A 57671-nucleotide genomic window follows, 5' to 3' on the forward strand; every position below is an offset into this window, starting at 1 on the left:
TAAAATAATTATTCCAAATATTAAATTATAACTTAAAATATATCCATTATTATTTTTTGGCCAATTACTTTCTAAAAAAATTATATCTTTTCTAGTCAACATATTTTTTTTTCTATTCTTTTTTATATAATTAGCTCCAGTACATTTAATTGATAATAAAGCTTCTTTTATATTAGGAAAAGTTAGCTGAATATATTTTTCATAAATTTTTAGTTTTCCCATTGAACATGAATTAATAATATCTTTTACAGATAAAAACTCATTTACATGATCAAAATTATCTAATAAACTCCATGTATTTTTTAATTCTAATAAAGAACCATTTCCTATTGTAGAAAATACAATTTTACCCCCTAATTTAGTTACTCTATATAATTCTAAAATAGCTTTATTAAAGTCACTACACCATTGTAAAGATAGATTACTCCAACAAATATGAAAAGTATTATTTAATAATGGTAAATATTCAATATCACCTTGAATATAATAATTTGCAGTTTTATTTTTTTTTGCTTGATTAAGCATAGATTTTGATAAATCTAAAGCAACAATAGTGTTACCAATATTTAATAATTTTAAAGAAAAAAAACCAGTACCACATCCTGCATCTAAAATAAATTTATTTTTAGGAATTTTAATTTTTGACATTAAAATTTTACCACTGATTTTTTGTAATATTGCATACTTTTCATATTTATTTGCCGCTTTATTAAAAGAACTTCCTATTTTTTTTTTATACATATCTATACTCAAACAATTTATCTAGAAGATAATCTAAATCTTTTCTTTTATGCATAGAATTTATAGTAATACGTAATCTAGATGTTCCAGGAGGTACTGTAGGTGGTCTAATAGCTTTTATCCATAACTTATTTGATTTCAAATAGTTTGATAAATGCAGTGTATTATGATTCTTTCCAATTATTATTGGTTGAATTGCCGAGTTAGATTTTAATAATTTAAATGATGAATTTTTTATACCTAATTTAAAATATTTTATGTTTTTATTTAATTTTTGTCTAAGATGATCTCCTTTTTTAATAAATTTCAAAGATTGAAGGATAGCATAAGCTTGTGCTGATGGCATTGCTGTGCTATAAATTATTTTTTTAGAAAATTGTAATAAAAATTCTCTAATATTTATACTAGATAATACAGCAGCTCCTCCTATTCCAAAAGCTTTACCAAAAGTTATAATTAAAATATCAGGTAATATATTTGCTTTATAACAACTACCTCTACCTTTATCTCCAATTATACCTATACCATGAGCATCATCCACTAATAATAAACTTCCAAGTTCTTTTGACAATTTATATATATCTGTTAATGGAGCAGAGTCACCATCCATGCTAAAAATTCCTTCTGTAACAATCAATGTTTTATTATATTTTTTATTATATATTTTTCTTAAATTATATAAATTATTATGAAGAAATCTATTAAATTTAGCCTTACTTTTGTATGCGGCTTCTATAATTGAAGCATGAGATAATTTATCCGCTAATATTTGATCATTTTTATTAAATAAAGTTGTAATTACAGATTGATTAGCAGAAAAACCAGACGAAAAAAGAACAGCAGATTCATAACCTAACCATTTAGATAATTCATTTTCTAAAAGTTTATGTGATCTACTATATCCTGTAATATGTGTAGAACTACATGAACTTAATCCATAATATTTTATTCCTTTTATAAATGAATTAATGATATTTTTATCATGACTTAATCCTAAGTAATCATTACTTGAAAAATTTAAATAACTTGTATTGTTTATATTAATAAATCTAGGATTGCTATTATCTATAGCAACTCTATTTTTTATTTTGTTATTTATATAAATATTTTTGATAGAAGATTTTATATATTTTTTTAAAATCATTACAATTCTGCATTATAATATTGTAGACTGAAATCATTTTTTTTGTTCATAATATTATTAATTTCTTTATTTAGATTAGAGTCTATTTTTTTTTCTGAAGTTAAACCTAACTTTTTAAATAAAACTAAATCAGTATTTTTATCAGGATTTGAAGCAGTTAAAAGTTTACAACCATAAAATAAAGAATTTGCTCCAGCCATAAAACACATAGCTTGAGTTTGTTCATTCATATTTTCGCGACCTGCAGATAAACGAATATATGAATTAGGCATCATAATTCTAGTTATTGCAATCATTCTAATAAAATCAAATGGGTCAACATCATCGTTATTCTCCATAGGTGTTCCCTTGATTTTTACCAACATATTAATAGGTATACTTTCTGGTGGTTTAGGTAATTTTGATAGTTCTAGTAATAATTTTGCTCTATCATTAATATTTTCACCTAAACCTATAATACCACCAGAGCAAATTTTTATTCCTGAATTTCTAATTATGTTTAAAGTATTTAGTCTATCTTCATATGTTCTTGTAGATATTATTTTAGAATAAAATTCAGGAGATGTATCTAAATTATGATTATAGAAATCTAAACCAGCATTAGCAAGTTTTTTAGCTTGTTTTACAGTTAAAGAACCTAAAGTCATACAAGTCTCCATACCCATTTTTTTTATTTCTTTTATGACTGATTCTAAATGAGGTATATCTCTATCATTAGGATTTTTCCATGCTGCACCCATACAAAATCTATCAGATCCAGAATCTTTAGCTTTTTTTGCTAATTTTAATATATCTTTTAAACCTAATAGTTTTTCTTTTTTAATATTAGTTTTATATCTAGAACTTTGAGGACAATATTTACAATCTTCAGGACAAGATCCTGTTTTAATAGATAACAAAGTACTAATTTGTAATTTATTAGGATTAAAATGTTTTCTATGCACATTCTGTGCTTCAAATATAATTTCTAAAAAAGGTTTTTCAAATAATTTTATAATCTTATTTATAGTCCATACATATTTCATATATTCTCCTTTTTTGTTTTTATTTAAAATAAAGTGTATAGTTATAAATTAAATCTTTTTGTTTATATTTACAATACTAGTTATGAATAATTATGATACTAATTTTGATTTAAAACACATTTGGCATCCGTATTCTTCTATGTGTAATCCTATTACCGCTTATCCGGTAATATCTGCTAAAAAGATATACTTAAAATTATCTAATGGAAAAAGAATTATTGACGGAATGTCTTCATGGTGGTCTGCTATACATGGATATAATAATCCTATATTAAATAGAGCTCTAAAAAAACAAATCAATAAAATGTCACATGTTATGTTTGGAGGGATAACACATCCTCCAGCTATAGCATTATGTAAAAACTTAATCTTATTAACCCCTAAAGAACTTGAATGTATATTTCTCGCTGATTCTGGTTCTGTAGCTATTGAAGTATCTATGAAAATGGCTTTTCAATACTGGCAATCATTAGGTTTTGTAAAAAAAGTTTTTCTTACAATTAAAAATGGATATCATGGAGATACTTTTGCCGCTATGTCGGTTTGTGATCCAAAAAAATCTATGCATAATATTTATAATAATTGGTTACCAAAACATTTATTTGCTAAATCTCCTAAGTCTAAATTTGGAAAAAAATGGCTATCTGAAGATATAAATTCATTTTATGCTTTGTTAAAAGAAAATCATAAAATAATAGCAGGAATTATATTAGAACCAATAGTACAAGGCGTAGGAGGTATGAACTTTTATCATCCTAATTATTTATATGAAGTTAGATTATTAGCTAATTCTTACAAAATACCGTTAATTATAGATGAAATTGCAACAGGTTTTGGAAGAACTGGAAAATTATTTGCATATGAATATGCAAATATTGTACCAGATATATTATGTTTAGGTAAATCTATAACTGGTGGTACAATGACACTTTCTGCTGTAATTTCTACAAGACATATAGCTGAAGTTATAAGTCAAGGAATTTGCAAATGTTTAATGCATGGACCAACTTTTATGGGAAATCCTTTAGCTTGCTCAGTTGCTAATGAAAATATTAAAATATTAAAAAAAAATCATTGGCAAAAACAAGTTAAAAATATTGAAAAACAATTAATTTATAGTTTATTACCATTAAACTCTCATGAAAAAGTATATGACGTAAGAGTTTTGGGTGCTATAGGTGTTGTTGAATGTAAATATATTATTAACATAAAAAAAATACAAAAATTTTTTGTTTCTCAGGGTGTATGGATAAGACCATTTAAAAATCTTATATATATTACTCCTCCTTATATAATAGATAAAAAGTCTTTAAAAAAACTTACTAATGCTATTATTTTATCTTTAAATTACAATGATTTTTTTTATATAAATTTATAAATATTTTAATTATTTTTATTTAAAAACTGAAATAGTTTAATTGTTATTTAATTTATATATCAATACCCAAATAGGTCTCTTACCAACTTTAAAGTCCATTAAAAACTTTAGATAACCATTATTAGCAATTTTATATATTGTTATTTTGTTAGAAATTTCTCCTGCAACAATTAAATATTTATCGTAGTAGTCTATATAAAATGATCTAGGTTGAATTTCTGTTCTATAATTTTTAATATTAAAAATTTCTCCATCTAAATTGACTTTAAATAAAGATATAATATTATGCATACGATCTGTTGTATATAAATATTTACCTGAAGTTGTTATATGTATATCTGCAGACCAAAAATTATTTTTTGAATTTATATAATTAATATTTATAGATTTTAAAAAATTTAATGTATTTAAATTTAAATCTATTTTCCAAACATCAATATTTCCTGTTAGTTCATTAATACTATACATAATATTTATGTTTGGATGAATAACAATATGACGAGGACCACTGTTTTTTGAAGTTTTTATAATAAAATGTTTTTTTAAAACAATTTTTTGATTATTAACAAATTTATACAAATTTATTGAATCATCTTTTAATGACGTTACACACAAAAAATTATTTTTACCAACTACTTTAGAAAAATGACAACCATTAATATTATTAATAATTTGTACATTATTTTTTGGAATACCTTTGTCATCCAGTGAAATTATTATTAAACAATTGCCATGATAAGAACTACAAAATAAATATTTATTATAAAAATCAGAAGAAATATGATTTATACTATTTGTAATATAAATTTTACTAATTTTTTTTAATGTACCATTACTGCCAATTTTAAAAAACAAAATATGAAAATTAGGTCTTATGCCTGCATATAAAATTTTATATTTTTTTATTACTTTTAGCGGTTGTATTTGACCATGAACTTCAATTGTTTGAATTAAATTTAATATTTTTTTATCATTAATTGATATCACTTGAATTTGTTTGCTATCTGAATTTGCAACATAAACAACTTGTTTCATATATCCTCATAGTATTTTTATATCAAATATTATTTTTTATTAAAAACATCAAAATTGTTTAAATAAAAATATATATTTTCATATATTTTAGCATGCTTAGCATTAGATATTTTATTATAATATGTTTAATGAAACTAATAAATTTTCAGTTAATCAAGAATTATTATAAATACATTATATAATTTTATATTTAATTTTTACATAGCAAAACAATTATTTTAAGTTAAATAACTATGATTTTAATCAAAAAAAGATCCAAGTACTATAAATAGTGTTTTATGAAACATAAAAATAATCACTTTTTTAATTAATAATAAAAATTAATATTAAAATAATTTTTTTATAATATAAAATTTATATAATGCAACTATGATTCAAAAATTTAGGCTGTAATTTTATAATATAATATAGATTAATTTAGATTATATAATAATTCTATATAAGTTAACAAAATTGTTAATAGATACCTCAGTAATATAATTTTTAATTTTAATATATAAAATAGTTCTAAAGTTAGACTTCTAAAAAGCAACATTAATTATTAAAAATAATTATTAAAATAAAATGTTAATAAACCAAAAACTATATCTTTAGTTAATAATACTATTAAAAAAAATTTTGTAGAAAAGAATAAATTATAAAATATTAATTTAATTAAATATATTAAAAATATAGAATAAATTTAATAAATTATAGATAAAAAATTCAAATAAAATATTTGTATCAGGTAAATAAAAAATTATGATTTTTTTCAGTTATATAAAATATAAAAGAAAATATTTATATTAATATAGATAAGATATATTTTAAAATTCTAGAAATATAATAGTGTTCAGTTCTGAATAGAATAATTTGCACATATTTATTGAAGTAAATAATATACATGAAAATTAATTTTTTTAAATTAGTTAATATTTATAGTTTATATTAGAAATAATAAATTTTTATAAAAATATTGATTATTATAGCAATTTTTTTAATTATTTCAAAACATTTTATAGTTTTAATATCTAAATTACTTATTTTATTTCATATTATTTATCTTTAGCAATTACTGAAAATAAAATATATATAGTAAGATTTAATAATAGTTTTGGTTTAAATCTATAGGTTAATTTTTTAAAAATATTAAATATTATTAATTGATTATTTATTTTTAATACTATTTTATATTTTTTAATAAAAATCAAAAAAATAAAATTTAGTAAACTAAAATACTTTTTAAGACTATTATAATTATTAAAATATTTAAAATATTTTATAAATATTGACTAAAAATATCTTAGATATTTTTTATTTGTATTAATTTATTTGATAATTATGGTCATAATCAATTATTATAATAATAAAAAAAATAATTCATAAATAAATTTTTTAAATTTATATTTATAACTAATAAAATAAACTTTATTTAAAATAAATAATATTAATATATAAATTTAAAACAATTCATTTTACATATAAATTACGGTAAACAATAAAATGACTATAAAAATAGCGATAAATGGATTTGGTAGAATTGGTAGAATAGTTTTTCGTTTAGCTCAAATGAGATCTAATATAAAAGTAGTAGCAATTAACGATTTAATAGATATTAAATATATGGCTTATATGTTAAAATATGATTCTACTCATGGACATTTTAAAAATAAAATAATTATTAAAAATAATAACATTATTATAGGTAATAATATTATTAGAATAACATCAGAAAAATGTCCATCTAAATTAAATTGGAAAGAATTAGATGTTGATGTAGTAATAGAATCAACAGGAATATTTTTAACAGATGAAATTAATCAAAAACATATTTCATCTGGTGCTAAAAAAGTAATTATTACTGGGCCATCAAAAGATTCAACTCCTATGTTTGTTAGTGGAGTTAATTTTCACAAATATTCTGGACAAAAAATTATATCTAATGCTTCATGTACAACAAATTGTCTAGCACCTTTAGCAAAAGTAATCAATAAACATTTTAATATTATAGAAGGTTTAATGACTACAGTACATGCAACAACTTCAACGCAAAAAACTGTTGACGGACAATCAAATAAAGATTGGAGAGGTGGAAGAGGCGCTTTACAAAATATTATACCTTCTAGCACAGGAGCTGCAATAGCTGTAGGTAAAGTTTTGCCAGAATTGTCAGGTAAATTAACTGGAATTGCTTTTAGAGTTCCAACTCCTAATGTTTCGGTAGTTGATTTAACTGTAAAATATAAAAAAAGTGCAAAATATGAAGATATTTGCACAGTAATTAAAGAATCCTCTGAAACATATATGCGTGGAATTTTAGGATATACTGAAGACCAAGTAGTATCTACTGATTTTAATGGCGAATATTTAACATCAATTTTTGATGCAACAGCAGGTTTGGGACTGAATAACAATTTTGCAAAATTAATATCTTGGTATGATAATGAAACAGGATATTCTAGTAAAGTGTTAGATTTAGCTGTTTTTATATGTTCCTAAAAGTTTAATTTTACATAAAATTATACTATATCTTGTTATATATTTAAAGATATAGTATATATTTTATGAATAATTTTTAAATTCTTTAAATTTTAATTTTATAAAAATATTTTACTATTATTTTTTACAGTAAAATTTTTTCAAAAAATTTAGAAAATTATAGTTTTTATCACAAAAAAATATGATTTGATTAAAATCATCAAAGATCAAATTCCTTTTTGATTTGTTGTGTCCAAAGTTTTATTCTTTTGTTAGTTAATTCTGGCTGTCTATCTTCATCAATGGCTAAACCAGCAAAATAATTTTTATTTATAGCTGCTTTAGAACTATGAAACTTATAACCTATAGTAGGCCAAAATCCAAATATATTTGCTTGTTTTTCCTTGAGAATTTTAAATACTATTCCAATTGCATCACAAAAGTATTCAGAATAATCTTCTTGATCACCACAACCAAATAATGCTATTTTTTTATTTTTAAAATCTATTTCTTTTATTATAGGTAAAAAATCATCCCAATCACATTGTATTTCTCCATAATACCAAGTTGGGATACCTAATATTAATTTATTAAATTTTTCTATTGTTTCTTTTTTTGTTCTAGCAATATCATGTACTTCAACAATATTATTACCTAAATATTCCCCGATAATTTTAGCTGCATTTTCTGTATTACCAGTATCACTTCCAAAAAATATTCCTATTTTTTTCATAATATATTTTTATAATTAGATTTTATTTTTATTTTAATAATAAATGTTTTACAAAGCAATATTTCATATTATTATATTATCAATATCATACAAATTAATTTTTAAATTTAGTTTATATTTCTATAAAAAACTTTTTAATATCTTAATAATTCTTCAAATAACATTTAAACTAATATATTTTAAATAAAACTAATCTTAAATTTTAATCTTATAAAAAATTTAACTTTCAATCAAACATTAAAATATAAAAAGTTAAATAAAAAAATTAATGGTTAATTACATATGACAATACATCTAATGTGGTTTAGAAATGATTTAAGATTAAATGATAATAAGGCATTATATGAAGCTTGTAGAAATCAAAATGCAATAATAAAAGCTATTTATATAGCTACACCTCAAAAATGGAAAAAAAAATTTTTATCTCCTAAAAAAGCATACTTTATTTATAGAAACCTGATAGAACTAAAAAAAGAACTAATTAAAAAAGGAATATTTTTATATTATTTATGTCTAGATAGTAATATTAAAATAAATTCTATTTTAGTAGATTTTTGTAAAAAAGAATCTATTACTCATCTATTTTATAATTATCAATATGAATATGATGAATTAAAACAAGATAATTCAATAAAGGAAACTTTAAATAATATTAACATACAAGTAACTGGGTTCCATGGATGCACAATATTAAATCCTGGTTGTATAAAAAATAAAAATAACAAAATGTATACAATATTTACTCATTTTAAAAATAAAGTTTTAAATATACTAAATACACAAAAATTAGTTTGTTTTCCTTCACCTGAACATAGAAAAAATAACATACAAGAAAATATATTTAATGATATTAAATACTTTAATTATGGTATAGAATATTTTGATGAAACAATATTCCCACCTGGTGAAAAAAAAGCTATAAAAATTTTAAAAAATTTTTCCAAAAAAAAAATTATTAATTATGGTATTTATAGAAATTTTCCATATATAAATCATACTAGCAAATTATCCGCTTATCTCTCATCGGGTATAATTTCCGTAAAACAGTGTTTATTTTACCTAAAAAAATATAATAAAAATATTTTTAGTAACAAAAATGTTTTATTATGGATAAATGAAATAATATGGCGTGAGTTCTTTAAACACCTATTAGTAGCCTTTCCTTATTTAAGTCAAAACAAAACATTAAATACATGGGAAAAAAAGATAAGTTGGAGTCATAATAGAAATTACTTAAATTTATGGAAAACAGGAAATACTGGATATCCAATAATAGATGCAGGAATGAGACAATTAAAAACATTAGGATGGATGCATAATAGAATTCGTATGATTTCAGCTAGTTTTTTAGTTAAAAACCTTTTTATTGACTGGAGAGAAGGTCAAAAACATTTTATGTTAAATTTAATTGATGGAGAATTTTCTTCTAATAATGGTAATTGGCAGTGGATTGCATCTGTAGGTACAGATAATGTACCCTATATTAGAACTTTTAATCCATTTATTCAAAGTAAAAAATTTGATTCAACAGGACAATTTATTAAAAAATATATTCCAGAACTAAAAAATATAAAAACAAAGTATTTGCATGATATTAATTTTTTGATTAAATCTAAAATACCAAATTATCCTAAACCAATTGTTGAATATAAAAAAACCATTAATAAAAATAAAGAAATATTAGCAAAAATAAAATATAAAACAAAAAATTATGAATAATAAAAAATTAGAAAAAATTATAAATAAAAAACTTAATTCATCTGACTTTAAAGATTTTACTCCAAATGGATTACAAATAGAAGGTGAATATTATATAAAAAAAATTGTTACAGGTGTAACAGCTTGCAAGGAACTAATTGACCAAGCAATAAATATTAAAGCTAATACAATTATAGTACATCACGGATATTTTTGGAATAATGAAAAACAAATTATTACTGGTATGAAAAGGTTAAGACTAAAAAGTATATTAAGTAATAATATAAATTTATATAGCTGGCATTTACCTTTAGATATGAATTTAAAACTAGGAAATAATATTAAAATAGCTGAACAATTAGGTATAAAATTTAAAAAATGTATAATGAATAAAATATTTATTGGTGAATTTGAAAAAAATATTACAGCACAAGAATTAAGAGAAAAAATTAAACAAATATATAATCGTAAACCTATTTATTGTGGTTACAAAAGACCTATGTCTAATATCAAAAATTTAGCTTGGTGCAGTGGAGCAGGACAAAAATACATTAATTTAGCTATAGAAATAGGGGCAGATGCATTTATTACAGGAGAAATTTCTGAACAAACTATGCATTATGCAAAAGAAAATAAAATTCATTTTTTTTCAGCAGGACATCATGCAACTGAAATAGAAGGTATTAAATCTTTAGGAAATTGGTTAGTAAAAAAATATAAATTAGATATAAAATTCATAAATATATATAATCCAGCATAAAAACTAGATAATTATTTTTAATAATATTAAAATTAAATAAAAGTTAATTCAAATAAATAAAAATTGTTTGTGTTTTTTTTGTATAAAATATAAAATAAATTTTAAATTAATTATAAATTAAATAAAAATATATTTACATTATGTAAACGATATTTAATAAAAATATTTATCCTTTCTACTATAATTTAATCAAAAATAAAATTTTAAAGATTAAATACTTAAATATTTTAATAAATTAAATAAATATTTCAAATCTTAAATATATAAATATCAAAAATAAAAATAATTTAATATTATTAACTTAATTTAAATTTATTTTGCCATATAAAACATGTTTATTATAAAATTTTTTAAAATTTAATAAAATTATGAAAAACAAAATAAAAGAAACAAATAGAACTTATGATTGGATTTACAATTTAAGTAATACACATTTTGAAAAATTATTTAATAGTTTCATTAATGATCCTAATTCAGTTGATATTAGTGTAAAAAATTTTTTTAAAAATAAAAAATTAAAATTTCAAACAATATTAAGCAATAAATTAAATAAAATAAAAAAAAATAATAAAAAAACAACAGAAATTCAATCAGTAAAGGCTACAAATAATTTGAATCAAGAAATATCTATTTTAAAATACTATTATCGCAAAAACGGACATAAATATGCTTCAATAAATCCTTTAAAGAATTATGAAAAAATATCATCTTCTAAAAATAACTTAAGAAATTTAAATATTTATGATGAAAATACAAAACAAAATTACTTTTCTAAAAAATTTTTTTCAGAAAAAGATTTAATTAAATTAAAAAAAATTATATTCAAATTAAAAAAAATCTATTGTGGAAATATAGGTTTTGAATATATGCATATTGATAAATCAGAGGAAAAAGAATGGATACAAAAAAAAATAGAATCAAAAAAAGGAGATTATTCTAAAAGTATAAATAGTAGAATTAAAATTCTAAAACATTTAGTAGAAGCAGAAACATTAGAAAAATATTTATCATCAAAGTTCCCTGGATCAAAAAGATTTTCATTGGAAGGAGCTGAATCACTAATTCCTTTATTAAAAGAAACTATAAATTGTTCTTTTAAAAAAAAAATTACTCATATTATATTAGGAATGGCTCACAGAGGTCGCTTAAATGTTCTTGTAAATATTTTAGGAAAAAATATTAATAATTTAATAAAACAATTTTCTAATAAATTTATATTTAAAAAGGGTAGCGGAGATGTTAAATATCACATGGGATATTCTTCCTATATAAAAAAAGAAAAAGAAATTATTAATATACTTCTTTCTTATAATCCTTCTCATTTAGAAATAGTTAATCCTGTAATTTCTGGTATAACTAGAGCATATATAGATTATAATTCAGAAAAAATCAAAAATAAAGCATTACCTATCTCTATTCATGGAGACGCATCTTTTGTTGGACAAGGAGTTATACAGGAAACTTTAAACATGTCACAAACTAGAGGTTATAAAATAGGAGGTACATTACATATTATAATTAATAACCAGATAGGATTTACTACTTCAAATTATAAAGATGCAAGATCTACAAAATATTGCACAGATATTGCTAAAATGATCAATTCTCCCATATTTCATGTTAATGCAGATGATCCTGAAGCTATAATTTTTGTAACAAAGTTAGCAATAGAATTTAGAGAGAAATTTAAAAAAGATATCTTTATAGACTTATTTTGTTATAGAAGACACGGACATAATGAAGCCGATGATCCTAGTGTAACCCAACCAATTATGTATAAGAAAATTAAAAAACATAAAACTGTTTGTAATATATTTTCAAATTTATTAAAAAAAATGAATAATATTACAGAAAAACAAATTACAGAAATTCAAAATAGATACAGAAAAAATCTTATTGATAATAATGTAATTAAAAATAAAATTGATAAATCAAATTTTACAAATAACAATTTTATGTATAAAAATTTGGATTTAGAAAAAGATATATATTCTAAAATTATAGACAAAAACTTCTTAAAAAAAATATTAAATAAAATAAGTAAAATACCTTGTGATTTTAAAATACATGATAGAGTTAATAAAATTTACAAAGATCGTTACTGTATGTCAACAGAAAAAAAATTACTAGATTGGGGAGCAGCAGAAAATTTAGCATATGCAATTTTAATTTATTTTGGTATTAAATGTAGATTATCTGGTCAAGATATTAAAAGAGGTACTTTTTTTCATAGACATTCTGTAATATATGATCAAAAAAATGGATTAAATTATATTCCTTTATATGAAATAGATAAAAATAAAAGAAATTTTTTTATATTTAATTCTGTTTTATCAGAAGAATCAGTTTTAGCCTTTGAATATGGTTATTCAACAATTAATATACAAGGATTAAATATATGGGAAGCTCAATTTGGTGATTTTGTAAATGGTGCTCAAGTAGTAATAGATCAATTTATTACTTCTGGAGAAGAAAAATGGGGAATCAAATCATCATTAATAATGCTTTTACCTCATGGATACGATGGACAAGGACCAGAACATTCTTCAGGAAGAATAGAAAGATTTTTGCAATTATGCTCAAATAATAATGTAAAAATATGTATTCCATCTTCTCCTTCTCAAATATATCATTTATTAATTAATCAAGTATTTTGTAAAATCAAAAAACCATTGATAATATTTTCTCCTAAATCATTATTAAGACATCAAAGCGCCAAATCAGATTTAAATGAATTAATACAAGAAAAATTTAAATTGATAATTGACGAAATAGATAACTTAGATTTTAAAAAAATTAAAAAAATAATATTTTGTTATGGTAAAGTTTACTATGATTTATTATATATGAGACGTACTTTTAAAAAAAATTATATATGCATTATCAGAATTGAGCAATTATATCCCTTTCCTAAAAAAGAAATAAAAAACATACTAAAAAAATATTCTTTAATTAAAAATTTTGTATGGTGCCAAGAAGAGCCTAAAAATCAAGGTGGTTGGTACTATATTTATAATAATTTTAAAAAATTATTATTTGATATTAATTTATTAAGTTATGAAGGTCGTCAATCTTCACCTTCAACAGCAGCAGGTCATGCATATATTCATAAAAAAGAACAAATTAGATTTTTAAAAGCAGCATTAGATATAAATTAATTTAAGGATTATATGACAAATAAAATAGATATTTTAGCACCAGAATTTCCGGAATCAATAACTGAAGCAACAGTAGCTAAATGGAATAAAAAGCAAGGAGATTTTGTAAACAGAGATGAAATAATTGTAAATATAGAAACAGACAAAGTAATTTTAGAAGTTCCTTCTCCTAGTTCAGGAATTTTATATGAAATTATTAAAAATAATCATAAAAAAATATCATCTAAAGAAATAATAGGAAAATTAAAGATTATAAAAGATCATTCAAATATAAATAATATTAATAAAAGTAAAAATCAAATTAAAAAAGAACTGATTGAAGATGCACCGCCATCATTAAGAAGAATATTGTATAATTACGAATTAAATAAAATAAATAAAATAAAAGAACAGAGTATCAATAAAAAAATAAAAAATAATATTGAAACTTATATAAATAGTTCAAATTCTAATGAAAAAGAAAATAAAACAAATTATGAATTTGGTAATGATTTAAATCGTAAAAAAAAACATGTACCAATGAGCGAATTTCGTAAATGTATATCAAAAAGACTAATTAAATCTAAAAATGAAATGGCAATGTTAACTACATTTAACGAATGCAATATGTCAAATATAATTAAAATACGTAAAAGATATGGAGATAAATTTAAAGAAAAATACGGTATACGTTTAGGTTTTATGTCTTTTTTTGTTAAATCAGTTATAGAAAGTTTAAAAAATTATCCTATGATTAATGCAGTTATAGAAAATAATGAAATTATATATTATGAATATTTTGATATAAATATTGCAGTTTCAACTTCTAGAGGCGTTATTACTCCAGTAATAAAAAATGCAGATATGCTTAGTATTCAAGAAATAGAAAAAAAAATTAAATATTTTGCTGAAAATGGAAATAATGGAAAAATTAGTACTAATGATTTAAGCGGTGGAAATTTTACAATAACAAATGGAGGTATATTCGGATCATTATTGTCAACTCCAATAATTAATATAAATCAAACAGCTATACTAGGAATGCATTCTATTATTAATAGACCTATAGTTATTGATGATGTAATTAAAATTGCACCTATGATGTATTTAGCTCTTTCATATGACCATAGATTAATTGATGGAAAAGAAGCTGTAGGTTTTTTATTAAAAATAAAAGAAAACATAGAAGATACAACAAGAATCATATTACAAATATAAAATATTAATAAAAATAATTTTTTATAATAAAGAGAAATTATAATGAAAAATATACAAATAGTTTTAATGAGACACGGTGAAAGTTTATGGAATAAAGAAAATAAATTTACTGGTTGGTGTGATATTGATCTTTCAAATAAAGGAATTGAAGAAGCAAAAGAAGCAGCAGAAAAATTAAAAAAATGTAATTTTTATTTTGATATTGCATATACTTCCTTACTAAAAAGAGCAATAAACACTCTATGGTACACATTAAGTACATTAGATCAATTATGGATTGAAGTAAAAAAAACATGGAGATTGAATGAAAGACATTATGGAAATTTACAAGGTCTTAATAAAACAAAAATTGCTATACAATATGGAGAAAAACAATTAAAATTATGGAGAAGAGGATTTAATGAAAAACCACCTAAAATAAATCAATATAATAAATTACTATTTAAAAATGATCTACGTTATAAAAATATAATTAACCTTCCTGATTCAGAAAGTTTATATATGACCTTATTGAGAGTAACTCAATATTGGAATAAGTATATTATTCCTCAATTAAAAAAAAGAAAAAAAATAATAATTGTAGCTCATGGAAATTCTTTAAGAGCATTAATAAAATATATAGAACAAATAGAAGATGATAAAATCATAAAATTAGATATTCCTACAGCATCTCCTTTAATATATGAGCTAAATGAAAAATTAAAACCAATAAATAAATATTATTTAAAGTAATATTTAAAAATATAAAAAAATTACTTTAACTAATCGAAATTATTTTTAATATTTTTATAACTAAACAATTGGATAATTAATGATTAATAAAATAGGAGTACTCACTAGCGGTGGTGATGCTCCAGGTATGAATGCAGCAATTCGCGGTGTAACACGTACAGCTTTAAGTGAAGGTTTAGAAGTTTTTGGTATTTATGATGGATATTTAGGTTTATATGAAAATAGAATGATAAATTTAGATAGATATAGTGTTTCTGATGTTATAAACAAAGGAGGTACTTTTTTAGGATCATCTAGATTTCCAGAATTTAAAAACAAAGAAACTAGACTAATTGCAAAGAAAAATTTAATTAATAGAGGAATAGATGTTTTAGTTGTTATTGGAGGAGATGGTTCTTTCATGGGAGCAAAAAAGTTGACAGATATGGGTTTTCCATGTATAGGACTTCCAGGAACAATTGATAATGACGTAGGAGGAACTGACTATACCATAGGATATTTTACAGCATTAGAAACTATTGTAGAAGCAATAGATAGACTACGTGATACTTCTTCATCTCATCAAAGAATATCTATAGTAGAAGTTATGGGGCGTAGTTGCGGAGATTTAACCTTAGCAGCATCTATTGCAGGAGGATGTGAATTTTTAGTATTACCAGAAATAAAGTATTCAAAAAAAGAATTATTATCAGAAATAAAAGCAGGAATAAGAAAAGGAAAAAAACATGCTATTGTAGTTATAACAGAATATATCTGTGATATTGAAAAACTAGCAAAATATATTCAACTAAAAACGAAGAGAGAAACAAGAGCTACAGTTTTAGGGCATATTCAAAGAGGAGGATCTCCTGTAGCATATGACAGAATACTTGCTTCAAGAATGGGTGAGTACTCTATAAAATTATTATTACAAGGATATAAAGGACGTTGTATAGGAATTAGAAACGAAAAACTTGTACACCATGATATATTAGATGCAATTAAAAATATGAAAAAATCATTTAAGTTAGAATGGTTAAAAACTGCAAAAAAATTATATTAAAAATTGAATTTATGAAGTAAAAATATTTACAAAATCATATTTATAAAAATAAAATTTATTAAAAATAATAAAATATAAAAATTAAATATGAATTAGTATTTAATTCATATTTTTCTAGGAAATTAATATGAATTGTTCGCATGCAAATTTTTCTTTAAAAAGGCAATGTATATCTGAATTTATAGGTACAGGATTGATAATTTTTTTTGGTTCAGGAGTGTTAGCTGCATCTAAATTAACAAATATAAACTTTGGGCAATTAGATATTAGTATAATATGGGGATTAGGTGTTTCTATAGGGATATATTCTAGTATGAAAATATCAGGAGCTCACTTAAATCCAGCTATTACAATTACTTTATATATATTTTCTAATTTTAACAAAAAAAAAGTTATCCCTTATATAATTTCACAAATGTTAGGTTCTTTTACTTCTACTTCATTAGTTTATTTTTTATACTATAATTTATTTAACAATTTTGAGAATTCTCATAAAATTGTAAGAGGAACTGTAGAAAGTTTATATTTGGCTGCTATATTTTCTACATATCCTAATGGGTACGTTAGTACTTTAAAATCTTTAATAGTTGAGATAGTTATTGCAGCTATTTTTATGTATGTAACAATGACGTTGAATGATTTCAATAAAACTAGTTATTCATCTTATTCATATTTATTAACACCTTTAATAATAGGATCATTAATCATAGTTATAGGTACTTCTATGGGTTCATTAACTTCATTTGCTTTAAATCCAGCTAGAGACTTAAGTCCTAAAATATTTATGTGGTTAGCTGGATGGGGAAGTATATCATTTACTGGAGGCAGAGATTTTCCTTACTTTTTTATTCCGTTATTTGGATCTTTATCAGGAACTATTATAGGAGCTTTTGGATACATAAGATTAACTAAATTAATCTAATTTAAAATTTTATAAATTATATTTTTATATTATTTAATAACTTCAAAAAAATATCAATATCTAGTGAAGATTTACCGACTAATAAACCATCAATATAAGAATTATTTATTAATCTAAATGAATTTTTTTCGTCTACAGAACCTCCATATAGAACTGAAAACAGTTTTTTATTAATAGAACTCACATCAAGTATATATTCCTTTATAAATTTGTGAGTTTCCTTTATTTGTTCAATATCAGCAGCTTTTCCACTACCTATAGCCCATATAGGTTCATATGCTATTATAGAATTTATAAATGATTTTTTACCTGAATTTAGTATTATAGAATCTATTTGTTTTTTACAAACTATTTTAGTTAAACCTAATAAATTTTCTTTTTTTGTTTCTCCTATGCATAAAATAGGGGTAAGTAAATTTTTTTTAACTATATCGAATTTTTTAGAAATATAATTACAATTTTCATTATGCAACATGCGTCTTTCAGAATGTCCTATTATAACATGTGAAATTCCTATGTCTTTTAACATAGATACAGATACTTCTCCTGTAAAAGATCCAGAAACATTTACATCAACATTTTGAGCAGCTATATTAATACAATTATTAAAATAATTTTTATTACATTTAGCAACTAATTGTATAGCCATATCTAAATAAACGTAAGGTAAAGCGATAATTATATTAGAAATTTCATTATTTTCACAAAATTTAATTAATTTATTTAAAAATCTAACAACTAACTTCTTATTTCCATTTAATTTCCAGTTAGCAATAATTACAGGTTTTTTCATATAATTTATACCTTTTAAAATTAATTTTTAATATTCCGTCTAAAAATAATAAGAAATTAGAACGGAATATATTGATTAAATAACATTTAAATATTTAGAATACATTTAATTTTTTTACTTAATCTAAAACGAGTAACGTATGTTTCAGATATTAATCTTTTATTAAGATTTGTAGGATCAATTAAAATACGAGGATATAAATATTTTAAATAAAAACTTCCAAATCCTCTAATCTGTATAGGTAATCCGGACTCTAATGTTATTACCATAATTTTAATAATTTTTTTTACTATTAAATTTATAAACTTTATTGATAAATTATTTTTTTTTTGAGCAATTTTTTGACATAATTCAGATGTAACCATAAATCCTCTATAGAAAATAATATTTTTTGATGAATTAATTACTTTTTTGCTGCTTTAAAAGCTTCAGCCATAATACTAGAAAAATTATTTTTTTCTTTTATCTTTTTTTGTTTTATGTGTACTTTTTTATTTTCTATTTCTTGATTATAATGTAATGAAATAATTATTAAACGATTTTTTCTATCTAATCCATTTAACTTAACATTTACATGACTATCTAATTTTAAATTATTTATATAATTTTCAGGACAAATACGAGATAATTCTGAAATTTTTAAATTACCATTAACTCCTAAAGATAAATTAACTGTTATATTTTTATCATCTATATTAATTATTTTACCAAAAACTAAAGTGCCTTTTTTATGATTGTTAATGTAATTATTTACAGGATCTTCTTCTAATTGTTTAATTCCTAAAGAGATTCGTTCTCGTTCAGAATCTACTTGTAACACGATAGCAGTAATTTCATCACCTTTTTTATATTCTTTAACTGCTTCTTCTCCTGGAATGTTCCAAGATATATCTGATAAATGAACTAATCCATCTATACCACCTTCTAATCCTAAAAATATACCAAAATCTGTAATAGATTTAATTCTTCCTTGAACTTTATTACCTTTTATATTCTTTTCTGCAAAACTTTTCCAAGGATTTTTTTTGCATTGCTTTAATCCTAAAGATATTCTTCTTCTTTCTTCATCTATATCTAAAACCATAACTTCTACTATATTATTTACACTAACTACTTTAGATGGATGAATATTTTTATTAGTCCAATCCATTTCAGAAACGTGAACTAAACCCTCAACACCTTCTTCTATCTCAACAAAACAACCATAATCTGTTAAATTTGTAACTCTTCCTGTAATTTTAGTATTTTCAGGATATCTTTTTGATATAGATATCCAAGGATCAGTACTTAATTGTTTTAAACCTAATGAAACTCTAGTTTTTTCTTTATCAAATTTTAAAACTTTAACAAATATCTCATCTCCTATATTTACTATTTCATTAGGATGTTTAACTCGTTTCCAAGCCATATCAGTTATATGTAATAAACCATCTACACCACCTAAATCAACAAAAGCTCCATAATCAGTAAGATTTTTTACAATTCCTTTAACTTTTATATCTTCTTTTAGATTTTCTAAAAGTAAATTTCTTTCAGCACTATTTTCAAATTCAATTACAGCTCTTCTAGAAACAACTACATTATTTCTTTTTTTGTCTAATTTAATTACTTTGAAATCAAGATGTTTACCTTCTAAATGTATAGTTTCTCTGATAGGTCTAATATCTACTAAAGAACCAGGTAAAAATGCTCTTATATCATTTAATTCTACAGTAAAACCGCCTTTAACTTTTCCATTTATAACTCCATTTACAGTAGTATTATTTGCATGAGCTTTTTCTAACATAATCCAGGATTCATAACGTTTTGCTTTTTCTCTAGATAAAACAGTCTCTCCAAAACCATCTTCTATTGCATCTAAAGCTACATCAATTTTATCGCCTAATTTAATTTCTAATTCACCATTAGAATTTTTAAACTGATCTATAGGAATAACAGACTCAGATTTTAAACCAGCATCAATTAAGATTGTATCTTTGTCTATTGAAATAATAGTACCTTTGATAATTGATCCTGGGCGTGTTTCAATTGTTTTAAGTGATTCTTCAAATAATTTTGAAAAAGATTCAGTCATATTAATAATCTTCAGATCTTAAAATTTAACTACCGTTATACTTCATGTTTAACGGGGTTATTAAAAATATTCATTAATATCCATATTATAGAAATTAATTATATAAAAATAAATTTTATTAAAATAAATTTTTAATCTTTTTTATAGAAAAGTTAACTACTTCTTTTAATGTCATTGATGTTACATCAATTAATATAGCATTTTTTGCAGGAATTACAGGAGAATAAATTCTATGTAAATCTCTGTAATCTCTTTTTTTTACTTCATTAATAACTGTTTTTAAATTAACATTAACTCCTTGTTCTTGCAACTGAATCATCCTATGTAATGATCGTTTTTTAATATCAGAATATAAAAAAAATTTTATATAAGCATCTGGAAACAAAATTGTACCCATATCTCTACCGTCAGCAACTAATCCTGGCTCTTTACGAAATGACTTTTGTATATCAAGTAAAGATTTTCTAACAAAATAAAATTGAGATAATTTAGAAGCTAAAATACTAATTTCTGGAAGCAATAATTTTTTATATATCTCAATTTCCTGAAAAATAACTTGAATGGATTTTTCATTGCAAGAAGATTTAATTTCAAAATCCATAAAATAAGAAAATATTTTTTTGTCAAAAATATTCTTATTAATATTTATATAAATATAAGCCAAAATCCTATAAAAAATACCAGAATATAAAACATTCCAGTTTAGTTTTTTAGAAATAATTTTACATAAAGAACTTTTTCCAGTACTACTCAAACCATCTATTGTAATAACAGGTACTATATTCATATTATTTTTGTGTTATATAGTAAAAAATAAAATTTTTTAATAAATTAATTTAATTAAAATTAAAAATGACTAATATTTAAATATTCTTTAAAATAATTTGGAAAAGTTTTAGAAGTACATTGTGGATTTAAAATAGTCACAGAAAGATCAGATAATGATAATAGAGAAAAAGACATAGCCATTCTATGATCATTATAAGTATCTATAATTGCGTATTTAATTTTTAAAGGAGGGGTTATAGATATATAGTCATACCCTTCTATTACTTTAGCTCCAACTTTACGTAACTCAATTACCATAGCTTTAATTCTGTCGGTTTCTTTAACTCTCCAATTATAAATATTTCTAATTGTTGTAGTACCATTAGCAAATAAAGCAACTATTGCAATAGTCATAGCTGCATCAGGAATATGATTTAAATCCATATCAATTGAATTTAAAACATTTCTTGTGCAAGAAATATAATTATTTCCTAAATGTATAATAGCTCCCATTTTTTTTAATACATGAATAAAATTAACATCTCCTTGTATACTATTTTTACCTACTCCTTTTACTTTTACAGTACCTCCTTTAATAGCTGCTGCAGCTAAAAAATAAGATGCAGAAGAGCTATCTCCTTCAACTATATATTTACCTAATGATTTATAAATTTGTTTAGATGGAATATAAAATTCTTTATAATTTTTATTGATAAATAATATTCCAAATTGTTTCATTAGATTTAACGTTATATCTATATAAGGTTTAGATACTAAATTATTTTTTAATTTAATTACAGTATCTATTTTACATAAAGGAGCAATCATTAATAAAGAACTTAAAAATTGACTTGAAATACTACCATCAATTGATATTTCACCTCCAATAAAACCTCCTTTAATACTTATAGGAGGATAAAACTTTTTTTTATTATATGTAATATTGGCTCCCCCTTCTTTTAAAGCACTAACCAAATGTCCTATTGGCCTTTCTTGCATTCTTGAATCTCCAGTAAGAATTAAATTACAATCCTTAATTAAACTCAATAATGCAGTTAGTGGTCTAATAGCAGTTCCTGCATTACCTAAATAAATTGATTTTATGTTATTAGATATATTTAATGGCAAACCGTAACCGTGCACAATACAAATAAGTTTTTTTTCATTATAAAAATATTTTATACCCAATATCTTTAAAGCATTTAACATGTATTTAGTATCATCACTATATAATAAATTATATATTTTTGTAATACCTTGAGCAATAGATGCCATAAGAAGAATACGATTAGAAATACTCTTTGAACCAGGTAAAAAAACTTCTCCATTTATGTAATTTACTGGTTTCATATTTAAAGATTTATTCATAAAATTAAGCGCTCTCATTAACAATATTAAATAAAAACAAACAAAAATTATTTATTACTTAAAAATACTTTTTTTCAAAGCTTAACATAAACTTTATTAACTTTTTAACTCCATCCAAAGGCATTGCATTATAAATAGATGCTCTTATACCTCCAATTATACTATGACCTTTAAGAGCATATAATCCATTTTTTAAGGCTTCTTTAAAAAATAACTTTTCTAATTTTATCTTAGATAAATTAAAAGTAACATTCATTATAGATCTATTTTTAATATTTATATTGTTAAAATAAAGATTACTGTTATCTATAGCTTCATACAACAATTTTGCTTTCAATCTATTTATCTTATAAATTTCATTTATTCCACCTTTATCTATTAACCATTTAAATACTAATCCGGCAAGATACCAAGAAAATGTTGGAGGAGTATTAAACATAGACTTGTATTTATTTAAGATTTGATAATTTAAAAATGATGGAAGAATTCTATTAGAAATATTTAATAACTTTTCATGTAAAATTACTATTGTAATCCCTGAAGGTCCTATATTTTTTTGTGCTCCAGCATAAATTAAACTATAATTATTAATATTTATGGGTTGAGATAAAATAAAAGAGGAAAAATCTCCTACTACAATTTTATTATCAAATTTAGGTTCTTCATGAATAGCTATTCCTTCAATTGTTTCATTAGGACAATAATGTATGTAATCTATTTTATCATTTAAACACCAATGACTCATTGGTATTATTGACTTTTTACCATTTTCTATAGTCCTTACATTTAATATATTAGAATTACAATATTTTTTAGATTCTATAACTGCACTGTTACTCCAATAACCACTACAAATATAATCAGCTATATTATAATTTTTTAATAAATTTAATGGTATAGCTGAAAATTGTCCTCTAGCACCTCCCTGAACAAATAAAATTTTATAAGACATAGGAATATTTAATAAGATTCTTAGATTATTTTCAACTTCTTCTGTCATACAAATAAACTCTTTACTTCTATGACTAATCTCCATAACAGAAGCACCCATTTTGTTCCAGTTTTTTAAATCTTTTTTTGCTATAGATAATACTTCTTCAGGTAAAGTAGCAGGACCGGCACTAAAATTATATATTCTAGACATAATTTAACCAAATAATGAAGTTAATTTTTTTAATATAAATATTTTTATAATTAAATTTTTATGTAAAAACACTTTTGTTAAAATAAATAATATATTTTCAATCAATATATTTTATCCCATGCATATATTTTTCTATTAATATTTTAGGTACTTTAATTCTACCATCTTTTTCTTGATTATTTTCCATAATTGCAGCTAATGTACGTCCTAAAGCTAAACCTGAACCATTTAAAGTATGTACAAAATCTATTTTTTGACTTTTTTTACATCTAAATTTTGATTTCATACGTCTTGATTGAAAATCAGACATATTAGAACATGAAGAAATTTCGCGATATTTATTTTGAGAAGGAAACCAAACTTCCAAATCATAAGTTTTAGTAGAAGCAAAACTCATATTTTCTGCAGTTAATAATATTTTTCTATAAGGAAGATTTAATAATCTTAAAATCATTTCAGCATGAGAAGTTACTTCTTCTAATGCTTTCATAGAATTTTCTGGTTTTACAATTTGTACTATCTCTACTTTATCAAATTGATGTAATCTAATTAATCCTTTACTATCTGTACCATAAGATAAATTTTCTGCACGAAAACATGGAGTATGAGCAGTAAATTTTAAAGGTAAAATTTTATCTTCTAAAATTTGACCTGAAACTAAATTAGTTAACGGAACTTCTGATGTAGGAATTAAAGAATATTTATTAAAAATATTATCATTTTTTTTAATATGAAATAAATCATTTTCAAATTTAGGTAATTGACCAGTAGAATACATACTTGAATAATTTGATAAATAAGGAACATAAACTTCTAAGTAACCATTTTTATTGGTATGAATGTCTAACATAAATTGACCTAAAGCTCTATGTAACAAAGCAGTTTTACCTTTCATTAACACAAAACGAGATCCGGAAATTTTAGCTGCTGTAGACCAATCTAAACCATTGTTTTTTATTCCTAATTCAATATGATCCTTTATTTTAAAATCATATTTAGGAATACAACCCCAACGACCAACTTCTTTTCCATTTTTATATTTATTTTTATTAGGTAACTTATCATCTGGTATATTAGGAATCGTTTGTACAAAATTATTTATTTGTTTTTTTAAAAAGCGTAATTTATCTTGATAACTTTCTAAATTTAATGATATTTTTTTTGCTTTTTCAAACAAAATTTTTAGATTTTCACCTAATATTTTTTTTTGACCAATTAGTTTAGAGATTTTATTACGATTTGATTGCAATAATTCAGTTTTAATTTGCAAGTTTTTTCTTTCATTTTCAATGAATTTTATATATTTTATATCTAACTTAAAACTTCGTTCTGACAATTTTTTAGCTAACCAATCTAAATCGTTACGTAAAATTTTTAAACTAATCATATATAATTTTAACCTATATAATATGTATTAAGATAGAGCTTTGAAAAAAATAGTAATTAATAGTTTTATATTGTATAATAATACAATCATTATGTAACTCAACATTATTTTTATAAAATAAAATTTTTATTTAAAATTATGAAAAATATACCATACAAAAGTAGTAAATTAATAATTATAGGATCAGGTCCAGCAGGTTATACTGCATCTATTTATGCAGCTAGAGCTAATTTAAAACCAATACTAATTACAGGATTAGAAAAAGGAGGACAATTAGTAAAAACTAATAGCATAGAAAATTGGCCTGGAGATATTAATGAACTAAAAGGTATATCTTTAATGGATAGAATGCATAAACATGCAATAAAATTTAATGTAGAAATTATATATGATTTTATAAATAATGTAGAATTTGATTCTTATCCATTTATATTAAAAGGGGAAAAAGTAATATATCAAGCTAAATCTGTAATTATTGCTACTGGATCTTCAGCAAAATATTTAAATTTAAAATATGAAGAAAAATTTATAGGAAAAGGAATTTCTACATGCGCTATATGTGATGGATTTTTATACAAAAACAAAATAGTAGCGGTTGTAGGAGGGGGAAATACAGCTGTAGAAGAAGCTTTATACCTATCTAACATAGTTTCATATGTGTATCTAATACATAGAAGAGAAAAGTTTACAGCGGAAAAAATTTTATTAAAACGTTTAAAAACAAAAATTAAAGATAAAAAAATTATTTTAAAAACTAATTTAGTTGTGAATGAAATAATAGGAAACGAAAATAGCATAACTAAAATTGTATTAAAATCAAGTATAAATCTAAATATTAAAGAACAAATTAAAATACATGGTTTATTTGTTGCTATAGGTCATAATCCTAATTCTAATATTTTTAAAAATAAATTAGTTATGAAAAATGGGTATATAAAAACAAAACTACAAAAAAATTCCGCATATACTGAGACTAGTATTGCTGGAATATTTGCAGCAGGAGATGTTACATATGCATCATATAAACAAGCAATAACTTCTGCTGCAAGTGGTTGTATGGCAGCATTAGACGCAGAGCGTTATTTAAACAAAATTAGCAATTAATAAAATATTACAAATATACAAAAAATTTTTGAGGATAAAATGAATAAAGAAGAAAACATTGAAATGCAAGGAACTGTAATAGATACTTTACCTAATACAATGTTTAGAGTGGAATTAGAAAACAAACATAAAATAATAGCTCACATATCTGGAAAAATGAGAAAAAATTATATTAGAATTTTGACAGGAGATAAAGTAACTGTAGAAATTACTCCATATGATTTAAGTAAAGGAAGAATAATTTTTCGCAGCAGATGATGATCAATAATAATTTAATTATATATAAATTTATAATTATAAAAAACAAAAAATATATTTATTTAAAATTAAATAAAAATTTTTCAAAAATTAAAAATTAATTAATTTTTTTGTAAAAACTATTAAGTAAAATTTAGGAAATATAATAAATATGAGAACTACTTATTGCGGTAAGATAAATATTTCACATTTGAATAATGAAGTTGTATTATGCGGATGGGTAAATTCTTATAGAAATACTGGAAATATTATATTTATAGATTTACGTGATTGTTCAGGAATAATACAAATATGTTTTAATAAAAATAAAAATCAATCTTTCAAAAAAGCTATAAAACTAAGAAATGAATTTTGCATACAAATAGTAGGATTGGTTAAAAAAAGAAAAACTAATAATATTAATTATAATTTAATAAATGGGAATATAGAAATACAATCTAATAAACTAAATATTTTAAACACTACAAAATCTTTACCTATAGATAATTTAAAAAATAATAGCGAATTATTAAAACTAAAATATCGTTATTTAGATTTAAGAAGATTATCTATGTTTAATAAGATAAAAGTCAGAGATAGTATAAAAAATATTGTACGTAATTTTATGAAAAAAAATAATTTCTTAGATATAGAAACACCTTTTTTAACAAATTCTACACCAGAGGGAGCAAGAGATTACTTAGTACCTAGTAGAATACATAAAGGAAAATTTTATGCATTACCACAATCACCACAAATATTTAAACAATTATTAATGATATCAGGATTCGATAGATATTATCAGATTGTTAAATGTTTTAGAGATGAAGATTTTAGGTCTGATAGACAACCAGAATTTACACAAATAGATATCGAAATTTCTTTTATATCTAAAAATAAAATTCTAATTTTAATAGAAAACATGATTAAAATAATATGGAAGAAAATTAAAAATATTGAATTAAAAAATTTTCCTAGAATTACATTTAAAGAATCTATGAATAAATACGGATCAGACAAACCAGACATTAGAAATCCTATAGAATTAATAGACGTTAGTTGTATCTTTAAAAAATTAAATTTTGATATTTTTAAAAAACACATAAATAACAAGTTAAGTCGTATAGCTGCAATTTCAGTATCTAATATAAAAAAAATAAATAAAAGTAAAATTAAAGAATATACAAAAATTGTACAACAAAATGGAGCTAAAAATTTATTATGGATATTAATTGAAAAAATAGACAGCAATCTTATAAAGATTAAAAGTCCTATAAAGAAATTTTTAAATATAGAAGTATTAAAGAATTTAATAAAAATTACAAAGTCTAAAGAACTAGATGTTATATTTATAATAGCTGATTTAAAAAAAATTACTAACAAATCTCTTGGAGCATTAAGATCAAAATTAGGAAATGAGTCAGGAATTATAAATAAATCATCGTACCAACCTATATGGATAACAGATTTTCCTTTATTTAAAAAAAATAAAAATGGAAATTTATCTTCTATGCATCATCCATTTACAGCTCCTCTAAATGCAGACAATAAAAATATCAAAGAACAACCTAATAGTATATTATCTGATTCATACGATTTAGTAATTAATGGATATGAAATAGGAGGCGGATCAGTAAGAATTAACGATCACATATTACAAGTTCTAATTTTTAATTTAATAGGATTAAGTGAAAAAGAGCAATATAATCAATTTGGTTATTTGATAGAGGCTCTGAAGTATGGAGCTCCCCCACATGCAGGTATAGCTTTAGGATTAGATAGATTAGTGATGTTATTAACTAACTCTAAAAATATAAGAGATGTAATAGCATTTCCCAAAACTACAGCTGCATCATGTCTAATGACTACAGCACCTAATAAAATATCAAAAGATATATTAAAAGAATTATATATAGAAATAAAATAATTAATTTAATTAAATAAAACTATTTTAAAAATAAACTAATTATAAAAATAAATGAAGCACACAACACAATTGTAGGGCTAACTGGTATATTTAATAATAAAGATAAAAACATACCCAAAGTAATAGATATCATACATATTAAACTTGACATAACAGCTACTTGATCTGGAGAATTACAAAATCTTTGTACAATAGCTGTAGGCATGATAATTAAAGATGTAATTATTAATGCTCCAAATACTTTTATTGAGACACTAATAGTTAAAGTTATAATTAACATTAATAATAAACGATTATATAATAAATTAATTCCATCTACTTTAGCTAATTCTGGATTTATTGTAATAAATAAAATAATACGCCATTTCCATAATAATATTAATAAAACAAATATAGTAATTATAAATATAATTAATAGATGTAATAATGTTACAGAAAAAATATCACCAAATAAATATGAATTAAAATCTATATTTTTAGATTTTGATAACAAACTTATTAATATCATACCTAAAGATAAAGAAGTATGAGCAATAATACCTAAAATTGTATCTAAAGAAAGGTATGAAGAATTATCTTCTAATAACAGAATAATTAAAGATAAAATCAAAGTAATTATAATTATAGAATAAAAAGGATTTGCATTAAATAAAAAACCCAATGCAAAACCTAAGAGCGCTGCATGAGATATAGTATCTCCAAAAGAAGACATTTTTTTCCACACCATTAAAGATCCTAGAGGTCCTATAGTTAAAGTAAGTAACATACCTCCAATCCATCCTGGTAAAAATAATTTGATCATAATAAAAATCAACTCTTATATATAAAAATTAAACATCATGATTATGGTAGTATACGGCTAATTGTTTTAAAGCTGATTTACCAAACATAGAAATAAACTCTAAATTTTTTGAAATTATTTCAGGTGTACCAGAACAACAAACATGACGATTAATACATATAACATCATCAGTTTTTGCCATAATTAAATTTAAATCATGTGATACTATAAGAATAGTACAATTTAATTCATATCTTATTTGATTAATTAACTTATATAAAAATAATTGCCCTTTTATATCTACACCTTGAGTCGGTTCATCCAAAATTAATAATTTAGGTTTATTTGATAATGCACGAGCAAGTAATATTTTTTGCATTTCTCCAACAGATAAAGAATTTAATTTAAAATATTGTAAATGAATAGCATGTACACGATTTAATAATTTACTTACAGTATCTGTATTAACTTTATAATTTAAACACATAAATTTGTTCACAGTAATAGGTATTAATTTATTAAAATTCAGTTTCTGAGGTACATAACCTATTTTTAAGTCTGGATTTCTAATTAATTTACCTGAATCAGGATATATTAAACCTAATATAATACGTATTAGAGTTGATTTACCAGCTCCATTAGGACCTAATAATGTAAGAATTCTCTTATATTTTAAAGACATAGAAATATTAGACAAAATAATTCTATTGCTTAATTTCAAACTAATTTTTTTTAAAATGATAATTGGTTTCATAAAAATAAATAGTATATTTTATTAAGAATATAATTCTACAATATTTTTTAATATATGATATAATACGATTGAAATTTATGACAAAAATTAATTACAACCATTAATATACTAAAAGTTGCCTATGCAAAATCTTAAGGAAAAGTCAAGTGCAGCTAAATCATATTCAAAATACATTATTAGGATTTCTTTTAAAAATTTATTTAAATAAAATTATTTTAATTTCATTTAAAACATTTAATTTTTTATTTATATTTTTTTATTTAATAATATCACAATTAAAAAATAATTTATCAAATTGTGATGTAATAAATATTTATTCAAAAAAATATTATATTAGTAATATTAACAATAATAAAAAAAAAATTTATTTTACTAAAAATAATTATAATAAAAGCTCTATATATAGAATAAAAAAAAAATATTCAAAAAAAAATAACAAAAGTTTTCATAAAATTACACCAAAATTTATAATAATTCCAACATTAAAACAATATAGAATATCATCAAATTTTAACATTAATAGAGTAAACCCAATTACAAAAAGAATAACACCCCATTATGGAGTAGATTTGGCTATGCCAATAGGTACTCCAATAATAGCAACAAGTAATGGTATTGTAATAGCAGCTAAATATAGTATTAGCGCGGGAAATTATGTAACATTGAGACATGGTTGTAAATACATAACTAGGTATATGCACATGAAAAAAATACTAGTAAAATTAGGAAAAATAGTTAAAATAGGTGATAAAATTGGAGTTTCTGGAAATACTGGTAGATCAACAGGTCCTCATTTACACTATGAAATATGGATACAAAATAAAGCAGTTAATCCTATGACAATAAATTTGTCTTTAATAAAAGATTTTAATAAAAAATATAAGATGTTAAAAAATGATTAAATTAAAAAAATTTTAAAAATTTATGCTATAATAATTCTTAAAGTATTTGTTTTTCCTATTGAATCCATAACATCTCCTTGAGTAAAAATTACTAAATCTTTTTTAAATAATAATTGTTTTTTCTTTAATAAATCAATTGCATCATAAGCAACAGCAATTCCTTCGCTTTTAGCATTAAAATATATAGGAGTTACACCTCTGTATAAAGAAACTAAATTTAAAGTTTCAAAATGACGTGACATAGCAAAAATTGGTAAACCTGAAGTAATTCTAGATGTCATCAATGCTGTTTTTCCAGATTCAGTTAAAGTAATTATAGCGCTAACTCCAAATAAATGATTAGCAGCATACATACTAGACATTGCTATAGTTTCTTCTATACTAAAAAATTTTGAATCTACTCTATGCTTAGAGACATTAATACTTGGAACTTTTTCAGCCCCTTTGCATATTTTAGACATCATAGTTACAGTTTCAATTGGATATAATCCGGTTGCAGTTTCAGCTGATAACATTACAGCATCACTACCATCTAATACAGCATTTGATACATCCATAACTTCTGCTCTAGTTGGAGTTGGATTATTAATCATAGATTCCATCATTTGTGTAGCAGTAATAACAATTTTATTTAATTTACGCGCTCTACTTATTAATATCTTTTGTATTCCTGCTAATTCAGAGTCACCAATTTCTATTCCTAAATCTCCTCTAGCTACCATGATAGCATCAGATGATAAAATCATATCATCAATAGATTTTAAATTTGCAACAACTTCAGCTCTTTCTATTTTCGCAATTATCTTAGCATTACTACCTGCTTTATTTAATAAAAAACGAGTCATATTAATATCTTTGCTAGAAAATGGAAATGAAACAGCTAAATAATCTACTTTAATTTTTGATGCCATGATAATATCTTTTTTATCTTTTTCTGTTAATGTTTTAGCAGAAATTCCACCGCCTAACTTATTAATTCCTTTATTATTTGAAAGGATACCTCCAACTAATACTTTGGTAAAAATTTTATTAATACTTACATCTAAAACTTTTAATTTAATTTTACCATCATCTAATAATAAAATATCATTTTTTATAATATCCAAAGGCAATTTTTTATAATCTATTCCTACTTTAAATTTATCACCTTCATTTTCATCTAATAAAGTATCTAACAAAAATAATTCTCCTGATTTTAAATATACTTTATTTTCTTTAAATTTAGATATTCTAATTTTAGGTCCTTGTAAATCACCCAAAATAGCTATATGTAAACCTAATTTTTGTCTAATTTTAGCAATTTGTTTAGCTCTAAATTTATGGTCTTCAATTGTACCATGAGAAAAATTTAATCTTACTACATTAACTCCAGCTCTAATAATTTTTTCAAGATTACTATTTATATCAGTAGCAGGTCCTAAAGTTGCAACTATTTTAGTACGTCTTAATCTTTTTTTCATATAAAATCTCTCTTAAAAAGATAGATAAATTATTTATTTATAAATTAATATTTTTAATATCAAAAATATTATTGTTTATTTTTCATATTAAATATAAGAATATATTAAACATAATAAAATATAAAGTATATTTATTTCTACTTTTAAAATTTAATATTTAAATATATAATAAAAACTAATTATTTAATTAAATCATATAGCCTTATTATCATTCATATCCATTATTTTCATATTAATTTAAATAATTTTTCCTATATTAATTTTTTATTAAAAATAATAAAAAATTAATAATAATACACTAATACCAAAAAAAATTAATTATCTATTGAAACTTATCAAAATATTTTTATATTTAACAAAATTTTATAAATTAAATAATTTTATTCATTAAATATTAGGAAATTATAGTAACTATGAAAAATAACAACTGTGATTTAGTGATTTTTGGAACTAAAGGGGATTTGTCTAGAAGAAAATTAATTCCAGCATTATACCAGTTAGAAAAAAAACAAAAACTAGGAACTAAAACTAGAATTATTGGAGTAGGAAGAGCTATTTGGAATAAAGATGATTATATAACTTTAGTTAGAGATTCACTAAAAACTTTTATGTTAGAAAGAATTAATGAATCTGTATGGAACAAATTTAAAAATAGATTATATTTTTGTAATTTAGATATTAATAATATAAATCAATTTAATATTTTAAAAAACATTTTGGATCAAAATAAACATATAAAAATAAATTATTTTGCAGTACCTCCTAATATGTTTACAAATATTTGTAAAGGTTTAGGGAGGTCGAAATTAAATCATTTAAATACAAGAGTTGTAATGGAAAAACCTTTAGGAAATTCTCTTCATACTTTTCAAGAAATTGATAACCAAGTTAAGAAATATTTTAGTGAAAAACAAATATTTAGAATTGATCATTATTTAGGAAAAGAAACAGTAATAAATTTATTAGCTTTACGTTTTGCAAATTCATTATTTATCGAAAATTGGAGTAATAAAATTATAGATCATATACAAATTACAGTTGCAGAAGAAGTAGGTATTGAAGGTAGATGGGAATATTTTAATAAAACTGGTCAGATGAGAGATATGGTACAAAACCATATGCTTCAAATATTATCAACAATAGCTATGTCAATTCCTTCAAGCTTACATGCGAATAATATTAGAGATGAAAAAGTTAAAGTACTTAAATCTTTACGTTATATAGATACAAAAGATATAAATAAAAAAACATCAATAGGTCAATATACTTCAGGTATAATTAAAGGTAAAAAAGTAATATCATATTTACAAGAATCAAATAATATTAATAATAGTATTACAGAAACATTTGTATCTATCAGAGTTGACATAGATAATAATAAATGGAAAGGAGTACCATTTTATTTAAGAACAGGTAAAAGACTAAAACAAAAATGTTCTGAAATAATAATTTTCTTTAAAACACCTTTAATAAATATATTTGAAGATTCATGTAAAGTATTACCTCAAAATAAACTTAGAATTAGATTACAACCTAATGAAGGTATAGATATTCAAATATTAAACAAAGTTCCTGGAATAAATCACAAATATAAACTAAAAGAAACTACATTGGATTTAAGTTATTCTAAAATATTTAAAAAAAATAATATTGTAGATGCATATGAACGTTTACTTTTTGAAAGTATGAGAGATGCTCAAGATTTGTTTGTTCGAAGAGATGAAATAGAAGAATCATGGAAATGGGTAGACTCGATAATCTTAGCATGGAAACAAAAAGAAAAAAAACCTGAATTATATCAATCAGGTACATGGGGACCTATGTCATCTTTAAATATTATTAAAAATGATGGTAGGAAATGGAATTAACATTTAAAAGATCAAAATTAAACTAATTTTTTTATTTTTTAAAAAACATTAAAATATTTAAATATCAAGGAAAATTATGATGCGTATTACTTTGTTTATTTTAACTAATTTAAGTATTATACTTTTTTTAAAGTTAATATTAATAATTATGGGAATAAAAATAAATAGTATATACATGGTAATGACTGTTTTATTTAGCTTTATAGGATCTATTATTTCTTTAATAATGTCAAAATGGATAACTCTAAAATATATTAATGGAAAAATAATTAAAATACCAAAAAATGAAAAAGAAAATATTTTAATAAACATTATTAAAAAACAAGCAAATATAACAAAAATTAAAACTCCTACAATGGTAATATATGATTCTTCAGAAATAAATGCTTTTGCTACTGGTATTAATAAGAACTCTTCAATAATAGCATTATCTACAGAATTAATAAATAGAATGAAATACGAAGAAATTGAAGCAGTTATAGCCCATGAAATTAGTCATATTTCTAATGGTGATATGATTACTATGACATTATTACAAGGAATTATGAATACTATTGTATTTTTTTTATCTAATATAATATCACAAATATTTCTAACTACAATAATACAAAATAAAGAAGAGTCCAGAAATAATAAATATTTATATTTTTTAATTTCATTTATTATAGAATTAACATTTGGTCTAATAGCAAGCATAATAATTATGTGGTTTTCAAGAACAAGAGAATTCCGTGCTGATGCAGGATCAGCAAAAATAGTAGGAAAAAATAAAATGCTTTCCGTATTGTATAAAATGAAAGAAGAAAAAAATAATAATATTATTAATAATAAACTTATTAATACATTTTTAATTTACGGAAAATCTAAATCATTTTTTAATTTATTTATGACTCATCCTTCAATTGATAAAAGAATTAAAGCGCTAAAAGAGAATTTATATTATTAATATAATAAAAATATTTTATTTAAATAAATTTAAAATTTTTATTAATCATATTAATTTTATATATATAAAATCATAATTATTTATTTTAAAAATAAATACAATATACAATATTAATATTTTGGAGTTTCTAGTAATGCTTATTTTAGATCCATCTATATGGGCTGGATTAATAACATTAATTATATTAGAAATAGTTTTAGGAATTGATAATTTAATATTTATAGCAATTTTAGTAGAAAAGTTACCAGAAAAAAAGCGTGATCAAGCTAGATTTATTGGTTTATTTTTTGCTTTATTAATGAGAATTGGTTTATTGCTAATAGTGTCTTGGTTAACATCACTGACCAGTCCTATTATTAAAAATTCTTATTTAAGTTTATCTAGTAGAGACCTAATATTATTATTCGGAGGAATTTTTTTATTAATAAAATCAATAACTGAATTAAATGAAAGGATTGAGAATAATCAAAAGGAAAATAATAAAAATAATGAACATTATTCTAGTTTTTGGGCTGTAGTTATACAAATTATAATATTAGATGCTATTTTTTCATTAGATGCTATAATTACAGCAGTTGGAATAGTAACTAATTTATTAATTATGATATGTTCTATAACAATAGCAATGAGCTTAATGTTATTAGCATCAAAAACTCTTACTAAATTTATTAATTTACATCAAACTATTGTAGTTTTGTGTTTAAGTTTTTTGATAATGATAGGTCTTAGTCTAATAGCCGAATCTTTAGGTTTTCATATTCAAAAAGGATATTTATATGCAGCTGTAGGATTTTCTATCATAATTGAAATTCTTAATCAAGTTGCACGTAGAAATTTTATAAAAAATCAATCAAATAAACCTCTAAGACAACGTGTAGCAGAAGCTATTATAAGAATAATGTTAAAAGAAACTCCTGAAAATACAAATAAAATTTATAAAAATTCTTCATCAAAATCTTTAAAAAATTTTAAGAAAGAAGAAAAATATATGATTAATAGTATATTAACATTAGCTTCTAGATCAATACGTAGTATTATGACAACAAGAGGAAATATTTCTTGGGTCAATAGCGATAGACCAACCAAAGAAATTTATTCTCAACTCTTAGATACTCCTCATAGTCTATTTCCTGTATGCAAAGGAACTTTAGATGAAGTTATAGGTATAGTAAGAGCCAAAGAATTATTAGTAGCTTTAGATAAGAAAATTGATGTAGCATCTTTTGCCTCAAAGTCACCAGCAATAATAGTTCCAGAAACCTTAGATCCAATTAAATTATTAGGAGTTCTAAAAAAATCTAAAGGTAGCTGTATAATTGTTACAAATGAATTTGGTGTAGTCCAAGGATTAATAACACCTTTAGATGTTTTAGAAGCTATTGCTGGAGAATTTCCAGACGCAGATGAAACTCCTGATATAATAACTGAAAAAAATAATAGTTGGTTAGTAAAAGGAAGTACAGATATACATTACTTACAACAATTACTGGAAACATCTAATTTATCTAAAAAAGAAGGATATACTTCACTAGCAGGATTTTTAATTGAAGAAAAAGGCAGATTACCATTTAAAGGAGAAATTATCATAATAAAGCCATTTAAATTTAATATTATTGAAGTAAATGAATATCGTATAAATTTGGTTAGAATTACTAAAATATAGAAAAATTTTATAAAAATATAAATAACCAAAAAAAAACAAAATAAAAAAGGATATAAATGTCATTTAATATACTATGTATAGATACATCAACAATATTATGCTCAGTATCGATATTAATAAATAATAAAAAATTTAGTATTTTTAAAATATGCAATAATAATCATTCAAAAGAAATATTTGTTCTTATAAAAAATTTGTTATATAAAAGTAATCTAAAATTGAATAATATAAATCTAATAGCTTGCGGTATAGGACCTGGAAGCTTTACAGGAATAAGAATAGCTATAGGTATTGCTAACGGCATAAGTTTAGGAATAAATGTTCCAGTAATAGGTATTTCAACCTTAGCAATTATTGCAGAACAAGTTTGGAGGAAAAAAAATAGTAAAAAAGTTATAGTTTCTATGAAAGCTAATAGCACAGAAGTATATTTTGCAAAATATATTAAAAAAAACGATATATGGACAGGTATGGATACGGAAGTTATATTAAAAGAAAAAAAACTAAAAAATACAATTAAAAAAATTAAAGGAACATGGATTATGGCTGGTACAAGTCAGATTAAAGGATTTAAGAAAAATAAAATAAACATAAAAAATAGTAGTATAAAATTTCCTTTAGCAAAAGATATAATTCCTTTTGCTTTATTAAAAACAAAAAATATAAAAAATTTAAAAAATGAAATTTTATATCCTAATTATTTAAAAAAAGCAATTAGTAAATTATATTAAAATTAATAATTATATAAAATTTAAATCATCATTCTCTTTCTTTTAAAGTTATGCTAAACTCTAAAGAAGATAACTTATTTCTATCTAATCTAATATTAATCTTTTTAGAATCTAGTTTTATGTATTTAGATATTAATTTAATTATTTCTTTTTTTAGTTTAGGAAAATAGTTAGGTTCATTTTGATATCTTGTACCAGATACAATTATCTGTAATCTCTCTTTAGCAATATTTGCAGTATTTTTCTTTTTAGATAAAAAAAAACTAAATATAGTCATATATTATATCCAAAATAATCTTCGTATAAAATTTTTTTTCTCTACTTTAATAAATCTAAAAGGTTGATTTTTACCTAATAAACGTTCAACCATATCAGAATAAGCTTTACCAGCATTAGATTTAATATCTAATATTATTGATCTACCTTTATTGGAAGATTTTAGTACTAATTTATCTTCTGGAATTACTCCTATTAAAGGAATATGTAGTATATCTATAACATCATCTATACTTAACATTTCACCTTTATCGACTCTATATGGATCATATCTAGTTAACAATAAATGTTCTTTTATTGGTTTTTGATTATTTTCTGATCTTAAAGATTTAGAAGATATTATTCCTAATATTCTATCAGAATCACGAACAGAAGAAATCTCGGGATTAGTAGTTACTATGGCTTCATCTGCAAAATATATGGCCATTATAGCTCCGGTTTCAATACCAGCTGGAGAATCACAAATAATAAAATCAAAATTCATCTGGGATAATTCCTTAAAAACTTTATATACTCCTTGTTTTGTTAAAGAATTTTTATCTCTTGTTTGAGAGGCTGGTAATATAAAAAGATTATCAGTCATTTTATCTTTAATTAAAGCTTGATTTAATGTAGATTCTCCTTTAATTACATTTATAAAATCATAAACAACTCTACGTTCACAACCCATAATTAAATCTAAATTACGTAATCCAACATCAAAATCTATTACAACAGTTTTTTTACCTTGTTGAGATAAACCAGTTGCAATAGCTGCACTAGATGTAGTTTTACCAACTCCTCCTTTACCAGAAGTAACAACAATTATTTTAGTCATATAATTAATTCCTTTATTAATTAAAATATTAATCTATTTTAATAATTTTATACATAAAGTATCATCTCTCAAAGTGACATTAACAGATTTTCCTAAAAATTTTTTAGGTATTTGATCTGTTAACATATATTTTCCCGATATTGCTATTAATTCAGGATTAAAATTAGAACAAAATATTTGAGAATTCTTATCTCCTTTAACTCCTGCTAATACTTTACCTCTAACTTTACCATAGATATGCACATTACCATCAGATATTAATTCAGCTCCATAATTTACATGATTATTTATAACTAAATCTGAATTATTTGAATAGATTTGTTGGCCTGATCTTATTGGATAATCTAATATTAAAGTTTTCAAAAAATAATTTTGAGAAATTTTTTTTTCAAAATCTTTTATAAAATAATTTTTTTTTTAATATTTGTTTTATGATTTTCAGAAAAAACTAACAAACCAGAATTTAAAATAATTTGTTTGAGTTTATTGTCTTTAAATCCATTAATTCCTATTATGAAAACTTTAATAGATAAAAATTTTTTTTTGATTTTTTTCCAATCTAATAAATAAGCATCTTGTAACTCAGATATATTTAATATTACTGATATATTTTTCATAAAATAGTAAGTTTTACTAATTTTATATTTTAATGAATTTAAAATTTTGGTTATGTTATTGCTTCTCAAATAAATTACCAGTAACATAAAACTATTAACTGTTATTTTAATAGGCATTAATATTTCCTAGAAATGTAACTAATAGTAAATAATCATATTATTTAAATGATAAAAATATAAATAATAATATAACATATTATAATATAATAGTTTAATTATTATATTACGTATTTAACATAATTTTATAAGGAAAAAATATGTTTTATTTAACTAAAACAAGCAAAATAATTTTAAAAAATCAGAAGCTTTTTGAGTATAAAAATGTAATATTTGCAGGAGATATTATAGATAAAATACCAGTTTATCTAAAAACTATTAATAGCATAGTTTATACTAAAAAATATAGTTATTGGAATGATATGAAAAAATACCTAAAAAATAAAATTTTTTTAAATTTTATTTTTTACAAAAAGTATGTATTTAAATGTAATACTTTGATATATTTTTGGCCTAAAAATAAACTTGAAGCTATATTTGAATTAAAAAACATAACTTCATTATTACCTATTGGATTTAACATTTTTATAGTTGGAGAAAGTAAAAATGGAGTAAAAAGTTCTAAAAAAATGCTTGAAAATATAATTGAAATTAAAAAAATAGATAATGCAAGAAATTGTATATTAAATCATGGAATTATTAAAAAAAAAATAAAATTTAAAATAAGTGACTTTTTAAATATATATGTATGGAATAATATAAAAATAGCTAGTCTACCAGGAGTATTTGGTTTTAACAAAATAGATGAAGGAAGTGAATTATTAGCATCTACTTTTAGAAATAATTTTATTAAAGGTAATGTACTAGATATAGGATGCGGCAATGGGATATTGTCCACATCCATATTACAGCAAAATCATAAACTAATAAAAAACATTCTATTAATAGATGATAACTTAACATCTATAGTATCTAGTAAAAACACCTTAAAAATTAATAATCTTAAAGGAACTGTTTTTCCTAGTAATGTATATTCTAATATAAAATATAAAAATTTCTTTGATTTGATTGTTTCTAATCCTCCTATACATATAGGTTTAAGATTAAATTTCAAAATAATAACAAAAATTATTAAGTATTCTAAACATTATCTTAAATTCAAAGGAGAATTAAGAATAGTAGTAAACAAATCATTTTCTTGTAAAAGAATGCCGCATAAAAATTTTAGTATTCTAAAACAAAACGAAAAATTTATAGTATATCAAATAATAAATCAATAAACTTTTAACTGTAAGTTTTTTATTAAAAACTATAAAATTTTATATAAAAAATAAATTAACAATTAAAAATAACATATTATTTATCCTCAAATAAAATTAATAAAATCATATTTTTAATTTAAATTTTTGATTAAATTTTATACCCGGAGCGGGACTTGAACCCGCAAAGCTTTAAAAGCCGAGGGATTTTAAGTCCCTTGTGTCTACCGATTTCACCACCCGGGCAAAAAATAAATAAAATTTATTATCAAAAATTATTTTATTAAAGGCGCGTCCCGGAATTGAACCGGATTATACGGATTTGCAGTCCGTTACATAACCATTCTGTCAACGCGCCGCTTAATTTTTACATTATAACAAAAATATTTAAAAAGTAAAATATTTTATAATAAATAAATCTTAAATATTGTATTATTTTTTTTTATTTGTTAATATAAAATTATATAATATTATAGAGTATATTATTGGAGGAGTGGCCGAGTGGCTTAAGGCAACGGTCTTGAAAACCGTAGATGAGAAATTATCCGAGAGTTCGAATCTCTCCTCCTCCAAACAAATTAAATATAATTTTTATATAAAAAAAATTTTATTATATTAAAACCTAATAAAAACAAACAAATAAAATATATAAAAAAACCAAATAAAAAAGTTAATATTAAAATAATTAATCGAAGAATCAAGTTCTCAAAACTAAGTAAATCGATATAACTAAGTAATAAATAAATAAAAGTAGACATAACAATAGAAGACAAAAAAACACGAAAAAGAAAAAATATCCATCTAAATTTTATATAAAAAAGTTTTTTTTTATATAAAAAATAAAATAATAAAATCAAATTTATCCAAGACGCTAAACTAGAAGAAAGAGCAAAACTGGCATGGTGAAAAATTTCTAAAAAATATAAATTCATAAATTGAGTTAAAAAAAAAGTAAATAACGAAATTAGAGAAGGAATAACAGTATTTTTTTGGGCATAAAATACCTGAATTAAAATTTTAATAAATACAAATGCTATTAATCCTAATGAATAAAATTCTAGAGATTCTTTTGTTTTAATAGTATCAAATTTAGTAAAATTTCCATATTGAAACAAAGATTCAATAATTTCCTGTGATAAAAAAAATAACAAAAAAGAACAAGGTAATGCAAATAAGAAAGAAATACGTAAACCTTTATCTATAACCAACTGATAAAATTTTTTATTATTTAATAATTTTTTCTTTGATAATAAAGGTAGCAAAATAGTACTTAATGAAACTCCTAAAACACTAGCAGGAAATTCTATTAATCTATCAGAATAGTATATCCATGAAATAGATCCAGATTTCAACTTAGATGAAAAGATAGCATTAGTAACAAATGAAATTTGATTTATGAAATTACCTAGTAACAAAGGTAAGAAATTTTTGAAAATTTTAAAATCAGTAAATTTTTTAAAATTTAATTTAGGTAATACCAACATATTTATTTTTTTTAAATAAGGTAACTGATATATACACTGTAATATACCTCCAAAAATAACTCCCCAAGATAATGAATATATAGAAAGATCAAAATATTTAATTCCTACTAAAGAAAATACAATCATACTAAAATTTAATAATATAGGTGATATTGCGGGAATAATAAAATAATTCCATACATTTAAAATAGATCCAATAAATACAGATAAAGATATTAAAATAATATAAGGAAACATTATTTTTAATAAAATTACAGAAATATCTAATTTATCTATAGAATTTATAAAACCAGGAGCTATAAATAAAATAATTGATTTTGAAAAGATATTAAAAAATATAGTTAATAACATTGAAATTAATATTACAAAAAATAATACATTAGAAACAAATTTTTGAATTTCTTTTAAATCATAATCTTTTTTATAAGTAGATAAAATAGGAATAAAAGTTTGAGATAGAGCACCTTCTGCAAGAATACTACGAAAAAAATTGGAAATTTTAAAAGCAATAAAAAAAGAATCTGTATATAAAGAAACACCAAAAAAATAAGCAATAATAAAATCACGAGTAAAACCTAATAATCTAGAAAATATAGTAATAAGACTTACTCCAGCGATAGATTTTATAAAATTCATATGTTGAAAATTACCTAAATAAAATTATTTAATAAAAATATAAGATTTAAAAAATATAAATTTATTAAAATTTAATTTAAAAATTAATAATATATTTTTAGAAAAAAATTTACAAACATATAAAATAAAAAAATCCTCAGATGATAATTAATATATTAATTATAATATAAATCTAAGGATTTAAATATTTTAAAGAAAAAGTAGAATAAACTAATTGTAAAAAATTTTCTAAATAAACAAATATTTTTTATGTATATGTTTAATAAATGAAAAACTTAAACAATTATTAGATATGTTTACTCTAGAATTACTTTTTATTTTAGATGGAATATTATTTAAGCAATTTATTTTATTATATAGTTTACTGTTTTTATTTAAAACAACAATTTTGGTTATTGGAGCACTTGATTGATTCTTAATATGTTTCAAAAAATAAATTTTTTTATTAACTTTATTATCAAATTTATTTTTAGATATTTTTTTATAAATATTATATTTAATTTTTTTATTTAAAATTTTATTTTTTTTTAAAAATAAAATTATAATTAAATAATTAAATATTTGTTTTTTATAAAAACTGTTAATTTTGTGGTTAATAATTTTTATTATTTTAATTTTGTATTTTACATTTAAATTAACTAAATATTTTTTATATATTTTTTTTAATTTTATTTGTAAAGAGTATATAGAATAAGAAAACAAATTTGAAGATAAAAAAAATAATTTTAATTCTACAAATAATATTTGAGCATATAAATTAAAAAATTTATTTTGATAATTTTTACATAAAAAATTCTGTAAATAGTAATTTTGATTTATATTTATAATATAGTATAAATTATTTATAGATCTATTTGATTGTATATATGAAATTTTATATTTATTATTTATAATGTTTATTTTATAAAAATCATTTTTTATATTTATATTTTGTTTAATAAAAAATTTTTTAATATTAATTAAAAAAAATAAAGATTTTTTTTTAAAAATTTTAATAATACTTTTTATATTTTTGCTTAAATAATAAAATTTTTTAAAAAGATAAAAATTATCAAAAAATTTATAAAATATTTTTTTTATATTATAAAAATAATTTTTAAAGACAAAAAAACAATCTAATGTAGCAATATTATATTTTATTAATTTTTTTCTAAAATAGCTAATAGTAATATCTATTATTTTTTTAATTTTATTAAAAAACTTTTTTTTATATTTTATATATAAATTATTGATAAAACAAAAAATTGAATAAAAAAATTTTTTATGAAAATAATTTAGAATTAATTTAGTTATATTAGATATTTTATTAAAAAAATAGTTTACTTTTATAATATTTTTAATATTTAAAGAATAATCTATTAAAAATTTATTTTTTAACTTTGAGTTACTTTTAAAAATACGCAAATCAATTTTATTTTTTATATATTTTTTTTCCAAATAATTTGAAATATCAATTTCATTAATTTTAGAAAGATGATAACTATTTTTTCTAACTTCTTCGCCTTTTTTTATTCTAATAATAGAATAATGGGGAGTATGCATAGATTTATTTGGTATAATTATAGTTTTTCCTCCATTTTGTTTTTTTTGTATTTTATTAATAGTATTACGTTTTTCATTTAATAAATATGATGCTATTTCTATGGGCACAACAGCATGAACTTCGCAAGTATTTTCTTTTAATGACTCTTCTTCAATTAATCTTAAAATTGACAAAGATAAAGATTCGTTATCTCGGATAGCACCAGTACCAGTGCATCTAGGACAAATATGATAATTAGATTCGCTTAAAGAAGAATTTAAACGTTGTCTTGACATTTCTAATAAACCAAACCTAGAAATATTTCCTATTTGTATTCTAGCTCTGTCATTTTTAATAACTTTTTTTAATGTTTTTTCTATTATTTTTTGATGTTTTAATACAGTCATATCAATAAAATCTATTACTATTAAACCACCTAAATCTCTCAATATTAATTGTCTAGATATTTCATTAACTGCTTCTAAATTTGTATTAAAAGCTGTTTCTTTAATATCAACTCCTTTAGTATATCTTGAAGAATTAATATCAATTGATGTAAGTGCTTCTGTTGTATCTATTATAATAGAGCCTCCAGAAGGCAATCTAACTTTTCTTTGAAAAGCTGAATTAATTTGTGACTCAATCTGGTAATGACTAAATAAAGGAGTTTTTCCATTGTACAACTTTACTTTATTAATAAAGTCTAAGCGACCTAATAAATTTATATGTTTATATGAGAATTCTAAAATTTCTGGATTATCTATAATAATTTCCCCTATATCTGGTCTTAGATAATCTCTAAAAGCACGAACTATTACATTACTTTCTTGATGTATTAAAAAAGGAGCCATTTTATTTTTAGCTATTTTTTGTATTTCATACCAATGTCTTAATCTAAATTTTAAATCTAATTTAAGATCTGTAATAGATTTACCTATACCAGCAGTTCTTATAATCACACTCATATTTTCAGGAATGTCTAATAAAGACAAAATATTTTTTAATTTATCTCTATCCAATCCTTCTATACGACGAGATATTCCTCCAGAATTAGGATTATTTGGCATCAAAACTAAATAAATTCCAGCTAAACTAATAAAAGTAGTTAAAGCTGCTCCTTTACTACTACGCTCTTCTTTATTTATTTGAACTATAACTTCTTGACCTTCCTGTAAAACATTTTTGATATCAATGTGATCATTAAATATAAAATTTGATTTCAAATATTCTTGAGAAATTTCCCTAATAGGTAAAAAACCATGTTTTTCTGTTCCATAATCAACGAAAACTGCTTCTAAACTAGGTTCTATTCTAGTTATTTTGCCTTTATAAATATTTGATTTTTTTTGTTTATATCCAGAATTTTCTATATTAAGATTATATAAACGTTGCCCATCAACAAGAGCAACACGAAGCTCTTCATATTGAGTTGCATTTATTAACATTCTTTTCATCATAAATCTCTAGTATAATTTTTGTAAACTTTCATATAAAAAAATAAAATATTTAAATATTAATATATAAAAATATTTTTTATAAAAATAATTATTTATTATTTAGAACAATAAATTCTAAATAATATAAAACTTATTAAAATTTATTATGGTTTTATAAAACTTTTTGTAATATTAATTAATATATAATATTATAAATAAAATATAATTATAAAAAACATAAAAATAAAATTATTTTATTAAATAAAAAATATTTATTTTATAATAAATAAAAATTTTATTGAATATAATCAATTTAAATATAAATTAAATAAACATTTTTGATTAATAAAAAATTAAGAAGAAAAATCTAAAAAATGACACACATCATTATAAACATCGATGAAAATAATATAAATCAAAGAATTGACAATTTTTTAAAAAAAAAATAAAAAAAATACACAAAAATACAATTTATAAAATATTACGTAAAGGAAATATACGTGTAAATAAAAAGAGAGTTAAACCAAAATATAAATTAAAAAATAAAGACATAGTAAAAATAACTAATATAAAATTTCAAAATAAGACTAATAAATATATCGATAAAAATATTATTAAACTAGAAAAAAGTATATTATATGAAGATAATTATTTAATAATAATAAATAAACCAGTTGGAATATCTGTACATGGAGGAAGTGGTATAAATTATGGTATTATAGAAAGAATAAGATTGCTTAGATCTAAAGTTAAATATTTAGAACTTGTACATCGTCTTGATAAAGATACATCTGGAATTTTAATAATAGCAAAAAAAAGATCTACATTAGTATCCTTGCATAAACAAATTAGAGAACTGAAAGTTAAAAAAAAATATTTAACTTTAGTACATGGATTATGGTCTAAAAAAATTAAAAAAGTTGATTTACCTATATTAAAAAATAAAAAAAATAAAGGAATAAACTTAGTCAAAATTAGTTCATTAGGTAAAAAATCTCAGACTATTTTTGAAATCAAAAAAAAATATTTTAATATGACATTATTATATGCAATACCTGTTACAGGCAGAACTCATCAAATAAGAATTCATACATCTCATATAGGAAATCCTATAATTTTTGATAATAAATATGGTAATAAAATATTAGATAATAAAATTAATATTCAAAATTTAAGAAAAAAAATAATATTACATGCATATTCTATGAAATTCATACACCCTAATACTAAAAGTGAATTTTATATACAAGCACCTTTAAGTATAGAATTGAAAAAATACCTAAAAAGTCTAAACAACAATTAAAATATAAAATATTTAAATTAATAAAAGGATATAACATGGCTGTACAAAAAAGCAAACCTACAAGATCGAAAAGAGGAAAAAGAAGATCTCACAGTGCATTAAAAATACCTGCTATTTCTAATGATAGAATTACAGGAGAAAAACATCTATTTCATCACATAACTACAAATAAAAATTACAAAGGAAAAAAATTTTTTAAATAAAAAATTTTTAAATAAAAAATAGTACTGTCAATTAAAAAAATAAATTGACAGTTAAATATAAAAATAATTTAAAAAAATTAAAAGGATTTTCTTATGAAATATGCAGTAATATTTCCAGGACAAAATTTTCAATCTATTAAAAATCTAAATAATCTTGCAAAAAAATATTCTTCGATTAAAAAAAAATTTTATGAAGCATCTGATTATTTAAATTGTAATTTATGGAATATAATACAAAATTTAGATGAAAAAAAAATTAATCTTAATAATTATATACAACCTATTATACTAACAATATCTGTATCTATATATAATATATGGAAACAAAAAAAACAAAAAAAACCTACTATTATGGTTGGGCACAGTTTAGGAGAATATTCTGCTTTAGTATGCTCAAACAGTATAAATTTTGGTGATGCTTTAAAATTAATTATGATTAGAAGTAAATTAATGCAAGAAGTTTCAATAAAAAATGAAGGATTAATGTATGCTATTGTGGGTATAGATAAAAATATTATAAATAACATATGTAATTTAGTTTCAAATAAAGAAATAGTTTCTATTGCAGCAATAAATTCTCCTGATCAAGTAATAATTTCCGGAAACAAAAATTCTATAATTAAAACTATTAAAATATGTAAAAATATTGGAGCAAAATATGTAATTAAATTACCAACAAAAATTCCTTCTCATTGTATATTAATGAAAGATATATCAATTATTTTTAAAAAAAAATTAAAAAAAATAAAATTTAAAAATCCTAAATATTTATTTATAGATAATGCAAATGCAAAATTTATTAATTCTGAATCTGATATTAAAAATTCTCTAGTAAAACAATTATATTGTCCAATATTATGGACAGAAGTTATGAAACTTATAGAAAAAAAAATTTTTTTATCAATTGAAATAGGGACTAAAAATATATTAAGTAATATTAATAAATATTTAACTAAAATCAACTCATTAACAATTAACAATGAAAAAAACTTATATACTGCATTAAAATATATATTAAATAAAAAGGAAAATAATAAAAATGTCTAAAAAAAAATAGCTTTAGTTACAGGAGCTACAAGAGGTATAGGAAAATCTATAGCTCAAAATTTAACAAAAAGTAATTTTTTCGTGATTGGTACATCAACAAATAAGGAAGGAGTTAAACAAATTAGTAATTATTTACAAAATAATGGTTGTGGTTTAATATTACAGTTAGAAAAAATACAATCTATTGATAATATATTTAAAAAATTTAAAAACATAGATGTATTAATAAATAATGCAGGTATTATATGTGATAAATTAATTACAAATATGAATATTGAAGATTGGAATAAAGTAATAGACATAAATTTAAAATCAGTTTTTTATTTATCTAAAAATGTTATAAAACATATGTCAAAAAATAATTATGGGAGAATTATTAATATAAGCTCTATATCTGGATTTACAGGCAATGTTGGACAATCTAACTATTCAGCTTCAAAAGCAGGAATTGTAGGATTTACAAAATCTATTGCATTAGAAGTTGCTTTAAAAGGAATTACTGTAAATAATATATCTCCTGGGTTAATTAATACTAATTTGACTAAAAAATTAACAAATAAACAAAAAATAAAATTTATATCAAAAATACCAATGAAAAGATTTGGTAATGTACAAGAAGTAGCTGATTTAATATTATTTTTAGTCTCAAAAAAATCTTCATATATTACGGGGCAAACTATACATATAAATGGTGGAATGTATATGACTTAATTTTTGTATTTAAAATAGTTTTAAAATTAAATTAGTTTTTAATAAAATTATAAGAGAAAATAAAACATGAGCAATATAAAATCTAGAATAAAAAAAATTATATGTGAACAATTAGATTTAGAAGAAAATAAAATTAAGAATGATTCTTCTTTTGTAGATGATCTAGGAGCAGATTCATTAGATACAGTAGAACTTATTATGGCATTTGAAGAAGAATTTAATATAGAAATAAAAGATGAAGATGCAGAAAATATAACAACAGTTCAAGAAGCAGAATTTTATATTACACAACATATTAATAAATAAATAATTAGAATTTAGTGATGTGATCGCTAAATTCTTTATTTTTCATATAATTAAAATAACATTAAATTATATAAAATATTTTAGTGAAAAAAATGAAAGGCAAATTTATTGTAATAGAAGGAATAGAAGGTGCAGGTAAAACTAGCGCTATTAATTATATAGCTCACATTTTACGGAAAGAACATAAAATAAAAAAAATTAAAATAGTACGTGAACCTGGAAATACACCTATTGCAGAAAAATTAAGAAAGTTAATAAAAAAAGGAAACAAAAATGAAGAACTAACAGACATATCCATGTTATTATTGATCTATGCCGCTAGAATACAATTAATCAAAAAAATCATAAAACCTTCTATAAAAAAAGGTTCCTGGGTAATTGGAGATCGTCATACTTTATCTTCTTTTGCATATCAAGGAGGAGGTTTTAAGATAGAAGATAAAATAATTAACAAAATTCATAAAATATCTATGGATAATTTTAAACCAAATTTGACGTTATTTTTAGATGTTTTACCTTCTATTGGATTAAAACGTATTCTTTCAAGAAAAAATAGAGATATCATAGAAAATAAATCAATTAATTTTTTTAAAAATACTAGAAAAAAGTATATTAAATTAATTAAACATGATAAAAAAATTATAAAAATTAATGCAAATCTAAAAATTAATCAAGTTTATAGATTAATTAAAAATAAATTAAATAGTTGGATAAAAATAGAAAAGTGTTTATAAGTTTACTGCCATGGTTAATTTCTCCTTATGAAAAATTTATTCTAAAACGTAAAAAAAAATTAGCAAATAAAAATATTTTAATAAAATCAGAAGTAGAATTAGGAGCTAAATTTTTATTGTGGCAAATAAGTCGTTTAATATTATGCAAAAATAATAAACATAACAATATTTGTGATAAATGTTATGAATGCAATTTAATGAAATTAAAAAACCATCCAGATTTTTATTATATAAATAGTAAAAAAATAGGAATAGAAGAAATAAAAGAATTAAAATTGAAAATATTTATAAAACCTCAAATAAACCAAAATAAAATAATCTGGTTGTCTAATATAGAAAATATATCAGAATACGGAATAAATTCTTTATTAAAAATATTAGAAGAACCACCTACAAATGTATGGTTTTTAATGTATCATGAAGGATCTACAGAAATCACAAAAACATTAAATAGTAGATGTATTAAATACCTATTAAAAACCCCTGCAGAAAAAACAAGTTTAATGTGGTTAAAAACTAAAAATAATTATACAAAATATACGAATTTAACTGCTTTAAGATTAAATAATAATTCACCTATATTAGCCAAAAAATTCTTAGATAGTTTTTTTATGAAAGAAAAAAATAATTTGTTTAAAATTTTAAATTATTCTATCAATGAATTAAATCTAATGAACTTATTACCTTTAATGCAAAAAAATAACACAATAATTAAAATTAATTGGATATACATTCTATTATTAGATGCTATTAAATTAAAAAATCAAATAAATGAGTATTTAATAAATTTGGATAATCTAAATTTAATTAAAAAACTATCTATGAAATATTCGTATGAAAAATTATTTTTTAGTATAAAATTTTGGATTAAATGTAAAAAAAGAATAATTAAAATAAAAGGTATTAATTATCAATTAATATTGACAGAACAATTATTAAAATGGGAAGAAATTTTAGATTTTAAACAATAAATTAAAAGAGATATATCTTATGTTTTTAGTAGATTCTCACTGTCATATTAGTAATTTAAATTCAATTAATGATAATATTTTAATAAATAATATAATAAATAGAGCTTTTAAAAAAAATATTAAATTTATTTTAGCTGTATCTACATCGATTAAAGATTTTTATAAAATAAAAAAAATAATAAAAAACAAAAAAAATATAAAATGTTCTTGTGGAATTCATCCTTCATATATAAATAATAAAGAAGATTTTACAGAGTTAAAAAAAATATCTAAATATAATTTAGTTATAGCAATAGGTGAAACAGGATTAGATTATTATAAATGTTATACTCCCAAAACAAAACAACAAAATATTTTTCGTAAACATATAAATATTGCGTGCTCAGAAAAAAAACCACTAATAGTACATACAAGAAATGCTATTCAAGATACCTTATCAATATTAAAAGAAGAAAAAGCAGAAAAATGTAGTGGAGTAATTCATTGTTTTAATGAAGATATAATAGCAGCTAAAAAAATACTAGATATAAATTTTTATATTTCTTTTTCTGGAATTATAACTTTTAAAAATACAAATAAATTCATAGATATCATTAAATTTGTTCCTATAAGTAAAATTCTTATAGAAACTGATTCTCCATACTTATCACCTGAACCATATAGAGGTATAAAAAATGAGCCATCTTTTTTAATAGAAATTGCTAAAAAAATAGCTATTATTAAAAATAAAAGTGTTAATGAAATAGCAAAACAAACAACAAAAAATTTTTTTAAATTATTTAATAAAGTTACAAACTTTAACATGAAACATTAACAATTTTTATTTAAATATTTTACTATTGTATTAATTATTATAAAAAAAAATATTTATTATTTAGGATTTTATAAAATGTTCAAAAATTCATTTGCAAACTTGCAAAAAGTAGGTAAATCACTAATGTTACCTGTATCAGTATTACCTATAGCAGGTATTTTATTAGGACTAGGATCTGCCAATTTTGTATTTATTCCTAATATCATGTCACACATTATGGCTGAAGCAGGAAGCTCTGTATTTAATAACATGCCATTAATATTTGCTATAGGTGTAGCATTAGGATTTACAAATAACGATGGAGTTGCTGCTTTAGCTGCCGTGATTGCATATGGCATAATGATAAAGACTTTAAATGTTGTAACATCTTTTAATGTAGTAAATAAAATTTTACTACATAATAGCATTATACCAATTAAACAATTAAATGATACTGGAATATTAGGAGGTATAATAGCAGGAGCAGTAGCTGCATTCATGTTTAATAAATTTTATCGTATTAAATTACCAGAGTATCTAGGATTTTTTGCAGGTAAAAGATTTGTTCCTATTATTTCTGGTTTAGCATCTATTATATTAGGAATAATACTATCATTTATATGGCCTCACATAGGATTTTTAATTAAAAAATTTTCTGAATGGGCTGCTTACCAAAATCCTATTTTAGCCTTTGGAATATATGGAATTGTTGAAAGAACACTAGTACCATTTGGCTTACATCACATATGGAATGTTCCATTTCAAATGCAGATAGGTGAATATATTAACTCTTCAGGCCAAATATTTCATGGAGATATTTCAAGATATATGGCTGGAGATATGACAGCAGGAAAATTATCCGGAGGTTTTTTATTCAAAATGTATGGTTTACCAGCTGCTGCTATAGCAATATGGCATAGTTCTAAAAAAGAAAATAAAGCTAAGATAGGAGGAATAATGCTATCAGCAGCATTAACGGCTTTTCTTACAGGAATAACAGAACCTATAGAATTTTCTTTTATTTTGGTAGCTCCAATTTTATATGTCATTCACGCAATATTAGCAGGTTTAGCTTTTCCTTTATGCATAGCATTAGATATGAAATCTGGAACTAGTTTTTCTCACGGTTTAATTGATTTTTTAGTTTTAAGCGGTCATAGTAATAATATACTATTATTTCCTATAGTAGGAGTGATTTATGGATTAATTTACTATCTTATATTTTATTTTGTAATAATTAAATTTAATTTAAAAACTCCTGGAAGAGAAGAATATTCAAAATATATTTTAACAAAAAAAGATGATTCTGAAATAGCAAAACTTATAGTAGATGCCTTAGGAGGCAAAAAAAATATAAAAAACCTAGATGCTTGTATTACAAGATTAAGAGTAAGTGTTTTAGAAATACAAAAGGTAAATAAAAATAAACTAAATAAATTAGGTGCAGCAGGAGTAATAATTTCAGGATTAGGAGTACAAGCAATTTTTGGTACAAAATCAGACAACTTAAAAACAAAAATAGACGAATATTTAAATAAATAATTCTTATCACAAAATAAATAAAAATTACAAAAAAGAGAATAAATTATGAAAAAAAAAATATTTTTGAAAAAATTATAAAAAAAGAAATAAAATCAGAAATAGTTTACCAAGATGAAAAAATTACAGCCTTTAAAGATATTAATCCTAAAGCTCCTATACATATAATTATTGTACCAAATAAATTTATAAAAAATATGAATGAAATTACTATAAAACATAGCAAAATAATTTTTCATATGTTTTATACAGCAGTTAAAATAGCAAAAATGAAAAATATAGATTTTAGTGGATATAAATTAATTATAAATTGCAATAAAGATGGAGGACAAATAATTCCTTATTTACATATGCATTTAATAGGAGGTATAAAATTAAGTAATTTTATAGTTTAAAACTTCTTAAATTATAATCAGAAATAAAATATAAAATTAACTTTAATATTTTTAAAAAATAAAAATTTATAAGTAATACTAAAAATTATTATTTTATAATAAATTTATTTAATAATTAAGTTAATATTAATTAATAAATTAATATTAACTTATAAAAATAATTTTTATTATATTATATACTAATTATTAATTTTTAATAAATTAGGAATTTTATTATCAATAGGCCATATAATTTTATCATTATTACATATTAACTCATTTTTTGTACTATTAAAAATTAATTTATTAAAACATATTGGACAAGCTAAAATATTTAATAAATTATTATCCATATAAACTCAAAATAAAATGATAATATCATAAAATTATAATATCATAAACTTATATTAAATTTTTATTAAAAAAGCTATAAAATACATTTTTATTCGAAATTATAATATAAATTTTTAAATAGAAATATTTAATTTATAATTAAATAAAAATAAAACAATTTATGATTAACATTTTATTAAAATTAATAGTTAAATTTGATTTTTTGTATTATAAATTTCTATATTCAAAATAAATAAATATAAAATATATTATTTGTAAAATTACATAATAAAAAAACTAAATTTTATTTATATAAAAATATTTATTATTAAAAAATATTAAAATATAAATTAGTATAGTTAATATAAAAAGTATAAATTCGATAAAATTTTTAATTTTTTAAAAAACTGAATTAAATATAAAAATCATAAAAATAAATTTAGTAATCAAAAAATTTAATTTATATATATATATTAAAAAAATTTTAGTTATATAAAAATATAATAATTAAATTAAATTTTATTTTATTAAATTAAATTAGATTTAACTTAAAAAGTAAATTAATATTATTTTTAAAATTTAATTATATTAATTTTTAAAATTAAATATCTTTATAAAAACAAAATTAAAATATTATATTTAATATATAGATTTAAGAAAATAAAATTAAAATAAAAATATTTTTTACATAATTGTGACTTTAAAAATAAATATAAATAAAATTTTAAAAATTAGCATTATGTATTGTTCTTGGAAAAGGAGCTATATCTTTAATATTTTTAATACCTGTAACATAAGATAAAAGTCTTTCAAATCCTAAACCAAAACCAGAATGAGGAACTGTACCATAAACACGGAGATCACGATACCACCAATAATCTTCTTTTTTTAGTCCTAACTCTTTAATTCTATCATCTAACTCTGTTAATCTCTCTTCTCTTTGAGATCCTCCAATTAGTTCACCTACTCTAGGTACTAATAAATCCATAGAAGCTACGGTTTTATTGTCATCGTTTAGTCTCATATAAAAAGCTTTCATACTTTTAGGAAAATTTTTAATAAAAACAATTTTTTTAAAATGTTGTTCACAAATATATTTTTCTTGTTCTGATGATAAATCATCTCCAAACAATATTTTTTTATTATTAAAGTTTACATTAGCATTATTTAATATTTCAATTACTTCACAATAATCAATTTGTATAAAATTATATTCTAAACTTTGTTCTAATTTATCTAATAAATTTATATTCGTATATTCTGAAAAAAAAATAAGTTCATCTTTACATTTTTTTAATAAAATATTAAATAAATATTTTAAAAATAACTCAACAAAAATTATTATATGATTTAAATCACTAAATGCTATCTCTAATTCTAACATCCAAAATTCTGATAAATGTCTACTTGTATTTGAGTTTTCAGCTCTGAAAGTAGGACCAAAAGAATAAACGTTAGATAAAGCACAAGCATATGCTTCTAAATTTAATTGACCAGAAACAGTTAAAAATGTTTTTTTACCAAAAAAATTATCTTTATAAATACCATGATTAAAATTATAATCATTTTTTGTTTTTTGAGAAGACGATGAAACAGAAAAAGTATCTCCAGCGCCTTCAGTATTAATACTTGTAATTATAGGAGTAGGAACCCAAAAAAAACCTTTACGATGCAAAAATTTATGCAAATAATAGTTTAGAGTATTTCTTACTCTGGATATTGATCCTATGATATTAGTTCTAGGCCTTAAATGAGCTACTTCTCTTAAATATTCTAAGGTATGTTTTTTAGAAGAAATAGGATATGTATTTGGATTAAATACTGATCCAGCAATTTTTATTTCTTTAGATAAAATTTCATATTTTTGTAAATTACCTAAAGAATTTATTATTTTTCCTTTAACAGTTAATGAACATCCTGTTGTTATATTTATAATTTCACTATAATAATTATTTAAAGTATTTTTAGATATTATTTGTATAGTATTTAAACAAGAACCATCATATAAATTAATAAAAGAAATACCTATTTTAGAATCTCTTTTTGTACGAACCCAGCCATTAATAATAATATCAGAGTTTAGATTAAAATTACCTTGATATATATCTTTGATAGTAATAACTTTCATTAAATTACCTTATCTTAAATTTCTTTATTTTTACCAGTATATTATAAAATGTACTGATAAAAATAAAGAAATTTACTAAAAGTTATTTTTTATATTACATATATTAAAAGCTTTCTTTAAAGAAAGAATAAAATCTTTATCATAACAAACAGTTTTTCCTGGACTATCTGATAGTTTAGCAACTGGCTTATTGTTACATTTTATTAATTTTATAACTATATTAAGAGGTTTTATATGAGGAATATCACATGTTAATTTAGTACCCAAACCAAAAATTAAATTTACTCTATTACTAAAATGACGATATAAATATATAATTTTATTAAAATTTAAATTATCAGAAAATAACAAAGTTTTTTTTATAGGATTTATACCTAATTTATTATAATGATTTAATATTTTTTCTCCCCAAATAAAAGGATTACCAGAATCATGTCTTACTCCTTTATAACGATTAGCAAATTCAAAATTAAAATCATTCAAAAATGCATCAGAAGTAATACAATCTGTAAGAGCAATATTCAAGTGATTATCATATTGATCTAGCCAAATCTTTAAAGCCAATCTTTGACTATACTTTAATTTTTTACTAATTTGCTGATGAGCTTGAAACCATTCATGTGATTGAGTACCAACTGGTTCTATTTTTAATAAACGAGCTATATGATAATTGCTAGAACCTATAAACCAAGGAAATTCTTTAATAAGAGTTTTTATAATATTAAAATGAACCGTATAAGAAAATCGTCTTCTAGTACCAAAATCTATTATTTTTAATTTAGATAAATCAAGATCATTAGTATTTTTTTTAAAATGATCAATTTTTTCATATAAATAATTGATAGCATGCTTTGAATTAATTTTAGAATTACGATTTTTATGAACTATTTCACTAATTAAAGCTAATATAGGAACTTCCCATAATATAACTTCTCTCCAAGGACCACTAATACTAATTTGTAATTTACCGTAATAATTATTTAATTTAATTTGATTAGTGTCATAACGAAATTTTTTTAACCAATTTATATAATCTTTTTTAAAAAATGGTAATGATGAGATGTATTTAAATTCTATATCACTCAATTTTAAATTATCCATCATTTTAATTTGATACATTATCAGATCAGAATAATACCCTAAATAATCATTATCACGACAAATAAGTTTAGCTACTACATTAATATTATAATAACTGTAAAATACAGCTTGTTGCATATATAATTTATATGCATCTGTATCAAGAAAATGTTTCA

At 21.4% G+C, this 57671-nt stretch carries 51 protein-coding genes, 3 tRNA genes and 2 pseudogenes (3 of these 56 only partly in view); 29 read left to right on the forward strand and 27 right to left on the reverse strand.

From position 1 onward, the window contains the following. Position 1, reverse strand: partial view of a dethiobiotin synthase gene (bioD, locus tag AB4W60_RS01345; RefSeq protein ID WP_367675993.1) — a 1-nt sliver only. Its footprint begins 686 nt before the window's first position; only 1 of the gene's 687 nt is visible here; the start codon is cut by the window's left edge — 1 of its three bases falls inside, at position 1; its stop codon lies beyond the left edge, outside the window. After that, positions 1-741, reverse strand: the 5' portion of a protein-coding gene (gene bioC / locus AB4W60_RS01350; protein WP_367675994.1) for a malonyl-ACP O-methyltransferase BioC. Its footprint begins 3 nt before the window's first position; only the first 741 of its 744 coding nucleotides appear in the window; it begins with the start codon at positions 739-741; the stop codon falls past the left edge of the window. The genes bioD and bioC overlap by 4 nt, the downstream gene beginning before the upstream one ends. Next, a complete protein-coding gene (locus tag AB4W60_RS01355; RefSeq protein ID WP_367675995.1) occupies positions 734-1885 on the reverse strand; it encodes an aminotransferase class I/II-fold pyridoxal phosphate-dependent enzyme in 1152 nt (383 codons plus the stop codon). Before AB4W60_RS01355 ends, bioC begins: the two co-directional genes overlap by 8 nt. Before the next feature lie 101 nt (positions 1886-1986). Next, positions 1987-2910: pseudogene (gene bioB, locus AB4W60_RS01360) on the reverse strand (biotin synthase BioB); the annotation flags it as partial. Between the two features lie 82 nt (positions 2911-2992). Between bioB and bioA the strand changes: the two are divergent. Further along, the gene (bioA, locus tag AB4W60_RS01365) at positions 2993-4288 is read left to right on the forward strand and encodes an adenosylmethionine--8-amino-7-oxononanoate transaminase (RefSeq protein ID WP_343188420.1); all 1296 of its coding nucleotides are present in this window, start codon (positions 2993-2995) and stop codon (positions 4286-4288) included. 36 nt (positions 4289-4324) lie between these two features. Here the strand turns inward: bioA and AB4W60_RS01370 are convergent, their stop codons facing one another. Then, positions 4325-5323 carry a beta-propeller fold lactonase family protein gene (locus AB4W60_RS01370; protein WP_367675996.1) on the reverse strand — a complete coding sequence of 333 codons (999 nt, stop codon included), beginning with the start codon at positions 5321-5323 and terminating at the stop codon, positions 4325-4327. 1482 nt (positions 5324-6805) lie between these two features. Here AB4W60_RS01370 and gap point away from each other — a divergent pair. Next, on the forward strand, positions 6806-7801 hold the full coding sequence (gene gap / locus AB4W60_RS01375) for a type I glyceraldehyde-3-phosphate dehydrogenase (protein ID WP_343188422.1): 996 nt from the start codon (positions 6806-6808) through the stop codon (positions 7799-7801). 199 nt (positions 7802-8000) lie between these two features. Here gap and fldA read toward each other — a convergent pair whose 3' ends face one another. Next, positions 8001-8513, reverse strand: coding sequence for a flavodoxin FldA (gene fldA / locus AB4W60_RS01380; RefSeq protein WP_367675997.1), 513 nt, complete (start codon positions 8511-8513; stop codon positions 8001-8003). Between the two features lie 282 nt (positions 8514-8795). Here fldA and phrB point away from each other — a divergent pair, with 282 nt between their 5' ends. From phrB to AB4W60_RS01415, 7 genes are all read left to right on the forward strand, one after another. Then, the gene (phrB, locus tag AB4W60_RS01385) at positions 8796-10232 is read left to right on the forward strand and encodes a deoxyribodipyrimidine photo-lyase (protein ID WP_367675998.1); all 1437 of its coding nucleotides are present in this window, start codon (positions 8796-8798) and stop codon (positions 10230-10232) included. Beyond that, on the forward strand, positions 10225-10971 hold the full coding sequence (locus AB4W60_RS01390) for a Nif3-like dinuclear metal center hexameric protein (protein ID WP_367675999.1): 747 nt from the start codon (positions 10225-10227) through the stop codon (positions 10969-10971). The genes phrB and AB4W60_RS01390 overlap by 8 nt, the downstream gene beginning before the upstream one ends. Before the next feature lie 368 nt (positions 10972-11339). Beyond that, positions 11340-14129, forward strand: coding sequence for a 2-oxoglutarate dehydrogenase E1 component (locus AB4W60_RS01395; RefSeq protein WP_367676000.1), 2790 nt, complete (start codon positions 11340-11342; stop codon positions 14127-14129). 12 nt (positions 14130-14141) lie between these two features. Then, on the forward strand, positions 14142-15326 hold the full coding sequence (sucB, locus tag AB4W60_RS01400; protein ID WP_367676001.1) for a dihydrolipoyllysine-residue succinyltransferase: 1185 nt from the start codon (positions 14142-14144) through the stop codon (positions 15324-15326). Positions 15327-15368: 42 nt separating this feature from the next. Beyond that, positions 15369-16058: a 2,3-diphosphoglycerate-dependent phosphoglycerate mutase gene (gpmA, locus tag AB4W60_RS01405; protein WP_343188428.1), complete on the forward strand. Its 690-nt coding sequence runs from the start codon at positions 15369-15371 to the stop codon at positions 16056-16058. Between the two features lie 79 nt (positions 16059-16137). Next, positions 16138-17100 carry a 6-phosphofructokinase gene (gene pfkA, locus AB4W60_RS01410; protein ID WP_343188429.1) on the forward strand — a complete coding sequence of 321 codons (963 nt, stop codon included), beginning with the start codon at positions 16138-16140 and terminating at the stop codon, positions 17098-17100. Between the two features lie 127 nt (positions 17101-17227). Next, positions 17228-18022 (forward strand): MIP/aquaporin family protein, encoded by a 795-nt coding sequence (locus tag AB4W60_RS01415; RefSeq protein ID WP_367676002.1) that lies wholly within the window; start codon positions 17228-17230, stop codon positions 18020-18022. A 16-nt stretch (positions 18023-18038) separates the two neighbouring features. Here the strand turns inward: AB4W60_RS01415 and tpiA are convergent, their stop codons facing one another. From tpiA to serS, 7 genes are all read right to left on the reverse strand, one after another. Then, positions 18039-18815, reverse strand: a complete 777-nt coding sequence (gene tpiA, locus AB4W60_RS01420; protein ID WP_367676003.1) for a triose-phosphate isomerase — start codon at positions 18813-18815, stop codon at positions 18039-18041. Between the two features lie 86 nt (positions 18816-18901). Then, positions 18902-19180, reverse strand: coding sequence for an HU family DNA-binding protein (locus AB4W60_RS01425; RefSeq protein ID WP_343188432.1), 279 nt, complete (start codon positions 19178-19180; stop codon positions 18902-18904). Positions 19181-19218: 38 nt separating this feature from the next. Then, positions 19219-20889 (reverse strand): 30S ribosomal protein S1, encoded by a 1671-nt coding sequence (gene rpsA, locus AB4W60_RS01430; RefSeq protein WP_367676004.1) that lies wholly within the window; start codon positions 20887-20889, stop codon positions 19219-19221. Between the two features lie 118 nt (positions 20890-21007). Next, positions 21008-21676, reverse strand: coding sequence for a (d)CMP kinase (gene cmk, locus AB4W60_RS01435; protein WP_367676005.1), 669 nt, complete (start codon positions 21674-21676; stop codon positions 21008-21010). Positions 21677-21735: 59 nt separating this feature from the next. Further along, complete coding sequence (gene aroA / locus AB4W60_RS01440; protein WP_367676006.1) at positions 21736-23025, reverse strand: 3-phosphoshikimate 1-carboxyvinyltransferase; 1290 nt, start codon at positions 23023-23025, stop codon at positions 21736-21738. 58 nt (positions 23026-23083) lie between these two features. Then, on the reverse strand, positions 23084-24169 hold the full coding sequence (gene serC / locus AB4W60_RS01445; RefSeq protein ID WP_367676007.1) for a 3-phosphoserine/phosphohydroxythreonine transaminase: 1086 nt from the start codon (positions 24167-24169) through the stop codon (positions 23084-23086). Between the two features lie 97 nt (positions 24170-24266). Beyond that, positions 24267-25556, reverse strand: coding sequence for a serine--tRNA ligase (gene serS / locus AB4W60_RS01450; protein WP_367676008.1), 1290 nt, complete (start codon positions 25554-25556; stop codon positions 24267-24269). Positions 25557-25694: 138 nt separating this feature from the next. Here serS and trxB point away from each other — a divergent pair, with 138 nt between their 5' ends. The 3 genes from trxB to aspS all read left to right on the forward strand — a co-directional run bounded on the left by trxB (position 25695) and on the right by aspS (position 28824). Further along, entirely contained in the window at positions 25695-26660 is a 966-nt protein-coding gene (trxB, locus tag AB4W60_RS01455; RefSeq protein WP_367676009.1) for a thioredoxin-disulfide reductase, read from the forward strand. Positions 26661-26699: 39 nt separating this feature from the next. After that, complete coding sequence (infA, locus tag AB4W60_RS01460; protein ID WP_343182856.1) at positions 26700-26918, forward strand: translation initiation factor IF-1; 219 nt, start codon at positions 26700-26702, stop codon at positions 26916-26918. A 151-nt stretch (positions 26919-27069) separates the two neighbouring features. Beyond that, positions 27070-28824, forward strand: a complete 1755-nt coding sequence (gene aspS, locus AB4W60_RS01465) for an aspartate--tRNA ligase (RefSeq protein ID WP_367676010.1) — start codon at positions 27070-27072, stop codon at positions 28822-28824. A gap of 19 nt (positions 28825-28843) precedes the next feature. On the opposite strand, the gene AB4W60_RS01470 is transcribed toward aspS, so the two are convergent. Further along, positions 28844-29626 carry a metal ABC transporter permease gene (locus AB4W60_RS01470; RefSeq protein WP_367676011.1) on the reverse strand — a complete coding sequence of 261 codons (783 nt, stop codon included), beginning with the start codon at positions 29624-29626 and terminating at the stop codon, positions 28844-28846. Positions 29627-29654: 28 nt separating this feature from the next. After that, positions 29655-30359 (reverse strand): zinc ABC transporter ATP-binding protein ZnuC, encoded by a 705-nt coding sequence (gene znuC / locus AB4W60_RS01475; RefSeq protein WP_367676012.1) that lies wholly within the window; start codon positions 30357-30359, stop codon positions 29655-29657. Between the two features lie 464 nt (positions 30360-30823). On the opposite strand from znuC, the pseudogene AB4W60_RS01480 reads away from it, so the two are divergent. Then, positions 30824-31201 (forward strand): annotated as a pseudogene (locus AB4W60_RS01480) (peptidoglycan DD-metalloendopeptidase family protein); the annotation flags it as partial. Between the two features lie 80 nt (positions 31202-31281). Here AB4W60_RS01480 and pyk read toward each other — a convergent pair. Beyond that, entirely contained in the window at positions 31282-32721 is a 1440-nt protein-coding gene (gene pyk, locus AB4W60_RS01485) for a pyruvate kinase (RefSeq protein WP_367676013.1), read from the reverse strand. A 413-nt stretch (positions 32722-33134) separates the two neighbouring features. Between pyk and zwf the strand changes: the two genes are divergently transcribed. The 4 genes from zwf to tsaB all read left to right on the forward strand — a co-directional run bounded on the left by zwf (position 33135) and on the right by tsaB (position 37929). Further along, positions 33135-34589, forward strand: coding sequence for a glucose-6-phosphate dehydrogenase (gene zwf / locus AB4W60_RS01490; protein ID WP_367676014.1), 1455 nt, complete (start codon positions 33135-33137; stop codon positions 34587-34589). Between the two features lie 76 nt (positions 34590-34665). Beyond that, the gene (htpX, locus tag AB4W60_RS01495; RefSeq protein ID WP_367676015.1) at positions 34666-35535 is read left to right on the forward strand and encodes a protease HtpX; all 870 of its coding nucleotides are present in this window, start codon (positions 34666-34668) and stop codon (positions 35533-35535) included. A gap of 133 nt (positions 35536-35668) precedes the next feature. Next, positions 35669-37198: a TerC family protein gene (locus tag AB4W60_RS01500; RefSeq protein ID WP_367676016.1), complete on the forward strand. Its 1530-nt coding sequence runs from the start codon at positions 35669-35671 to the stop codon at positions 37196-37198. Between the two features lie 56 nt (positions 37199-37254). After that, positions 37255-37929: a tRNA (adenosine(37)-N6)-threonylcarbamoyltransferase complex dimerization subunit type 1 TsaB gene (gene tsaB / locus AB4W60_RS01505; protein ID WP_367676017.1), complete on the forward strand. Its 675-nt coding sequence runs from the start codon at positions 37255-37257 to the stop codon at positions 37927-37929. 28 nt (positions 37930-37957) lie between these two features. On the opposite strand, the gene minE is transcribed toward tsaB, so the two are convergent. Genes minE through AB4W60_RS01525 form a run of 4 tightly spaced genes read right to left on the reverse strand, consistent with a single transcriptional unit; the run spans position 37958 to position 39756 of the window. Further along, the gene (gene minE / locus AB4W60_RS01510; RefSeq protein ID WP_367676018.1) at positions 37958-38206 is read right to left on the reverse strand and encodes a cell division topological specificity factor MinE; all 249 of its coding nucleotides are present in this window, start codon (positions 38204-38206) and stop codon (positions 37958-37960) included. Positions 38207-38209: 3 nt separating this feature from the next. Further along, positions 38210-39022, reverse strand: a complete 813-nt coding sequence (gene minD, locus AB4W60_RS01515) for a septum site-determining protein MinD (RefSeq protein ID WP_343188448.1) — start codon at positions 39020-39022, stop codon at positions 38210-38212. Positions 39023-39055: 33 nt separating this feature from the next. After that, on the reverse strand, positions 39056-39424 hold the full coding sequence (gene minC / locus AB4W60_RS01520; protein ID WP_367676323.1) for a septum site-determining protein MinC: 369 nt from the start codon (positions 39422-39424) through the stop codon (positions 39056-39058). Further along, the gene (locus tag AB4W60_RS01525; protein WP_367676019.1) at positions 39421-39756 is read right to left on the reverse strand and encodes a hypothetical protein; all 336 of its coding nucleotides are present in this window, start codon (positions 39754-39756) and stop codon (positions 39421-39423) included. Before AB4W60_RS01525 ends, minC begins: the two co-directional genes overlap by 4 nt. Positions 39757-39896: 140 nt before the next feature. Between AB4W60_RS01525 and rsmC the strand changes: the two genes are divergently transcribed. Then, positions 39897-40916 (forward strand): 16S rRNA (guanine(1207)-N(2))-methyltransferase RsmC, encoded by a 1020-nt coding sequence (gene rsmC, locus AB4W60_RS01530; RefSeq protein WP_367676020.1) that lies wholly within the window; start codon positions 39897-39899, stop codon positions 40914-40916. A 140-nt stretch (positions 40917-41056) separates the two neighbouring features. On the opposite strand, the gene AB4W60_RS01535 is transcribed toward rsmC, so the two are convergent. Further along, positions 41057-41141: transfer RNA gene (locus AB4W60_RS01535), tRNA-Leu, on the reverse strand. 41 nt (positions 41142-41182) lie between these two features. Further along, positions 41183-41253, reverse strand: a tRNA-Cys gene (locus AB4W60_RS01540). A 129-nt stretch (positions 41254-41382) separates the two neighbouring features. Between AB4W60_RS01540 and AB4W60_RS01545 the strand changes: the two genes are divergently transcribed. Then, positions 41383-41467 (forward strand) — tRNA-Ser (locus AB4W60_RS01545). A gap of 6 nt (positions 41468-41473) precedes the next feature. Here AB4W60_RS01545 and murJ read toward each other — a convergent pair. Further along, positions 41474-43015, reverse strand: coding sequence for a murein biosynthesis integral membrane protein MurJ (gene murJ / locus AB4W60_RS01550; protein ID WP_367676021.1), 1542 nt, complete (start codon positions 43013-43015; stop codon positions 41474-41476). Positions 43016-43243: 228 nt separating this feature from the next. Then, entirely contained in the window at positions 43244-45991 is a 2748-nt protein-coding gene (rne, locus tag AB4W60_RS01555; RefSeq protein WP_367676022.1) for a ribonuclease E, read from the reverse strand. Positions 45992-46451: 460 nt separating this feature from the next. Here rne and AB4W60_RS01560 point away from each other — a divergent pair, with 460 nt between their 5' ends. The 10 genes from AB4W60_RS01560 to AB4W60_RS01605 all read left to right on the forward strand — a co-directional run bounded on the left by AB4W60_RS01560 (position 46452) and on the right by AB4W60_RS01605 (position 53975). Next, positions 46452-47276, forward strand: a complete 825-nt coding sequence (locus AB4W60_RS01560) for an RluA family pseudouridine synthase (protein WP_367676324.1) — start codon at positions 46452-46454, stop codon at positions 47274-47276. 35 nt (positions 47277-47311) lie between these two features. After that, complete coding sequence (gene rpmF, locus AB4W60_RS01565; RefSeq protein WP_367676023.1) at positions 47312-47479, forward strand: 50S ribosomal protein L32; 168 nt, start codon at positions 47312-47314, stop codon at positions 47477-47479. 93 nt (positions 47480-47572) lie between these two features. Further along, entirely contained in the window at positions 47573-48526 is a 954-nt protein-coding gene (locus tag AB4W60_RS01570) for an ACP S-malonyltransferase (RefSeq protein ID WP_367676024.1), read from the forward strand. Between the two features lie 6 nt (positions 48527-48532). Continuing rightward, a complete protein-coding gene (fabG, locus tag AB4W60_RS01575; protein WP_367676325.1) occupies positions 48533-49237 on the forward strand; it encodes a 3-oxoacyl-ACP reductase FabG in 705 nt (234 codons plus the stop codon). A gap of 66 nt (positions 49238-49303) precedes the next feature. Further along, the gene (gene acpP / locus AB4W60_RS01580; protein WP_343182872.1) at positions 49304-49543 is read left to right on the forward strand and encodes an acyl carrier protein; all 240 of its coding nucleotides are present in this window, start codon (positions 49304-49306) and stop codon (positions 49541-49543) included. A gap of 92 nt (positions 49544-49635) precedes the next feature. Further along, a complete protein-coding gene (gene tmk / locus AB4W60_RS01585) occupies positions 49636-50277 on the forward strand; it encodes a dTMP kinase (protein WP_343188454.1) in 642 nt (213 codons plus the stop codon). Next, entirely contained in the window at positions 50268-51248 is a 981-nt protein-coding gene (locus tag AB4W60_RS01590; RefSeq protein ID WP_367676025.1) for a DNA polymerase III subunit delta' C-terminal domain-containing protein, read from the forward strand. The genes tmk and AB4W60_RS01590 overlap by 10 nt, the downstream gene beginning before the upstream one ends. A 19-nt stretch (positions 51249-51267) precedes the next feature. After that, the gene (locus AB4W60_RS01595; protein ID WP_367676026.1) at positions 51268-52062 is read left to right on the forward strand and encodes a TatD family hydrolase; all 795 of its coding nucleotides are present in this window, start codon (positions 51268-51270) and stop codon (positions 52060-52062) included. A gap of 75 nt (positions 52063-52137) precedes the next feature. After that, positions 52138-53583: a PTS glucose transporter subunit IIBC gene (gene ptsG, locus AB4W60_RS01600; protein WP_367676027.1), complete on the forward strand. Its 1446-nt coding sequence runs from the start codon at positions 52138-52140 to the stop codon at positions 53581-53583. Between the two features lie 38 nt (positions 53584-53621). Then, positions 53622-53975 carry a histidine triad nucleotide-binding protein gene (locus AB4W60_RS01605; protein WP_343188879.1) on the forward strand — a complete coding sequence of 118 codons (354 nt, stop codon included), beginning with the start codon at positions 53622-53624 and terminating at the stop codon, positions 53973-53975. A gap of 179 nt (positions 53976-54154) precedes the next feature. Here the strand turns inward: AB4W60_RS01605 and AB4W60_RS01610 are convergent, their stop codons facing one another. The 3 genes from AB4W60_RS01610 to pncB form a co-directional block, all read right to left on the reverse strand. Further along, a complete protein-coding gene (locus tag AB4W60_RS01610) occupies positions 54155-54307 on the reverse strand; it encodes a Trm112 family protein (RefSeq protein WP_343188458.1) in 153 nt (50 codons plus the stop codon). 704 nt (positions 54308-55011) lie between these two features. Then, positions 55012-56415 (reverse strand): asparagine--tRNA ligase, encoded by a 1404-nt coding sequence (gene asnS / locus AB4W60_RS01615; RefSeq protein WP_367676028.1) that lies wholly within the window; start codon positions 56413-56415, stop codon positions 55012-55014. Positions 56416-56490: 75 nt separating this feature from the next. Next, positions 56491-57671, reverse strand: partial view of a nicotinate phosphoribosyltransferase gene (gene pncB, locus AB4W60_RS01620; RefSeq protein ID WP_367676029.1) — the 3' portion only. The gene runs 40 nt beyond the window's last position; only the last 1181 of its 1221 coding nucleotides appear in the window; its start codon lies beyond the right edge, outside the window; the stop codon is at positions 56491-56493.

It is taken from the genome of Buchnera aphidicola (Neophyllaphis podocarpi) (assembly GCF_964059055.1).
Taxonomy (GTDB): Bacteria; Pseudomonadota; Gammaproteobacteria; order Enterobacterales; family Enterobacteriaceae; genus Buchnera_M; species Buchnera_M aphidicola_A.

Excerpts from the sequence above, each read along its gene's own strand:
- AB4W60_RS01355 (WP_367675995.1), bottom strand. The coding sequence starts at position 1,885 with ATGATTTTAAAAAAATATATAAAATCTTCTATCAAAAATATTTATATA.
- bioA (WP_343188420.1), top strand. The coding sequence starts at position 2,993 with ATGAATAATTATGATACTAATTTTGATTTAAAACACATTTGGCATCCG.
- AB4W60_RS01370 (WP_367675996.1), bottom strand. The coding sequence starts at position 5,323 with ATGAAACAAGTTGTTTATGTTGCAAATTCAGATAGCAAACAAATTCAA.
- gap (WP_343188422.1), top strand. The coding sequence starts at position 6,806 with ATGACTATAAAAATAGCGATAAATGGATTTGGTAGAATTGGTAGAATA.
- fldA (WP_367675997.1), bottom strand. The coding sequence starts at position 8,513 with ATGAAAAAAATAGGAATATTTTTTGGAAGTGATACTGGTAATACAGAA.
- phrB (WP_367675998.1), top strand. The coding sequence starts at position 8,796 with ATGACAATACATCTAATGTGGTTTAGAAATGATTTAAGATTAAATGAT.
- AB4W60_RS01390 (WP_367675999.1), top strand. The coding sequence starts at position 10,225 with ATGAATAATAAAAAATTAGAAAAAATTATAAATAAAAAACTTAATTCA.
- AB4W60_RS01395 (WP_367676000.1), top strand. The coding sequence starts at position 11,340 with ATGAAAAACAAAATAAAAGAAACAAATAGAACTTATGATTGGATTTAC.
- sucB (WP_367676001.1), top strand. The coding sequence starts at position 14,142 with ATGACAAATAAAATAGATATTTTAGCACCAGAATTTCCGGAATCAATA.
- gpmA (WP_343188428.1), top strand. The coding sequence starts at position 15,369 with ATGAAAAATATACAAATAGTTTTAATGAGACACGGTGAAAGTTTATGG.
- pfkA (WP_343188429.1), top strand. The coding sequence starts at position 16,138 with ATGATTAATAAAATAGGAGTACTCACTAGCGGTGGTGATGCTCCAGGT.
- AB4W60_RS01415 (WP_367676002.1), top strand. The coding sequence starts at position 17,228 with ATGAATTGTTCGCATGCAAATTTTTCTTTAAAAAGGCAATGTATATCT.
- tpiA (WP_367676003.1), bottom strand. The coding sequence starts at position 18,815 with ATGAAAAAACCTGTAATTATTGCTAACTGGAAATTAAATGGAAATAAG.
- AB4W60_RS01425 (WP_343188432.1), bottom strand. The coding sequence starts at position 19,180 with ATGGTTACATCTGAATTATGTCAAAAAATTGCTCAAAAAAAAAATAAT.
- rpsA (WP_367676004.1), bottom strand. The coding sequence starts at position 20,889 with ATGACTGAATCTTTTTCAAAATTATTTGAAGAATCACTTAAAACAATT.
- cmk (WP_367676005.1), bottom strand. The coding sequence starts at position 21,676 with ATGAATATAGTACCTGTTATTACAATAGATGGTTTGAGTAGTACTGGA.
- aroA (WP_367676006.1), bottom strand. The coding sequence starts at position 23,025 with ATGAATAAATCTTTAAATATGAAACCAGTAAATTACATAAATGGAGAA.
- serC (WP_367676007.1), bottom strand. The coding sequence starts at position 24,169 with ATGTCTAGAATATATAATTTTAGTGCCGGTCCTGCTACTTTACCTGAA.
- serS (WP_367676008.1), bottom strand. The coding sequence starts at position 25,556 with ATGATTAGTTTAAAAATTTTACGTAACGATTTAGATTGGTTAGCTAAA.
- trxB (WP_367676009.1), top strand. The coding sequence starts at position 25,695 with ATGAAAAATATACCATACAAAAGTAGTAAATTAATAATTATAGGATCA.
- infA (WP_343182856.1), top strand. The coding sequence starts at position 26,700 with ATGAATAAAGAAGAAAACATTGAAATGCAAGGAACTGTAATAGATACT.
- aspS (WP_367676010.1), top strand. The coding sequence starts at position 27,070 with ATGAGAACTACTTATTGCGGTAAGATAAATATTTCACATTTGAATAAT.
- AB4W60_RS01470 (WP_367676011.1), bottom strand. The coding sequence starts at position 29,626 with ATGATCAAATTATTTTTACCAGGATGGATTGGAGGTATGTTACTTACT.
- znuC (WP_367676012.1), bottom strand. The coding sequence starts at position 30,359 with ATGAAACCAATTATCATTTTAAAAAAAATTAGTTTGAAATTAAGCAAT.
- pyk (WP_367676013.1), bottom strand. The coding sequence starts at position 32,721 with ATGAAAAAAAGATTAAGACGTACTAAAATAGTTGCAACTTTAGGACCT.
- zwf (WP_367676014.1), top strand. The coding sequence starts at position 33,135 with ATGAAAAATAACAACTGTGATTTAGTGATTTTTGGAACTAAAGGGGAT.
- htpX (WP_367676015.1), top strand. The coding sequence starts at position 34,666 with ATGATGCGTATTACTTTGTTTATTTTAACTAATTTAAGTATTATACTT.
- AB4W60_RS01500 (WP_367676016.1), top strand. The coding sequence starts at position 35,669 with ATGCTTATTTTAGATCCATCTATATGGGCTGGATTAATAACATTAATT.
- tsaB (WP_367676017.1), top strand. The coding sequence starts at position 37,255 with ATGTCATTTAATATACTATGTATAGATACATCAACAATATTATGCTCA.
- minE (WP_367676018.1), bottom strand. The coding sequence starts at position 38,206 with ATGACTATATTTAGTTTTTTTTTATCTAAAAAGAAAAATACTGCAAAT.
- minD (WP_343188448.1), bottom strand. The coding sequence starts at position 39,022 with ATGACTAAAATAATTGTTGTTACTTCTGGTAAAGGAGGAGTTGGTAAA.
- AB4W60_RS01525 (WP_367676019.1), bottom strand. The coding sequence starts at position 39,756 with ATGCCTATTAAAATAACAGTTAATAGTTTTATGTTACTGGTAATTTAT.
- rsmC (WP_367676020.1), top strand. The coding sequence starts at position 39,897 with ATGTTTTATTTAACTAAAACAAGCAAAATAATTTTAAAAAATCAGAAG.
- murJ (WP_367676021.1), bottom strand. The coding sequence starts at position 43,015 with ATGAATTTTATAAAATCTATCGCTGGAGTAAGTCTTATTACTATATTT.
- rne (WP_367676022.1), bottom strand. The coding sequence starts at position 45,991 with ATGAAAAGAATGTTAATAAATGCAACTCAATATGAAGAGCTTCGTGTT.
- rpmF (WP_367676023.1), top strand. The coding sequence starts at position 47,312 with ATGGCTGTACAAAAAAGCAAACCTACAAGATCGAAAAGAGGAAAAAGA.
- AB4W60_RS01570 (WP_367676024.1), top strand. The coding sequence starts at position 47,573 with ATGAAATATGCAGTAATATTTCCAGGACAAAATTTTCAATCTATTAAA.
- acpP (WP_343182872.1), top strand. The coding sequence starts at position 49,304 with ATGAGCAATATAAAATCTAGAATAAAAAAAATTATATGTGAACAATTA.
- tmk (WP_343188454.1), top strand. The coding sequence starts at position 49,636 with ATGAAAGGCAAATTTATTGTAATAGAAGGAATAGAAGGTGCAGGTAAA.
- AB4W60_RS01595 (WP_367676026.1), top strand. The coding sequence starts at position 51,268 with ATGTTTTTAGTAGATTCTCACTGTCATATTAGTAATTTAAATTCAATT.
- ptsG (WP_367676027.1), top strand. The coding sequence starts at position 52,138 with ATGTTCAAAAATTCATTTGCAAACTTGCAAAAAGTAGGTAAATCACTA.
- AB4W60_RS01610 (WP_343188458.1), bottom strand. The coding sequence starts at position 54,307 with ATGGATAATAATTTATTAAATATTTTAGCTTGTCCAATATGTTTTAAT.
- asnS (WP_367676028.1), bottom strand. The coding sequence starts at position 56,415 with ATGAAAGTTATTACTATCAAAGATATATATCAAGGTAATTTTAATCTA.